This is a genomic window from Novispirillum itersonii subsp. itersonii ATCC 12639 (genome assembly GCF_000381985.1).
Classification (GTDB): Bacteria; Pseudomonadota; Alphaproteobacteria; order Rhodospirillales; family Rhodospirillaceae; genus Novispirillum; species Novispirillum itersonii.
This window is the reverse complement of record NZ_KB907337.1, coordinates 75,697-133,367: the sequence shown is the minus strand read 5'-3', so window position 1 is coordinate 133,367 and position 57,671 is coordinate 75,697. Positions and strand designations below refer to the sequence as shown.

49 protein-coding genes and 1 tRNA gene (1 of these 50 running past the window's edge) are annotated in these 57,671 nt (G+C 64.8%); 21 read left to right on the top strand and 29 right to left on the bottom strand.

Annotated elements, in window-relative coordinates:
• Positions 1 to 33, bottom strand: partial view of a 2-oxo-tetronate isomerase gene (otnI, locus tag G365_RS0100620; protein ID WP_019643559.1) — the 5' end (the start) only. The gene continues 759 nt to the left of window position 1, outside the view; only the first 33 of its 792 coding nucleotides appear in the window; the start codon lies at positions 31 to 33; the stop codon falls past the left edge of the window.
• A 255-nt stretch (positions 34 to 288) separates the two neighbouring features.
• On the opposite strand from otnI, the gene hemN reads away from it, so the two are divergent.
• The 3 genes from hemN to G365_RS23350 all read left to right on the top strand — a co-directional run bounded on the left by hemN (position 289) and on the right by G365_RS23350 (position 5,195).
• Complete coding sequence (gene hemN / locus G365_RS0100615) at positions 289 to 1,638, top strand: oxygen-independent coproporphyrinogen III oxidase (protein ID WP_019643558.1); 1,350 nt, start codon at positions 289 to 291, stop codon at positions 1,636 to 1,638.
• A 194-nt stretch (positions 1,639 to 1,832) separates the two neighbouring features.
• The gene (locus tag G365_RS0100610) at positions 1,833 to 4,337 is read left to right on the top strand and encodes a PAS domain-containing protein (RefSeq protein ID WP_019643557.1); all 2,505 of its coding nucleotides are present in this window, start codon (positions 1,833 to 1,835) and stop codon (positions 4,335 to 4,337) included.
• A 54-nt stretch (positions 4,338 to 4,391) separates the two neighbouring features.
• Positions 4,392 to 5,195: a DUF429 domain-containing protein gene (locus G365_RS23350; protein WP_081628384.1), complete on the top strand. Its 804-nt coding sequence runs from the start codon at positions 4,392 to 4,394 to the stop codon at positions 5,193 to 5,195.
• A gap of 180 nt (positions 5,196 to 5,375) precedes the next feature.
• On the opposite strand, the gene G365_RS0100600 is transcribed toward G365_RS23350, so the two are convergent.
• The 7 genes from G365_RS0100600 to G365_RS0100570 all read right to left on the bottom strand — a co-directional run bounded on the left by G365_RS0100600 (position 5,376) and on the right by G365_RS0100570 (position 10,659).
• Positions 5,376 to 6,527, bottom strand: a complete 1,152-nt coding sequence (locus G365_RS0100600) for a PDZ domain-containing protein (protein WP_019643555.1) — start codon at positions 6,525 to 6,527, stop codon at positions 5,376 to 5,378.
• 298 nt (positions 6,528 to 6,825) lie between these two features.
• Positions 6,826 to 6,917: transfer RNA gene (locus tag G365_RS0100595), tRNA-Ser, on the bottom strand.
• A gap of 116 nt (positions 6,918 to 7,033) precedes the next feature.
• Positions 7,034 to 7,729 (bottom strand): alpha/beta hydrolase, encoded by a 696-nt coding sequence (locus tag G365_RS0100590; RefSeq protein WP_019643554.1) that lies wholly within the window; start codon positions 7,727 to 7,729, stop codon positions 7,034 to 7,036.
• A gap of 110 nt (positions 7,730 to 7,839) precedes the next feature.
• Complete coding sequence (locus tag G365_RS0100585; protein ID WP_019643553.1) at positions 7,840 to 8,343, bottom strand: YbaK/EbsC family protein; 504 nt, start codon at positions 8,341 to 8,343, stop codon at positions 7,840 to 7,842.
• A gap of 50 nt (positions 8,344 to 8,393) precedes the next feature.
• Positions 8,394 to 9,314 carry a hydrogen peroxide-inducible genes activator gene (locus G365_RS0100580; protein WP_019643552.1) on the bottom strand — a complete coding sequence of 307 codons (921 nt, stop codon included), beginning with the start codon at positions 9,312 to 9,314 and terminating at the stop codon, positions 8,394 to 8,396.
• Positions 9,315 to 9,411: 97 nt separating this feature from the next.
• Positions 9,412 to 10,104, bottom strand: a complete 693-nt coding sequence (locus G365_RS0100575) for a glutathione S-transferase N-terminal domain-containing protein (RefSeq protein WP_019643551.1) — start codon at positions 10,102 to 10,104, stop codon at positions 9,412 to 9,414.
• A gap of 129 nt (positions 10,105 to 10,233) precedes the next feature.
• Positions 10,234 to 10,659 carry a YccF domain-containing protein gene (locus G365_RS0100570; protein WP_019643550.1) on the bottom strand — a complete coding sequence of 142 codons (426 nt, stop codon included), beginning with the start codon at positions 10,657 to 10,659 and terminating at the stop codon, positions 10,234 to 10,236.
• Between the two features lie 167 nt (positions 10,660 to 10,826).
• On the opposite strand from G365_RS0100570, the gene G365_RS0100565 reads away from it, so the two are divergent.
• From G365_RS0100565 to G365_RS0100535, 7 genes are all read left to right on the top strand, one after another.
• Positions 10,827 to 11,762 (top strand): AEC family transporter, encoded by a 936-nt coding sequence (locus G365_RS0100565; protein ID WP_019643549.1) that lies wholly within the window; start codon positions 10,827 to 10,829, stop codon positions 11,760 to 11,762.
• A gap of 106 nt (positions 11,763 to 11,868) precedes the next feature.
• Positions 11,869 to 12,501 carry an exopolysaccharide biosynthesis protein gene (locus tag G365_RS0100560; protein ID WP_019643548.1) on the top strand — a complete coding sequence of 211 codons (633 nt, stop codon included), beginning with the start codon at positions 11,869 to 11,871 and terminating at the stop codon, positions 12,499 to 12,501.
• 186 nt (positions 12,502 to 12,687) lie between these two features.
• Positions 12,688 to 14,337, top strand: coding sequence for a Na/Pi cotransporter family protein (locus G365_RS0100555; RefSeq protein WP_019643547.1), 1,650 nt, complete (start codon positions 12,688 to 12,690; stop codon positions 14,335 to 14,337).
• Positions 14,338 to 14,425: 88 nt separating this feature from the next.
• Positions 14,426 to 14,791, top strand: a complete 366-nt coding sequence (locus tag G365_RS0100550; protein ID WP_019643546.1) for a response regulator — start codon at positions 14,426 to 14,428, stop codon at positions 14,789 to 14,791.
• A gap of 194 nt (positions 14,792 to 14,985) precedes the next feature.
• Entirely contained in the window at positions 14,986 to 16,614 is a 1,629-nt protein-coding gene (locus G365_RS0100545) for an FAD-dependent oxidoreductase (RefSeq protein ID WP_019643545.1), read from the top strand.
• A 16-nt stretch (positions 16,615 to 16,630) separates the two neighbouring features.
• Complete coding sequence (locus G365_RS0100540) at positions 16,631 to 16,831, top strand: DUF2783 domain-containing protein (protein ID WP_019643544.1); 201 nt, start codon at positions 16,631 to 16,633, stop codon at positions 16,829 to 16,831.
• A 176-nt stretch (positions 16,832 to 17,007) separates the two neighbouring features.
• Positions 17,008 to 19,578: a methyl-accepting chemotaxis protein gene (locus tag G365_RS0100535; RefSeq protein ID WP_019643543.1), complete on the top strand. Its 2,571-nt coding sequence runs from the start codon at positions 17,008 to 17,010 to the stop codon at positions 19,576 to 19,578.
• A gap of 128 nt (positions 19,579 to 19,706) precedes the next feature.
• Here the strand turns inward: G365_RS0100535 and G365_RS0100530 are convergent, their stop codons facing one another.
• The 16 genes from G365_RS0100530 to tssK all read right to left on the bottom strand — a co-directional run bounded on the left by G365_RS0100530 (position 19,707) and on the right by tssK (position 39,755).
• Positions 19,707 to 20,510, bottom strand: a complete 804-nt coding sequence (locus G365_RS0100530; protein WP_019643542.1) for a universal stress protein — start codon at positions 20,508 to 20,510, stop codon at positions 19,707 to 19,709.
• 87 nt (positions 20,511 to 20,597) lie between these two features.
• Positions 20,598 to 21,437: a BKACE family enzyme gene (locus G365_RS0100525; RefSeq protein WP_026344978.1), complete on the bottom strand. Its 840-nt coding sequence runs from the start codon at positions 21,435 to 21,437 to the stop codon at positions 20,598 to 20,600.
• A 233-nt stretch (positions 21,438 to 21,670) separates the two neighbouring features.
• Positions 21,671 to 22,306: an SPOR domain-containing protein gene (locus G365_RS22540; RefSeq protein WP_019643540.1), complete on the bottom strand. Its 636-nt coding sequence runs from the start codon at positions 22,304 to 22,306 to the stop codon at positions 21,671 to 21,673.
• A gap of 4 nt (positions 22,307 to 22,310) precedes the next feature.
• Positions 22,311 to 22,694, bottom strand: coding sequence for a DUF4280 domain-containing protein (locus tag G365_RS0100515; RefSeq protein ID WP_026344977.1), 384 nt, complete (start codon positions 22,692 to 22,694; stop codon positions 22,311 to 22,313).
• Positions 22,691 to 23,434, bottom strand: a complete 744-nt coding sequence (locus tag G365_RS0100510) for a toxin-antitoxin system YwqK family antitoxin (protein ID WP_019643537.1) — start codon at positions 23,432 to 23,434, stop codon at positions 22,691 to 22,693. Before G365_RS0100510 ends, G365_RS0100515 begins: the two co-directional genes overlap by 4 nt.
• A 3-nt stretch (positions 23,435 to 23,437) precedes the next feature.
• The gene (locus tag G365_RS0100505; RefSeq protein ID WP_019643536.1) at positions 23,438 to 25,525 is read right to left on the bottom strand and encodes a type VI secretion system Vgr family protein; all 2,088 of its coding nucleotides are present in this window, start codon (positions 25,523 to 25,525) and stop codon (positions 23,438 to 23,440) included.
• A complete protein-coding gene (gene tssG, locus G365_RS0100500) occupies positions 25,522 to 26,691 on the bottom strand; it encodes a type VI secretion system baseplate subunit TssG (RefSeq protein WP_019643535.1) in 1,170 nt (389 codons plus the stop codon). Before tssG ends, G365_RS0100505 begins: the two co-directional genes overlap by 4 nt.
• A complete protein-coding gene (tssF, locus tag G365_RS19750; protein ID WP_019643534.1) occupies positions 26,655 to 28,520 on the bottom strand; it encodes a type VI secretion system baseplate subunit TssF in 1,866 nt (621 codons plus the stop codon). Before tssF ends, tssG begins: the two co-directional genes overlap by 37 nt.
• Complete coding sequence (tssE, locus tag G365_RS22535) at positions 28,520 to 29,071, bottom strand: type VI secretion system baseplate subunit TssE (RefSeq protein WP_019643533.1); 552 nt, start codon at positions 29,069 to 29,071, stop codon at positions 28,520 to 28,522. The genes tssF and tssE overlap by 1 nt, the downstream gene beginning before the upstream one ends.
• 34 nt (positions 29,072 to 29,105) lie before the next feature.
• Positions 29,106 to 29,600, bottom strand: coding sequence for an Hcp family type VI secretion system effector (locus G365_RS0100485; RefSeq protein WP_019643532.1), 495 nt, complete (start codon positions 29,598 to 29,600; stop codon positions 29,106 to 29,108).
• 86 nt (positions 29,601 to 29,686) lie between these two features.
• Positions 29,687 to 31,204: a type VI secretion system contractile sheath large subunit gene (tssC, locus tag G365_RS0100480; protein ID WP_019643531.1), complete on the bottom strand. Its 1,518-nt coding sequence runs from the start codon at positions 31,202 to 31,204 to the stop codon at positions 29,687 to 29,689.
• Positions 31,205 to 31,227: 23 nt separating this feature from the next.
• A complete protein-coding gene (gene tssB / locus G365_RS19740; RefSeq protein WP_019643530.1) occupies positions 31,228 to 31,845 on the bottom strand; it encodes a type VI secretion system contractile sheath small subunit in 618 nt (205 codons plus the stop codon).
• A gap of 259 nt (positions 31,846 to 32,104) precedes the next feature.
• The gene (gene tssA, locus G365_RS0100470; protein WP_019643529.1) at positions 32,105 to 33,298 is read right to left on the bottom strand and encodes a type VI secretion system protein TssA; all 1,194 of its coding nucleotides are present in this window, start codon (positions 33,296 to 33,298) and stop codon (positions 32,105 to 32,107) included.
• Positions 33,295 to 37,293, bottom strand: a complete 3,999-nt coding sequence (locus G365_RS0100465) for a type VI secretion system protein (RefSeq protein ID WP_019643528.1) — start codon at positions 37,291 to 37,293, stop codon at positions 33,295 to 33,297. The genes tssA and G365_RS0100465 overlap by 4 nt, the downstream gene beginning before the upstream one ends.
• A 3-nt stretch (positions 37,294 to 37,296) precedes the next feature.
• On the bottom strand, positions 37,297 to 38,076 hold the full coding sequence (locus G365_RS22530; RefSeq protein WP_019643527.1) for a DotU family type IV/VI secretion system protein: 780 nt from the start codon (positions 38,074 to 38,076) through the stop codon (positions 37,297 to 37,299).
• Positions 38,073 to 39,755 carry a type VI secretion system baseplate subunit TssK gene (tssK, locus tag G365_RS0100455; RefSeq protein ID WP_169545013.1) on the bottom strand — a complete coding sequence of 561 codons (1,683 nt, stop codon included), beginning with the start codon at positions 39,753 to 39,755 and terminating at the stop codon, positions 38,073 to 38,075. Before tssK ends, G365_RS22530 begins: the two co-directional genes overlap by 4 nt.
• A gap of 257 nt (positions 39,756 to 40,012) precedes the next feature.
• Here tssK and G365_RS19730 point away from each other — a divergent pair, with 257 nt between their 5' ends.
• Positions 40,013 to 41,002: a tRNA dihydrouridine synthase gene (locus G365_RS19730; protein WP_051089821.1), complete on the top strand. Its 990-nt coding sequence runs from the start codon at positions 40,013 to 40,015 to the stop codon at positions 41,000 to 41,002.
• On the opposite strand, the gene G365_RS19725 is transcribed toward G365_RS19730, so the two are convergent.
• Positions 40,980 to 41,354, bottom strand: a complete 375-nt coding sequence (locus G365_RS19725) for a hypothetical protein (protein ID WP_019643524.1) — start codon at positions 41,352 to 41,354, stop codon at positions 40,980 to 40,982. The two genes, G365_RS19730 and G365_RS19725, sit on opposite strands and share 23 nt — an antisense overlap.
• 441 nt (positions 41,355 to 41,795) lie before the next feature.
• Here G365_RS19725 and G365_RS24430 point away from each other — a divergent pair, with 441 nt between their 5' ends.
• The 8 genes from G365_RS24430 to G365_RS0100405 all read left to right on the top strand — a co-directional run bounded on the left by G365_RS24430 (position 41,796) and on the right by G365_RS0100405 (position 51,454).
• Positions 41,796 to 43,199 carry an SPOR domain-containing protein gene (locus G365_RS24430; RefSeq protein ID WP_026344976.1) on the top strand — a complete coding sequence of 468 codons (1,404 nt, stop codon included), beginning with the start codon at positions 41,796 to 41,798 and terminating at the stop codon, positions 43,197 to 43,199.
• Between the two features lie 57 nt (positions 43,200 to 43,256).
• A complete protein-coding gene (locus G365_RS0100435; protein ID WP_019643523.1) occupies positions 43,257 to 43,604 on the top strand; it encodes a hypothetical protein in 348 nt (115 codons plus the stop codon).
• A 210-nt stretch (positions 43,605 to 43,814) separates the two neighbouring features.
• Positions 43,815 to 45,248: a DNA repair protein RadA gene (gene radA / locus G365_RS19720; RefSeq protein WP_043741059.1), complete on the top strand. Its 1,434-nt coding sequence runs from the start codon at positions 43,815 to 43,817 to the stop codon at positions 45,246 to 45,248.
• A gap of 164 nt (positions 45,249 to 45,412) precedes the next feature.
• On the top strand, positions 45,413 to 46,282 hold the full coding sequence (locus tag G365_RS19715; protein ID WP_019643521.1) for a CvpA family protein: 870 nt from the start codon (positions 45,413 to 45,415) through the stop codon (positions 46,280 to 46,282).
• Positions 46,283 to 46,465: 183 nt separating this feature from the next.
• Positions 46,466 to 47,953: an amidophosphoribosyltransferase gene (gene purF / locus G365_RS0100420; RefSeq protein ID WP_019643520.1), complete on the top strand. Its 1,488-nt coding sequence runs from the start codon at positions 46,466 to 46,468 to the stop codon at positions 47,951 to 47,953.
• A gap of 78 nt (positions 47,954 to 48,031) precedes the next feature.
• A complete protein-coding gene (locus G365_RS0100415) occupies positions 48,032 to 48,748 on the top strand; it encodes an SDR family NAD(P)-dependent oxidoreductase (RefSeq protein ID WP_019643519.1) in 717 nt (238 codons plus the stop codon).
• Between the two features lie 102 nt (positions 48,749 to 48,850).
• Complete coding sequence (locus G365_RS22525; RefSeq protein WP_155976071.1) at positions 48,851 to 49,699, top strand: hypothetical protein; 849 nt, start codon at positions 48,851 to 48,853, stop codon at positions 49,697 to 49,699.
• Between the two features lie 180 nt (positions 49,700 to 49,879).
• A complete protein-coding gene (locus G365_RS0100405; protein ID WP_019643517.1) occupies positions 49,880 to 51,454 on the top strand; it encodes a sensor domain-containing diguanylate cyclase in 1,575 nt (524 codons plus the stop codon).
• Here the strand turns inward: G365_RS0100405 and G365_RS0100400 are convergent.
• Positions 51,432 to 52,223 (bottom strand): methyltransferase domain-containing protein, encoded by a 792-nt coding sequence (locus tag G365_RS0100400; protein WP_019643516.1) that lies wholly within the window; start codon positions 52,221 to 52,223, stop codon positions 51,432 to 51,434. The two genes, G365_RS0100405 and G365_RS0100400, sit on opposite strands and share 23 nt — an antisense overlap.
• A 122-nt stretch (positions 52,224 to 52,345) precedes the next feature.
• On the opposite strand from G365_RS0100400, the gene G365_RS0100395 reads away from it, so the two are divergent.
• Together G365_RS0100395 and G365_RS0100390 are read left to right on the top strand one after the other, a co-directional pair.
• A complete protein-coding gene (locus G365_RS0100395) occupies positions 52,346 to 53,911 on the top strand; it encodes a gamma-glutamyltransferase (protein WP_019643515.1) in 1,566 nt (521 codons plus the stop codon).
• A gap of 589 nt (positions 53,912 to 54,500) precedes the next feature.
• Entirely contained in the window at positions 54,501 to 55,976 is a 1,476-nt protein-coding gene (locus tag G365_RS0100390; protein WP_019643514.1) for a methyl-accepting chemotaxis protein, read from the top strand.
• An 18-nt stretch (positions 55,977 to 55,994) separates the two neighbouring features.
• On the opposite strand, the gene G365_RS0100385 is transcribed toward G365_RS0100390, so the two are convergent.
• The 3 genes from G365_RS0100385 to G365_RS0100375 form a co-directional block, all read right to left on the bottom strand.
• Entirely contained in the window at positions 55,995 to 56,507 is a 513-nt protein-coding gene (locus G365_RS0100385) for a cupin domain-containing protein (protein WP_019643513.1), read from the bottom strand.
• Between the two features lie 38 nt (positions 56,508 to 56,545).
• Entirely contained in the window at positions 56,546 to 57,142 is a 597-nt protein-coding gene (locus tag G365_RS0100380; RefSeq protein ID WP_019643512.1) for a hypothetical protein, read from the bottom strand.
• 115 nt (positions 57,143 to 57,257) lie between these two features.
• Positions 57,258 to 57,671: 3TM-type holin (locus tag G365_RS0100375; RefSeq protein WP_211217643.1), on the bottom strand; the 414-nt coding region annotated here is incomplete at its 5' end.

Below are 57,671 nucleotides of genomic sequence, written 5' to 3'. Positions count from 1 at the left end.
CAGCATGGACAGATTGGCGGCAAAACGCGGCATGGAGCCTCCGGCAGCGCGTGGGGGGGATTCTTCGGCGCGACTATACTCCCGCGCCCGAAAAAGGAAAGAGATGCGGGGGAAAGCTGGAACCGATATGATCTGCGTCAAGGCAGGGACGAAGGGACTTGCGCAGGATGCCCCCGCCCCCACATAGTGCGCAGCACGTTTTGCCGCGCCGTAACCGGATACCCCGGCCCACCCCCGTTCCGGGGCAGAGCCGGACAAAAACCTCCGGGCAAAGGAATACCGAGAGAGATGAGACAGGACCTCGTCGCCAAATACGATCTGCGCCTGCCGCGCTACACCAGCTATCCGACCGCGCCGCATTTTTCGCCGGCCGTGACGGGCAGCACTTATGAGGGCTGGCTGGCGGAACTCGATCCGGCGACGCCGCTGTCGCTGTATCTGCACATCGCCTATTGCGCCGAGATGTGCTGGTTCTGCGGGTGTCACACCAAGATCACCCGCCGGTATGACCCGGTCGCTGACTATCTTGAAGTGCTGATGCAGGAAATCGAGCTGCTCGCCTCTAAGCTGCCGGGGCGGTTTTCTGCCCGGCACGTGCATTTCGGCGGCGGCAGCCCGACCATTCTGTCAGCCGAGGATTTCTCGCGCCTGATCGCCCATCTGAAAGAGCATTTCGACATCGCCGACGGTGCCGAGATCGCCGTGGAGCTTGACCCCCGCACCGCCGACGAAGCCTATGTGCAGGCGATGGCCACCGCCGGGGTCACCCGTGCCAGCATCGGCGTGCAGGACTTCAACCGCCGGGTGCAGGAAGCTGTCAACCGTATCCAGCCCTATGAAGAGGTGGCCGAGGTCACCGGCTGGCTGCGCAAACATGGCATCAGCGAAATCAACATGGATCTGATCTACGGCCTGCCGTACCAGACCGTGGACAGCATTGTCGAAACCATCGACCAGTCGCTGACCCTGAAGCCGCGCCGCATCAGCTTGTTCGGGTACGCCCATGTGCCTTGGATGCGCAAGCATCAGACCCTGATCCCCGACGAGGCCCTGCCGGGGCTGGAGGAGCGCTGGATCCAGTACGAAACCGCCCAGAAGCGGCTTCAGGATCACGGCTATGTCTCCGTCGGGCTTGATCACTTCGCGCTGGCCGATGACGAAATGGCAATCGCCCTGAACAGCAAGCAGCTGCACCGCAATTTTCAGGGCTACACCACCGACGCGGCGGAAGTGCTGATCGGCCTCGGGGCCTCGGGCATCGGGTCGCTGCCGCAGGGCTATGTCGCCAACGAAGGCGAGCTGCATGCCTGGAAGCGGATGGTGCTGGACGGCATGCTGCCGACCAAGCGTGGCATCGCCATCAGCGGGGAGGACCGCCTGCGCCGCGAGGTGATCGAGCGCCTGATGTGCGATCTGGAAATTGATCTGGCGGCGATAGCCCGCGCCCATGGCCGCCCGGAAGATCACTTCGCGCCGGAACTGGAAGGCATGGCCGATCTGGAAGCGGATGGCGTGCTGGTGCGCGACGGCTTCAGCCTGCGCATCACCGAAGACGGCCGCCCGCTGGTCCGCGCTGCCGCCGCCCGGTTTGACCAGTACCTGCGGGCCGGAGAGCTGCGCCACTCCAAGGCCATCTGACCCTTGCCGCCCCCTGTTCCGGCCCCTTCCGGCCGGGACAGGGGGGCGGAACAGCAGAAAAGAAAGGGGAAAATGCACCTTTCCCCGATCACCCTCTTGGTTCTTCCAGCCTGAGCCGCTATCGTGCCTGCGGGATCCCTGCCGGGTGCACCGCACTGCGGCAGGGGCGAAAAAGGGCAAGGGACGAGAGACCGGTGCAGGGCAGCCAGACCAGATCCATCGTGCTGACGGCGCTCGCCAGTCTGGCAATCCTTTGGACTCTGGCGGTCCTTGACGGCATCAACAACTACTTCACCATCCGCAAAGCCGCCGAAACGCGGATTATGGCATCCGGTCGCATCATCGAAGCCCGGCTGGTGCAGGTGCTGCGCCAGAGCGAACTGTTCATGGATGATCTGGCACTGGCGGAACGTTTTCCCGAGGTACCGCCGCCCCAGACCCCCGGACAGTCCCCGGGGCTGCCCGATCTTCCCGCCGGTCCGCATGGCAACGGCAAAGCCCATGCCCCGGACGATGCCGTGCTGACCACCCTGCGCGGCCAGCTGGAACAGGATGCCGTGCTGCGCGGCAAACCGCAGAATCTGGCGGTGATCAACCGCGCTGGCAAAATCATCCGCGCCACCAACGGCGGTCTGATCGGGCAGGATGTCAGTCACCGCTATTATTTCCGCGCCATCGCCGATCATCCCGGCAATGAGACGCTGGTCATGGGGGAAGTGATCCGGTCCCCCCTTGGCGGCTACATCTTTGTGGTCTCCAAAGGGTTCTGGAAAGCTGACGGTCAGCTTGATTTTGCCATTACCGCCTCGCTGCCGCAAACCATCCTGACGGAGATCCTGCGCAGCTCGGCCAATCCCAGCGGGGAAGAACGGGTTGCCCTCTCCAACGCCAATTACGATCTGCTGGCCCGCTTTCCCGATCCGCCGGAAGACCCGATCGGGGGCAAACGCCTGACCCCGGCCCTGAAAGAGTTCATCAGCAGCGGCGCGCAGGAGGCGATCCTGGACTCCCCCAGCGGGGCCGATGGACAAAGCCGCATCTTCGCCCTGCGTCACACCCAACCCTATGGGGTTGATATTTCCGTCTCGGTGCCAACGCGGGAAGTGCTGCGCCCGTGGTTCCGGCATCTGACGGTGATTGTCACCATTTCCGGGCTGCTGACGGCGCTGATTCTGTTCATCACCCGGCAGGCCATCGCCCGCGACCTGTCGCGCAGCCGCGCCGAAATCCGCCTGCGGGAAACCGAAAGCGAACTCAGCCGGGCCCAGAAGCTGGCCCGCATCGGCAGCTGGCGCCCGGCCCCGGATGGCTCCGGCCTGCTGCTGTCAGACCAGATGTATTCCCTGCTGGACCTGAAACCGGGCACCCCGCTGACCCAGCAGGATCTGGCGGATTACATCCACCCGGACGACCGGCTGGATGTGCGGGCGGCTTACGACCGGGCCAGCGACGGCACGGCGGTGGACCTGATCCACCGTATTGTCACCCCCTGCGGCCAGCGCTGGGTCCGCCAGCGCGGCGAACTGATGTTTGATGCCGAGGGGCGGGCGATTTCCGGGGTCTGCACCCTGCAGGACATCACCCGCCTGAAACAGGCGGAAGAACTGATCCTGCAATCGCGGGACCATTATCTGCGGCTGCTGGAAACCTTTCCGTCGCTGGTGTGGCGGTCAGTCTCCGACGGGCTGCCCCGTTACTTCAACCAGACCTGGCTTGACTTCACCGGCCGCACGCTGGAGCAGGAACAGAACGGAGGCTGGCTGAGCGGCATCCACGACGATGATCTGGCGATGGTGCGGGACATGCTGGGCAGCCACCTGACCCGGCAGGCACCGTTCAGTCTGGAATTCCGGCTGCGCCGTGCCGATGGTGAGTATCGCTGGCTGCGGTGCATCGCCCACCCCTTCACCGATATGGATGGCACCTTTGCCGGTTACATCGGGGCCGGGTTTGACATCACCGAACCCCGCCAACTGCTGGAAAATCTTGAACGGTCCAATGCCGAGCTGGAGCAGTTCGCCTATATCGCCAGCCATGACCTGCGCGAACCGCTGCGGATGATTTCCAGTTACCTCAATCTGATCGAACGCCGCCTCGGCCCCGGCATGAACCCGGAAATCGCCGAATTCTTCGGCTATGCCCGTGACGGGGCACAACGGATGAACCGGCTGATCCTTGATGTTCTGGAGTTTTCCCGCGTCGGGCGGCTGTCGTCACCGCCGCGCCCGGTGGAAATGCTGCATCCACTGCGTCAGGCCCTGACCGATCTGGCCCCGCTGATCACCGACAGCGGTGCCAAAATCACCATACAGGAGCCCCTGCCCCCGGTGCTGGGCAACGAGGAGGAGCTGGTCCGCCTGTTCCAGAATCTGCTGTCGAACGCGATTCAGTACCGCCATCCGGACCGCCCGCCAGAGGTGACGGTGTGGTGCCTGCCCGGGCGGCACAGCCACCAGTTTTCGGTACGGGATAATGGCATCGGCATTCCGCCCGAACAGTTTGACCGCATCTTCCGCATCTTTCAGCGTCTGCACGACCGCGAGACCAAGGCGGGAAGCTCGGGGATCGGGCTGGCGATCTGCAAGAAAATCGTCGAGTTCCACGGCGGGAAGATCTGGGCTGCGTCCGACGGTACCGAAGCCGGGGGAGCCACCTTCCACTTCACCCTGCCCACCGTACCCGAGGAGGGCATGGCGTAAAGCGATTTCGCCTTTCAGACCCAAGGCTTTTAAGACGCTGGAGAGGAGTCGGATATGCGGTTTATTGGCATTGATTTTTCTGGTGACGCCGGAAAATGGCGCCGGATCGAGAAAAATCCCTCTGTCTGGATTGCCGAACTCTCCAGTTCTCCGGTCCCCGTCGTTCAGGCCCTTTATCCTGTGCAGCAACTTGCAGGCTCAGGCAGCCCTTTCGAAAATCTTGCCGCATTCCTCAGGCAAGGCGATTATTTTTCCGCAGGAATTGATGCCCCCTTTTCAATCCCGGCCCCCTTTATGCCGGACGGTGGCTGGCCTGCTCTTCTGGATCTCAACAGTCAACTGCCACACCCTAACCGCCCCTTCCCAAGAGGCGACGGTTTCCTTGCGGCCCTGACATCACGTCCACCCGCCAAACATTACCGCCACACGGAAAACCGCTGGAGACAACAGGGGCTGAATGTAAGATCCCCAATGTGGTGGACTCCCCGCGGAGGGCCCCCCCTCACCACCGCCTGCCTGAAACTGCTTGCCCTGTCAAAACCGAAAGCCTGCTGGCCATGGTCAACATCCGCGACCGGGATGCTGACCGAAGCCTTCCCCATGGCCCAACTGCGGCAATGGAAACTGCCGTATCAGGTCTATAACGGTGACAAAGGGCAAACGACCCGCGGTCAGATTATAGATGCGCTGGAAACCCGGGTCAGTTTTGGCTCCTATCTCTCGGTGGTCCGGGCTTCAGCCGATGCGCTGGATGCTGTGCTTGCCGGATTTGCAGCAATCGCCGTCTCCCGTGGGGTGGCACCACCGCCGGAAGCCCACTGGCCCGATACAGAAGGCTGCATCGCCGTCCACCCCTGACCCCTTACGCTTTAAGGCAGAGACTTTACCCCCTTCTCAGACCGTTTACAGACACCGCCGTTTTTCGGCAGAGTCTGTTTTTATGGAGTCTGGCGTAAAGCGGCCCGATCACCGGGCCGCATGGGCGCCGGTGCAGCAGCAGGACGCCGACGGAACGCGGAGTGCAGACGCGCCAGCCCCTTAGCTGCCGCCCTGCCATTTTAACAGCGGTGCCACCGGGGTCGCCCCGTCATTCCCGGCCGTCGTCACACCCAGCACAATGAACTGAACGCCATCCGACCGTTCTACGGTCAGCATCAGCGCCCCCGGGGCGGACAGCAGGGTCTTGCCCTGTGCCACATCGGTCACCGGCTGCTGGTTGACCTGCGCAATCACATCCCCGGTTTTTACCCCGGCCAGCTGCGCCCGCCCCCCGGCATCAACACCGTCCACGACCACACCCCGGCTGCTCCAGCGCAGGCCATAGCGCTTACGGCGCTCCGCTGACAGACTGGCAATGGTCAATCCGGTCTCATGCGCCCCTTCGCGGGCCTCTGCGGGCGGCTGATAGGCGGCAGGCATCGCAGGCAACCCCGCTGCCGGAGACATCCAGCCATCATTGCGGGCGGTGTCCATCACATAGGGGCCATCAGCCAGTCCGGCAGCCAGAATGGTTTCCCCGGCCACAACCGGGGCCTCCGTCACGGCAGGACCGGCAAGGAACACGGCATTCCCCCGCTCTGCCAGCACGTACCATTGCGGCCCCATCGCCCTCAGGGTAGCCTCCAGCGTGTCGGGGGCAGTCACCACCGTACGCCCGGCGGCCACAATCACGTCCCCGGTCTTCAGCCCGGCAGCCGCAGCCACAGACCCGGGCGTCACCTGCCGCACGATCACCCCGACCGAACCCCAGCGGATTTTGTAATCAAGGCGGTTTTTCTCTGACAGGGCGATGACGGTCAGGCCAAACTCCGGCAATACCGCCGTCGCCACCGCGCTGATCTTCCAGCCGGCCGGCCATTCCCCTGTGGTCACCGGCAGGGTGCGTTCCTCTTTCCCCCGCCAGACACGGAAGGAGACCGGCTGCCCGGTCTGGGTGGCACTGACCCGTGAGACCAGATCCTCAAAGCCCGCGACGTCGCGCTGCTCGAACCCCAGAATAACATCGCCGGTCCGCAGGCCCCCCTGCCATGCCGGACCACCGCCTTCGACATCGCGGACAATGACCCCGCCGGTGCCGCTGACAGACAGGGCCTGACGGATCGACGGATCAACCGGCTGCACCTGAATCCCCAGAAAGCCGCTGTCAGCCGCAGCCGGAACGGCCCACAGCGCCGCAACCACGGCAATCATGGCGGCAAGGCTCCTGCGGCGGTCCTGCTCCGGCCCCCTTGCGGAGGGTCGGCACACCTGTTTCAGCACCACGAGATCACTCCCCGCTTCATCCCCATACGGTCTTACCGGCAGCCTGACGGCGCCGACGCCTTCCGTTGCCCCCAACGGAAAGCTCTACAGCATGGAACTATAGAGGGGGAAGATTGAAAGAGCCTTAATTGACTCCCCCGCCATAACCGGAGTTGATGGAAGGACAGGCCTGCGACCGGCACAAAGCAAAACCGCCCGGCTCTTTCGAACCGGGCGGCCTTGAATCTGGCGGAGCGGGAGGGATTCGAACCCTCGGTACGAGTTACCCCGTACGACAGTTTAGCAAACTGCTGGTTTCAGCCACTCACCCACCGCTCCACTGCGTGTCGGCTTGTGTGGCCTGAGGAGGCGGTTTTTAATGGATGCCGCCGCCCCGGTCAACCCAGAAATGTCGGAAATTGCACTTTTTTTTGTGCAAGGCCGACAGAGGCCGCTTAAAGGCCGAAAACATGGGCCAGAAAGCCAGCGGTCAGCTCCAGACCGTCACGGTCGATCCCGTGTTCCAGCCCGGCGCAGGTCATGGTGTTGACATCAACACCGGCATCTTCCAGTGCCCGGCTGGCCATGCCCATGGCGGCAATCGGCACGATCTGGTCAGCATCCCCATGGATCAGCAGCACCGGCGGCGGTTCATCCACCAGCTCCGCCTCCAGCGTCTCAGCACCGATCAGCGCCCCGGAGAACCCGACAACCGCCGCCACCGGCGGCTGGGTCCGCAGGCCGACATGCAGCGCCATCATCGTCCCCTGCGAAAAGCCCACCAGGGCGACGCGGTCACGCCCGATGCCGTGGCTGGCGGCAACACTGTCAATATAGGCCGACAGATCAGGGGCGGCAGCGCGGGTGCCATCCTGCATCTGGGCATAGGCCGGGGCCAGCGTCGCCGGATTGCGGCGCAGCATTTCCGGGTCATACTGCGACAGGCTGAACCACTGCCGCCCGAACGGCCCCATCTCGCAGGGCTGCGGCGCATTGGGGGAATAGAACGCCGTGCCCGGCAGGGCATCGGCCAGCATCGGGGCCAGATCAATCAGATCATTGCCGTCAGCGCCATAGCCATGCAGGAAAATCACCGCCTGCTGAACGGCCTGCCCATCGGCAGGAAGAACGGAAGGTCCGGAAAGAGCCACGTCGGCCTCACTCATTAAAAAATATAAGGGGGGGGGGAAAGGAACAGGCGCAGCATACGGGGCTGGCCCCGGCTGTCCAGTTCAAAACAGATCCAGAAAACAGCAGAAGATCAGGCCGCAGGCAGCCCCAGGCCGTCAACCACCACGCCACCGGTCAGAGACAGCAGTTCGCCCCAGCTCAGGCCAAAGACGCAATGGGTATGGCCTGCCGCCGCATACAGGCGGTCGAACCGCTGTAGCGAGGCATCAATCAGCACCGGCAGCGGCTGCAGATGCCCGACCGGGGCGACGCCGCCGATGGCAAAGCCGGTGACATCGCGCACCAGCCGGGCCGGGGCCCGCTCCGCCACCGCATCGCGCCCAAGGGCCCGCGGCAGGGCATCGGTGCAACAGCGGCGGTCCCCCGCCACCAGCGCCATCACCGGCGCCCCGTCAACGGTGAACATCAGCGATTTGACAATACTGCCCTGCACGGTGGACAGGGCCGCCGCCGCATCTTCCGCCGTGCGGGCGGTCTCAGCCAGCACCTGCACCCGGTCGGTCAGTCCGGCCTGTGCCAGCACGGCAATCACCCGCTGCACACTGGCAGAGGCCAAAAGGGCATCTTCAGTCACGGCAGTCCTCCTGTAACGCCACACATCCCAAGGGCGCGTTAAGCCCCGGCTTACAGCGGCAACATGCCAGCGGGAGCATTGGCGATCAACAGATCTCCCAACAGGCGGAAGTCACGGCCACGCGGGCTGGCCCGCCGCCACACAAGGGCGATGGTGCGGGCCGGAACGGCCCCTTCCAGCGGGCGCACCACCACCGGGGCACCGTCACTGACCTCGACCGGCAGGGCAGACCGCGGCAGCAGCGTCACCCCCAGACCGTTGGCAACCATCTGAACCAGCGTGCGGACGCTGGTGGCCTGAAAGGCCTCGTTCTCACGCGGGCCGCGCAGCCCACAGGCCTGAAGGGCATGATCCCGCAGGCAATGGCCGTCTTCCAGCATCAGCAGGTCAACGCCCTGCAGGTCGGCGTCGGTCAGGCGGGCCTGACCGGACAGGTCATGCCCCTGCGGCAGCAGGGCCACCACATCTTCGCGCCACAGCGGATGCACCACCAGATCGCCGGTCTCATAGGGCAGAGCCAGCAGCCCGGCATCGACACGCCCGGCATCAAGATCCGACAGCAGACGGGCCGACTGTTCTTCCCGCAGGAACAGGCGCAGATCAGGGTAGGCCCGGCGGGCGGCAGGCATCACCCCCGGCAGGACGTAAGGGCCGATGGTGGGGATGACCCCCAGCCGCAGATCTCCGGCCAGCGGGTCTGCCCCGGCCCGGGCGGCATCCGACAGGGCCTCGGCATCGGTCAGCAGTTTGCGGGCACGCTGGACGATATCCTCGCCCAGCGGGGTGACCACCACCTTGCGGCGCGACTGCCGCTCGATCAGCGTCACACCAAGCAGGTCTTCCAGATCCTGAATACCTGCCGACAGGGTGGACTGGGTCACGAAGCACTTTTCGGCAGCCTTGCCGAAGTGCAGGGTTTCCGCGACGGTCACAAGATAGCGCAGTTGCCGCAGGGTGGGGAGCGGACGCATCAGGGTCTCCAGATCATCTGTCCCGCCGCACCGGGGGCGGCCCGGCAGGATTATACCAAATACCGAATTCCCGGCCGGAGAGAGTCCGGCGCGGGCCCTAAACCGAAGGGGCAAATGCCGCCAGAACGGCGAGATCCTCCTCTCCGGCTGTCACATCGCGGTCGCGCCAGTCAGCACCGACCGCCACCGCCCGCTCAACCGCCGGGCGGGCAGCCAGCGCCTGATACCAGCGGTCAACGTGCGGATAATCCTCCAGCCGGATCCCCTGCCATTCGTGACGGCGGATCCACGGCCAGATCGCCATGTCAGCAATCGAATAAGCCCCGGCCACATGTTCCCGCCCGGCCAGACGGGTGTTCAGCACCTGATACAGACGGGCGGTCTCGGCACTGAAGCGGTCAATCGCGTAGGGCACCTGCTGCGGGGCAAACCGGCGGAAGTGGTGGGCCTGACCGGCCATCGGCCCCAGCCCGCCATGCTGCCAGAACAGCCACTGGTCCACCGCAGCCTGATCGCGCGGCGTCTGGCCGTAAAAGCGCCCGGACCGGCAGGCGAGGTACTTCAGGATTGCCCCGGACTCAAACACGGACAGGGCCGGGCCGCCATCCGCCGGGGTCTGATCGATCAGCACCGGCATCCGGTTATTCGGCCCGACGGCCAGAAATTCCGGCCGGAACTGGTCATCCCGCGAGATATTGACCGGGTGAACCCGGTAGGGCAGCCCCAGCTCTTCCAGCAGGATGGTCACTTTCCAGCCATTGGGGGTCGGCCAGTAAAACAGATCGAGCATTGGCGGCACCCCTCTGTCCGGGCGGTGAAAACACAGTCAGGGCGGCAGCCCGCCCTTACCTAGGGTCTTACGACGTTAACAACAAGACACAAATCCGCTTCTTTTGTCCGGATACTTGTTTTTCAACAGTCAGCCGGGCGGCAGACGGTCAGCGGTATCACTGTCAATGATTGTTTTGCCGACCGGGGCCAGAGAAATCACCGCCAGCTTCAGATGGGCCCAGGCCAGCGGCAGACCGATGATGGTCACCGCACAGCCGATGGCGGAACCGAGGTGCCCCAGAGCCAGCCACCATCCGGCCACCAGAAACCACAGAATGTTGCCGACCGTGCCCATCGGGCCGGTGCCCAGATCCTGCTGGCCAGACAGCCGCGACCGATCGACCGCAGCCCGCCCGAACGGCCACAGCGCATACAGACCAATGGTGAAGGCAGACCGGGCCCACGGAATGCCGATGATGCTGATCACCATCAGCACCCCGGCCACCATCCAGCCCAGAAACATCAGCACGCCGCCAAACAGCAGCCAGATCAGATTAAGAATCAGGGAAATCATCGTATTCTCCCATCAAAGTCAGCCCAGACTAGCCGGTGCGCCTGAACGGGGACTGAATAGCGCCCGACAGGGTGGCCTCTGGCACTGCGGTATCTTGATCCGCCCGGCAGATCAGGCCACAAAGGGGTCTCGCCCTACGGCAGACCCACCACGGCAGGATGACGCGGATGTACCAGACAATCGCCACAGCGGGCGGGCCGGTGTTTCTGCTGGTGGTGCTGGGCTATGTGCTGGCATGGCGTAAGGTCATGGACCTTGCCGCACAGCGGGCACTGAACCGGCTGGCGATGTGGGTGCTGATGCCCGCATCCCTGATGTATCTGCTGTCCCACGAAAAGCTGGCCGATATTTTCGACCCCGCCCTGTGGGGGGCGTTCTATGGCGCGGTGGCACTGGTGGCAGTGGTGGCGGTGGCGGTGCTGCGCCTGCTGTTCCGGTGCAGCCTGCCGGAAACTGCCGTGCTGATGATGGCCAGTACGTTTTCCAATCTGGTGCTGCTGGGGTTCCCGATTGTTGAAGGGGCCTATGGGCGCCCGGGGCTGACTATTCTGCTGATTGTGGTGTCAATCCATGCCGCCGTACTGGTGACCGTGACCGTCCTGATGGCGGAATGGGGCCTCAGCGGCGGGGGCAGCTGGAAGGCCCTGCGCAAAACCCTGTCCGGGGTGATCCGTAACCCGGTGCTGCTGGGCATCGCCGCCGGGGTCGTCCTGTCCCTGACCGGCCTGCGCCTGCCTGCCGTGCTCGATCAGGCACTGGGGCGGATTCAGGGGGCGGTCACACCGCTGTCCCTGCTGCTGGTCGGATCCGGCCTGTATGGGGTCAGGCTGCGCGGCGACCTGCGGATCAGCCTGTTTCTGGCTGCGGCTAAAACCCTGCTGCTGCCGCTGCTGGTCTTCTGCCTCGGGCGCTTTGTCTTTGCCCTGCCCCCGTTCACCGTCACGGTCTGCACCGTCATCGCCTGCATGCCGACCGGGGCAAACACCACCCTGATGGCCGGCACCTACCGGCTGGGAGAAAACCGGGTTGCCTCCTCCATCCTGATCGGCACCGCCATCAGCCTGACCATTGCGCCGGTCCTGATTGCCATCCTTGGGCCGTAAGGCAGGGAAAGCGCTGCCGGACAGTTGATTTCGCGAAAAGCCTGCCCAAGTGAAGGGAACAGCCCGCCTTAACCGGGTGCATCCATTTCCCCGATTCTGGATCAGCATGTCAGACATTGCGTCAGCATCCCCGCATTCCCCACACCGGCCGTCTGCCTCCGCCGTACTGGAAGCCTTAGCCGATGGCCCGGAAGACCGCCGCATCCGGTTTGGCGACATTACCGGCGCCCTTGATGAGCGGGCCTTCGGTGTTGCCATCGTTGCCCTTGCCGCCCCCTGTCTGGTCCCCATGCCCCTGCCCGGTTTCGGCCTGCTGTTTGGCCTGCCGCTGCTGATCATCACCCTGCAGCTGCTGATCGGCCTGTCCCGCCCATGGCTGCCCAAAGCCCTGTCGGAACGGTCTCTTGAGGCCCGGACATGGAAAAAGGTGATGTCCTTCGTCAGCCCCCGCCTGCACCGCATTGAAAAAATCCTCACCCCGCGTCTGCCGTGGATGTCATCCCGCGCCGCAGAGCGGATCACCGGCTTTCTGGCCGTGCTGGTGGTCGGCCTGCTGCTGCTGCCGGTCCCTTTCACCAATATCCCGCTGGGGCTGATTTTATGCCTGATCGGCCTCGGCCTGTTTGAACGTGACGGGGTGGTCCTGCTGGTCGGCTGGGGTCTGTCTCTGGTGGCGGTCGGCATCGCTGCCGGAGCCGTGATTACGGGGGGAACCGCCGTCCTGAGCATGCTGGGATAATCGTTCCCCCTTTTCACTTTCCATGCACATTTCAAAGAAAGCGCACATATCGCGCTTTTCTGAACGGTTTTCATTGACTGTTACCATTTTCTTACAGAAATATGACAGTCAGTGATTTCTGGAATGGTCCCAATCTCAGGCCGTCAGTCTACGGCCGGTTCAGACGATGGGATCGCGAGGTGTGCCATGGGCGAACTGTCGGTTCTTATCAACATTCTCGGCGCCGCCGCCCTGCTGCTGTGGGGCCTGCGGATGGTCGGCACCGGGGTGACCCGCGCCTATGGGGCCAATCTGCGCCGGTGGATCAACACCGGCATCAGCAACCGTCTGCGCGCTCTCGGGGCCGGAACGGTGGTGACACTGGCCCTGCAAAGCAGTACGGCCACCTGCTTTATGGCCGCGTCGTTCACCGGGCGGGGCCTGATGACCACCGCCACCGCACAGGCGGTGATGCTGGGGGCCAATATCGGCACCAGCCTGATGGTCAAACTGCTGACATTCAATGTCGGTCCGCTGTCAGCCCTGCTGATTCTCGGTGGCGTTGTGGTGTTCCGCTCCGGCGAAGGACGGCGGCGACATCTGGCCCGCATCGCCATCGGTCTTGGCCTGATGCTGCTGTCCCTGCACCTGCTGCACATCGCGTCAGAGCCCCTGCGCACCTCTCCCCAGCTTCAGGCCGTGCTGCATGACCTTGACGGTCTGTGGCTTGCCGGGCTGGCGCTGGCCGCGCTGATTGCCCTGCTGGCCCATTCCAGCATTGCCGCCATTCTGCTGATCCTGCCGCTGGCCGCGCAGGATTCCTTCGGTCTGCCGTTCGGGCTGGCACTGGTTCTCGGCTCCAACATCGGCAGCGCCCTGTCCCCGGTACTGGAAACCGGGCACGAGAAAGCCGCTGTCCGCCGGGTGCCTCTGGGCAACCTGATTGTACGCCTTGGCGGGGCGGCGCTGACCGTGCCGTTCCTTGACCCGCTGGCCCCCCTGCTGGCCAAAATCGATGCCGATCCGGTCGCGGTCCTCGTCAACTTCCACATCCTGTTCAATCTCACCCTGTCGGTACTGGCGCTGCCGCTGACCGGCCTGATCGCGGGCCTGACCCAGCGCCTGCGCCCGGATGAGGCAGTGACCGATGATCAGCGGCGGCCGCGCCATTTGGATGAATCCGCCCTCGGCAGCCCGACTGTGGCCATCGGGGCCGCCACCCGCGAAACGCTGCGCATCGGTGACCAGATCGAAGCAATGCTGTCCCTGTCCCTCGATGTTCTGCGCGGCGGCACCGCCAAACAGGCCGGAGAACTGGGCAAGATGGATGATGTTGTCGACAGCCTGCACGAAGCGGTGAAAATGTACCTTGTCCGCCTGTCCAACGAGGATATGGGGGATGAGGAACGCCGCCGCGCCAGCGAGATCATGACCTTTGCCATCAACCTTGAACATATCGGCGACATCATCGACCGCAATCTGAAGGAACTGGCGGAAAAGAAGATCAAGCATCACCTGAGTTTCTCGGATGAAGGGTTCCACGATATCGAGGCGATGTTCGCCCTGACGATGTCAAACCTGCGGGCGGCACTGGCGGTCTTTGTCTCCGGCGATGCCGGGCTGGCCCGCCAGCTGGTGGCCGAGAAGGCAGAAATGCGGCGGCTGGAACGCAGTGCCACCGATGCCCATCTCAGCCGGATCAGCAGCGGGCGGCGGGAAAGCATTGAGACCAGTGCCCTGCACCTTGACATCCTGCGCGATCTGAAGCGGATCAACGCCCATATCACCTCGGTGGCCTATCCGATTCTGGAACAGCGCGGCGAGCTGGAGCGTACCCGCCTGCGCCCGGCGGGATAAGCCCCGCCCCATAGGCCTTCAGACTCACTGGAGAGGCGGCAGACCCCATGCCATAGTCTGGAGCCAATCCAGAGAACAGAGTCCCGCCATGCCGACTATCCTTATCGCCGATGATGATCCGGTGATGCAGTCCCTGCTCAACGGTCTTCTGACCGCTCAGGGCCATACGGTTCATATCGCGGGCAATGGGGCCGATGCCGTCAGCGCCACCGCGTCACTTCAGCCTGACCTGATCGTCATGGATATGAGCATGCCCGGCGTCACCGGCTTTCAGGCCGTCCGGCAGATCCGGGCGCAGACCGGGGCGGCACCGCCGATCATCGGCCTGTCTGCCCATACCCTGCCTGAGGATTATACCGAGGCCTATACGGCAGGCTGTACGGCCTTCATCAGTAAGCCCTTCCAGCCCCGCGCCCTGCTGGAACGGATCCGCGATCTTCTGAAATCGCCATAAAATCAGGCCCTTGACCGTTGCCCCCCGAAAAAGACCCGCAGCCTGCGCTGCGGGTCTTGTCATTCGCGTCCGCCGCAGATAGTATCATTTGAAATGGTATCAAATGCAACTAAATGCCCAGCCATACGGCAGGCCGGATCAACCGTCCGCCGGGCAGGCATTCAACAGGAAACGACGCTGAAGGACGCACTCTGATGCTGCAAACCTACTCGTATCCCGAATTTCCCTATGTTCAGCCGCCGGAACAGATCTCCGGTCAGGTGGTGCGCAAAACCGCGGTGGTGGTCGGGGCCGGGCCGATCGGCCTGACCACGGCGCTGGACTTTGCCAGCCGGGGTATTCCGGTGGTTGTGCTTGATGATAACAACACTGTCTCCATCGGTTCGCGCGCGGTCTGTTACGCCAAGCGCCCGCTGGAGGTATGGGACCGTCTGGGCTGTGCCGACCGCATGGTCGAGAAAGGCGTCAGCTGGAAGATCGGCAAGGTGTTCCGGGATGAGGAACTGGTCTATCAGTTCGACCTGCTGCCGGAAGCCGACCACAAATACCCGGCCTTCATCAATCTTCAGCAGTACTATCTGGAAGAATACCTGCTCGACCGGGCAAAGGATTTCGGCGATCTGATCGACATCCGCTGGAAGAACAAGGTCGTCAGCCTGAAAAACCATCCCGATCACGTCCGCCTGTCGATTGAGACGCCCGACGGCATCTATGACATGGAAACCGAGTGGATGGTCGCCTGCGACGGCGCCAAATCTGACATCCGGACCATGATCGGGGCCGAATTCACCGGGCAGTTCTTTCAGGACCGTTTCCTGATCGCCGACGTGGTGATGAAGGCTGACTTCCCGGCGGAGCGCTGGTTCTGGTTCAATCCGCCGTTCCACCGCAACCAGTCGGTTCTGCTGCATATGGAAGCTGACAACGTCTGGCGCATCGACTTCCAGCTTGGCTGGGACTGTGATCCGGACGAGGAAAAGAAGCCCGAAAAAGTGATCCCGCGCCTGAAGGCGATGCTGGGCGAAGACGCCGAGTTTGAGCTGGAATGGGTCAGCGTCTATCAGTTTGCCTGCCGCCGTATGAAATCATTCCGCTTCGGGCGGCTGTTCTTCGCCGGGGACTCTGCCCATCAGGTCAGCCCCTTCGGGGCACGCGGAGCCAATACCGGGGTACAGGATGCCGATAACCTCGGCTGGAAGCTGAAGCTGGTGATTGACGGGCTGGCCCCCGACAGCCTGCTGGATTCCTATGACGCCGAACGGGTCTATGCCGCCGATGACAACCTGAAGAACTCCACCCGCTCCACTGATTTCATCTCGCCGAAGAGCCCGGTGTCGAAGGCTTTCCGCGATGCGGTGCTGGATCTGGCCAACCGCCATTCCTTCGCCCGCCCGCTGGTCAACTCGGGCCGCCTGTCCAGCCCGACGCCTTATGCCGTCTCACCGCTGAACACCCCGGACAGCGACAGCTTTGCCGGGACCATGCGCCCCGGCACCAACTGCGCCGACGCCCCGGTGCGGGTTGACGGCACCGACGGCTGGCTGCTGAACCAGCTCGGCGCGGGGTTCACCGCCCTGTATTTCAGCCCGGATGGCACCGTTCCCGCCGCGCTGGCAGCGCTGGCCGATGCCCCGGTGCCGGTGACACCGCTGGTGATCGGCGGCACGGTGGAAGACGTGAAAGGGCTGGTCGCACAACGCTATGACGCCACCCCCGGCACCGTCTATCTGATCCGTCCGGATCAGCATGTCGCCGCCCGCTTCCGCAGCTTCGACGCCCCCCGCTTTACCGCCGCGCTGAACACCGCGCTTGGCAAGAACTGAGCCTGAGGACCAGACCATGTCCCTGATCCTGACCCCGAACCTGCCCGCCCCTGATGACTTTTACGAAAAGCTGATCAACACGCACCGCGGCCTGAGCGACGAACAGAGCCGTGACGTAAACTGTAAGCTGGTGCTGCTGCTGGCCAACCACATCGGTGATCCGTCTGTGCTGGAACAGGCCCTCGCCGTGGCACGGGAAGGCTACGAGACCGCCTGATCTGCCGCAACACCGCTGCCAAACAACGGGCCGGAGGGGCATTTCCTCCGGCCCGTTACTATTTTGCCCGCCGGAGACTTCATCCATCACCTCAGCAAGATTTCTTAACCCTTTTGCAAACCAGTTTTGGCACTGTGTCGGTTCGGCGGAAAGACAGTAAAGCTTCGGGAGCGATCATGTCTGACGATCAGCGCATCGGTGAAACGGGCACCACGGCGGGCCTTCCCCCACAGGAAGGCAGCGCGGGGCCGCAGAATCCCGTTCCGCCCCCCGCAGACAGCCCCCCCGCGGCCAACAGCATCCCGCCGGAAGCCATACGGCCTGCTGCCGCAGCGGCCCGCCCGCGCCCGGCGCTGTGGATCGGCTCCTCCCTCAGTCTGATCTGGCTGGGGCTGATGGCCCTGTACATCGGCACCGGCCCGGGCCTGCCCGCCCTGCTGGCAGAACCGCCGCTGACCGTCGCCGCGCTGGGCACCGTCGCCACCCTGCCGGTACTGGCCCTGTGGCTGCTGGTCATTCTGTCAGACCGCAACAGCTCATTCCGTGCTGAGGCCGATTACCTTAAGCAGCAGATTTCGCTGCTGGTGATCCCTGATGAGGCCGGAGACAGCCGCTTCAGCCGCCTCTCAGAAACCCTGAAAGAACAGACCCGCGCCCTGAACGATGCCACCCGTGACGCGGTCCGTCAGGCGGAAACCGTGCGGGCGATGCTGAGCCGCGAATCCGGGGAACTGGTGCGGATCACCAGTGATATCGGTAAAGAAGCCGCACCTGCCCTGAACCGGGTGGCAGAGCAGGTCAAGGCGGTCAGCGACCTGATCGAACGGATCGGCACCACCACCAGCACCGCCGACTCTACTCTGGCGAAACGGCAGGAGGCGCTGGAAACCGCCGTCCGGATGGCCGATGCCGTTACGGAACGCCTGAGCACCACCTTTGACCGTCACAATGCCAGCCTGACCGGCCTGAACGACGAACTGACCCGCCGCACCACCGCGCTGGAAGGGCTGACCCACCGGCACGATGCAGCCCTGACCAATACCCGCAGCACCGCAGAAGTCTTTGAGCGCACCGCGCAGGCCCTGATCACCGGGGCCGACACTGCCGCCGCCGAAGTGTCTCAACATGCGGTTAGCATCCGCGAAACGCTGGATGGCCTGACCGGCCAGACGGAAGCCTTCTCCAGCCTGACCTCTTCGCTGAAAGAGACGCTGGGCGACTTCAACGACAGCCTGCACCGCAGTGCCGACGCGCTGGAAGAGCGCCACACCCGCCTGACCGATGCCGCCCGCACCACCACGCAGGAACTGGACGCCGCCACCGCCGCCGCCCTGGGGGACTTCAACGCTTTCCGCGATGTCGCCACCGATGCGCTGGAAGGGGCACAGGTTGCCGCCGCAGCCATTCACGACGCCTCACAGCAGGGCGAAGGGGTGCGCCGCCTGCTGGAACAGCAGGTCCGGGCGCTGGAAGAGGCCGTCCAGCAGACCGGCGAGAAGATTCATGCCATTTCCCTGTCCTGCACCGAGGAATCGCAGGGGATTGCTCAGGCGGCTGACCGGGCGGCGGAACGGATCCGCCATCTGTCGGATCTGATGTCCCGCTCGGCGGTCGATGTCACCCGCACCACGGCCCGCGCCGGGGTGGAAATCGAAACCGTGACCGAGGCGGTGAAACAGGGGGCGGCACAGATCAACACCATCACCACCGACATTCACGCTGCGGGCGAAGTGATCGCCGCCGAAGCCGACGCCGTGATCAACCACATCCGCGTTGCCACCGAAGGCATGCTGCACAGCATTGACGCCCTGACGCAGACCGGCGAAAGCTTCTCGGCAGAGGCCGGGCACATCACCCACGCCACCCACCAGACCACAGAAGCCATCCGGGCCCTGGCCGATGACCTGCGGACCGAGGCCGATCAGTTCGGTATGGTCACCGGCCATGCCATTGAACGGGCCGACAGCCTGCGGCTGACCCTGAATGCGGTGATGACCGACTTTGAACAGGCGGTTGATGCCGGAACCCAGCGGGTGGAGCAGTCAAGCCAGACCCTGCATGATGGCATGGACCGCTTTAATACCTCGGTCCGCGCCACCATGGAATCGCTGACCGGTGCCGGTGGGGCCCTGCGGGCCCAGGTCGACGGCCTTAACCTGCTGACCGAAGAAACCGAAGACAAACTCAGCCGCCTGAACGCGGCGATGAGGGACGGAGAAACCGCACTGGCACAGGCCGGGGCGCGGACCACCGAGCTGATTGTGCAGGCCGGGACGGAATTCAACCGTCATACCGAAGCCCTGATGGCCGGAGTACAGGCCGCCGGAGAACACGTCAAAGCGATGGAAAGCACCCGCGTTGACGTCAACCTCCAGCACTTCATCAGTGAAACGTCTTATGTCATCGACCAGCTGCACATGGCGGCAATTGACATCACCCGCCTGTTCAGCCCATCGGTCGAAGACGACCTGTGGAAACGGTACTACAAGGGGGAGCAGAACGCCTTCCTCAGCTACGCCGCCAAGGCAATCAACCGCACCCAGCTGAATGCGGTGAAGAAGATGTACATGGAGAACCGCGACTTCCGGCATGCGGTCAACCGCTACCTGAATGAATGCGAGGTCTTCATGAAGGCTGCGCATACCAACGAGCGCGGCGACATTCTGTCAGCGGTGTTCGCCTCTTCCGACATGGGCCGCCTGTATGCGGTGCTGGCCCGGGCCATCGGACGGATGGAGGCGGCCTGATCCGCCCCCCCTCCCGGCGGGAGATGCAGACAGCAAAACGGGGGCGGATCATCAGATCCGCCCCCGTTCTCATAAAGCCCCGGAGATCTTTTCTGCCGTCAGACAGACCCCGCCTGGGCCAGACCGCGTTAGTGGGACAGCAGCACCGGCACGGTCAGGTGGGCAATGATGTCACGGGTGACACCGCCACGCAGCATATGCGGGAAGCCATAATGACCGAACGCGCCCATCACCAGCAGGTCGGCGGCAATATCGGTGCAGTGTGACAGCACATAGTCAGCAACACCGATATCCTTCACTTCCAGCAGCTCGCGGTCAGCATTGATGCCGTGGCAGGCCAGATGGTCACACAGGCCCGACCCGTCCAGCGGGCGGGCACCCTGCGGGTTCATCGCCATCACCACCACGCGCTCGGCATCGCGGATCAGCGGAATGGAATCATTGGCGGCCCGGGCCGACTCACGGCCACCATTCCAGGCGACCAGCACACGGCTGCCGATGTTGGGGAACGACCCGGCATAGGGCAGCAGCAGAACCGGACGGCCGGAATTGATCACCACCTGCTCCGCCAGATCAGACGGGGTCCGGCTGCTGCGGTCTTCACGGTCAGTCTGGCCGAGAATGGTCAGGTCAGCGCGGCGGGCGGCCTCGATCATGGTCTGGGTGACCTGATGATGGTTGCCATGCACCAGCGACCGCCACACAGAGGGGACACCGGCAGCAGCGGTACGGGCCTCAAATTCCTTACCCGCTGCGTCGTAGGCGATCACCACCTCGGCTTCGGCGGTACGGCCCAGCAGACCGGAATCAACCTCGGCAAACACACCGACCACCCGGCCACCCCAGCGCTTGGCCAGAGAAATGGCGGTTTCCAGCCGGTCCATGGCGCGGTCGCTGCTGTCGAGATGAACGATCAGATTCTTGTAGCTCATTCTGCTGTAAACCCCTGTTTCGTTTTTAGGTTTGGTTTTTTTAGAGTTAAGCTGGGCCGAGGCCGGAACGGAAACCCCCGGAACGGGTCACCGCTCCGGGACCGGCGGCAGGTTAAGGATCTTGCGGGCCTCTGCCACCGAGGCTGCCCGAAAACCATAATTCATGCAACGGTCAGCCGCCCGCCGGACCAGCTGGGCATTGCTGCTGACCAGCTCGTCGCGGGTGATACGGATATTGTCTTCCAGACCGGTGCGGATGTGCCCGCCCAGATACAGGGCCCAGTCCATCACAATGTCCTGATGCCGCCCGAGGCCGGAGGCCATCCATGTGGAATCCGGGAACAGATTGAGCAGCTCCGCGACAATGAAATCCAGAACCTGACGGCGGGCCGGCAAGGCTCCCTGCCCCCCCAGCACGATATGGAAGTGCAGCGGCTCCCGCAGCAGGCCCTGATCGCACATGGTGCGGGCGGTATAGAGCATCGACAGGTCAAACACCTCGATGCACGGCTTGATGTGCAGGTCGGCGCAGGTGCGGGCCAGTTCGTCGATCACATCCGGCGGGTTGTGATAGACCCCGTTGGGAAAATTGACCGAGCCCAGCGCGATTGCCGCCATATCCGGGCGCAGCGGCAGGCTGGCCGCCCGCTCCGCCGGGGATCCGGCGACGCCGCCGGTTGACAGCTCGATGATCATGCCGGGGCAATGTTCGTACACGCCCTCCATCACCGCCGCGAACCGCTCGGGCAGGAAGCACGGGCGCTCCTGCTCATCCCGGACATGCAGGTGCAGCACGGTGGCCCCGGCCTCGAAGGCTTCATGGGCGCTTTCAATCTGCTCTGCCGGTGATACCGGCACTGCGGGATTATCAGCCTTTCTCGGGCGGGACCCGGTGATGGCGCAACAGATGACGATAGGACGACTCATCCCCACACTCCCTGATTTCCGCTTCAGGCGTCAGCCCGCTTCTCCCCCCGGAGGCGGCACGCCCCGGACCGGGGCGCGGCGATGACGTAACGGAAACCGGACATTCATGCAACAGAAGCCATATCCTACGAAAAAATCTGCTGCATTCCCAGAGGCATCACACCGGAATCACCGGATCTTCACGGAAAAGACGAAAGTCTCTGCCAAAAGCGGATCGGGCCGAAGAAAGCCGGTCATTCCGGGCGGGACGGAACAGCTTCTGCGACAGGTGACCCCGCAGCCGGTGGCGCCCCCGGCACGGCTGTCACCCGGACCGGATCCCAGCCTTTCTGCCGCAGGCGGGATACGGTGTCTGCCGCCCCCGGGGCCGTCAGGCCGGACAGTGACAGGGTAAACCAGCCCTGCCCGCGCCGGTCGGTCCATTGTGTCACCACCGGCGGCACCGCCAGCCAGAACAGGCTGCGCCGTGCCGTTTCCGCCTGATCCGCCGTTGGATACAGGCCGACCTGCACCGTCCAGCGGGCCACCGGCGGGGCCCCATCGGACGGAGGCGGCACCGGCAATTGCGGCGACAGCCCGAACAGATCGGCGACCTTGCCGCCCGCCGCCGGAGGCGGGGCGGTCTCCGCCGGTTTTGCCGCAGTAACGGCAGGACCGGCAGCAGGGGCAGCAGCCGGTGCAGCCACCGCAGAAACATGAGGCCCAGGAGCGGAAAGAGGGGCGGAAAGAGGGGCAGAAGCAGAAGCAGGGGCAGAAACAGGGGCCGGTGTCACCACCGGAGCGGCAGCCGGTTTCAGGGCGATGCCCCCGGCGGTCAGCAGACCGCCGCTCGCCCCGGCCAGCAGAAGGGTGCGCCAGTCCGTCCCCATCCTGTCAGTCCATCACCGTAACCTGCCCGGCGAAGCTGACCGTAATCATCCCCCCCCACAGGCAGGTCAGCATCGCCCCGTTATCGACAATCGGCATCGACCCGACCAGCACCATCGGCTGGGCCGGAATCCACGGGGCAACCGTGTTGGGGATGCAGGGCATCGGCGTCAGCACCCCCAGCGCCGCCGCTGTCGCCGCCGCCACCATCGGGTTGGCCATACTGGTGCAGACCCCAAAGGGCAAAATGTTCAGGAAGGGCTTGTTATCCATAATGTTCGCCACCGGCATGGCGGTCATCACCCGGTTGACCGGCAGCACCATCAGCGCTGACGGTGCCGCGCCGAAGCTGCAGGAACAGATCGCCCCGGCCTGACAGGGAAAGCTCATCTGTCCCCTCCCCCCATCAGTGACTTCAGCCGCCCCAGAAACGCTGAGGGCGAAGGCGGACCGGCGGGAGCAGCCGGAGCAGGACCGACCTTCCCTTCCCGCCGCAGTTCCGTCCCTCTGGCGTCAAACAGCTGCTGACCGACCAGAATCCCTTTCTGCCACCAGCGCACCCGCTGCGGCGTTGCGGTGCCGGGGGTATAGGCCGTCTCCGGGCCATCTGGCAGCCCCTGCGCAAAACCCCGCCGCGCCGTCACCTGCCCGGCAGGATCATAATCCTGCTGTATCCCATGCAACTGCCCGGCCTGCCACTGTTCCTGACGGACCACCGCCCCGGTCTCGCTGCGGTAGGTCGCCACCCCGTGCGGCACCCCGGCCTGATGCGGCACCTCGGCCTGCGGCGGGGCCCCGGGGGCCTGCTCCACCGTCATCACCCCGTCGGGCTGATCCTCCACATACGTCAGGCGGGCGGTCAGATGCCCGTTCTGCCATACTTCTGCCGGGCCATGCTTACGCCCGGCGACAAACGTCACCCGCATCTGCACCCGTCCCTGTGGGTCATACCACACGCCGACGCCGTCCGGCTTCCCCTGCACAAAAGGCAGATCCATCACCGGCCTGCCATCCTGCCACAGCCGGTACAGGCCCTGCACCACCCCGTCAACCATCGGTATTTCCGTCAGCGGGCGGCCCTGATCGTCAAAAGTCCGCAGGGGCTGGCCCGCGGTGCCTCCGGTGGTCATCCCTTATCCCCCCAGCTTGGTGATCGCGCCCTTGAAAGTCCCCATCGCCCCACCTTCGGCGGTCAGCATCGCATCCCCCTTTACCGAGACCATGGTGCCCTTGGCGGTCAGATTGACGCCACCATCCAGCGTCATGCCCAGACTGCCCTTGTGACTGGCCTGCATTCCGGCCTCGGTGTTCAGGTTCATCCCGGCCTTAACGGTGGTGTTGGTCCCCCCTTCTGCGGTCAGGGTGGTTCCGGCATTGATTTCCGCCGCAGTGCCCGCCTTGGCGGTCAGGCCGGTGGAAGCCGTGAGGGTAATCGTGGTGCCGCTGGATTTGATGCTGATGCTTTTGGCAGTGATGGTCAGGTCACCATCCACCGTCAGACTGTAGTTGCCACTGACGGTATGGGTGAAATCGTCTTTGTCAGTGTGGGTTTCCTTACCCGTCACCGTCACCGACCGCTTGCCCTCCACCGTCAGGGTCTCATCTTTTTTGATGTCGGTGGTCCGCGATCCGGTTTCAATCTTCAGGGCGTCATCGCCTTTCTTGATGGTGACGGTGCGGTTGCCTTCGTTCAGGGTCAGCAGGTCATCGGCCTTATCGACCGTCACGGTGCGCTGGTTCTTGATCAGGCCGGTCATGTCTTTTTCCGCCTGATACCACACCTCTTCGCTGCCCTTTTTGTCTTCAAAGCGCAGCTCATTGAACCCCTCTCCCCCCTTCGACGAATTGCTTTTCAGGGTGCTGCGGGTCTGGTTATCCGGCAGCGGATAGGGCAGCGTCTGTTCGGCATTATAGACACAGCCGGTGACCAGAGGCCGGTCAGGGTCGCCTTCCTCAAAGCTGACCACCACCTCCTGCCCGATACGCGGCAGCACCCACATACCCCAGCCTTTCCCGGCCCAGCCCTGCGCCACGCGGATCCAGCACGAGGCGTTTTCATCCTTCTGGCCGCGCTGATCCCAATGGAACTGCACTTTGATGCGGCCATACTGATCGGTCCATATTTCCTCACCGCTTTTACCGACCACCAGCGCGGTCTGGCTGCCGGAAATACGCGGGCGCGGCATCCGCAGCGGGCGGAATGCGGTCGCCGCCGGAAACGCCGCCAGAGTGTTGTGATACTCCCGCTGGCTGGCAACGGTTTCCAGCCGACGGATGACCCAACCGGCGTTGACATCCGATGCCGGATGCCCGGTCACGCTCATCTTTCCCCCGGCGATCAGCCCCCCGGCCCCGGAATCCGCCGTCAGCGTCACCGCCGCCACGGTATGGGCCTGCTGCTGTTGCTGGGTCAGGGTGTCGCCGTCACTTTTCTTGGTATACAGGCCCGGCCAGTCGTAGATCTGCCACTTCGGGCTGTCGCCGCTGCGGCTGGACTTCAGATCGGTCGAGGGGGTCAGAAACGAATAATCATCATACTGAACCGCATTGGTGGTCACCCCATGGCGCAGGGTGCCACCGTACAGCACATCGGCCCGGGTGACGGTCTGCTCCCCCGCCACGCCCCATGTCAGGCTGCCGGCATCACTGCCCCAGCCATCGGTGGAATCCGCCAGCACCAGCGTATGCGCACTGTCAGTATGGGTGAAGTAGAAGAAGATCCCTTCCTCCGACATCAGGCGGCACAGAAAATCCCACGCTGTTTCGCGGTACTGCACGCAGTAATCCCGCGCTGTATAGGTCTGGGTCAGCGACTTTTTCAGATCCGTAAAGCCCAGCTCGGAACAGACGGTGCTGATGATGTCCGGGACGGTGCTGTTCTGAAAGATCCGGCAATCCTGCGTCAGGGTCAGCAGCCAGCACCACGGCACCAGATCCAGCCGATAGCGGGTAGTGCGCTGATCGGCCCCGCCCTGCATAAATCCGGCAACCCGGGCATGGATGAGACGGGTTTTGCCATCGGGCAGATGCAGGGTAACGCTGACCGCCTTGCCCAACACCGTGGCGGCGGACAGGGCCGCATCGGTCGAGACCGCCTCCACCTGATAGGAGAACAGGCCGGAGACCTCTTCATGGCCGGTCAGATAGGTGACGATCAGCTTATCGGCCCCGAAAGGGGTGGTCAGGCTGATCCGCAGCGCTGTCTGGGTGAAGTCCGTCATGCCGGGTCCTCCGCCCAGACCTGCGGCAGGGTCAGCGTCACCGGCGCGGGTACAGCGGGGGCCTGCCCCTCCCGCCGCCCGGCTGTCAGCCACGTTGCCCAGCCCAGCCGGGCCAGCGGTGACCCCAGACGCAGCGGCGGGCACTGCTGCGGGGCCAGTGTCAGCCGCACCTGCACCGTCAGCGGGCGGACCAGATAAAACCGGACCAGATCAATCAGCCGCTGCCATTCCGCCGCGCCCGGCAGGGGCAGCAGACCGAACAGACGCTCCAGCGACAGCAGACCGATATCCAGAATCACCCCGTCAGAGGGATCATAAACCCGGCGGCCCAACACGGCAGTACCGGCCTGACTGGCCGTCCCCAGCCCGTGGTTCTGCCCGCCGGTCCCCCAGACATCCCCCAGCCGGGTCCGGAACCGTTCCGGCAGGCGGTTCCAGCCACCCTGAAACGGGGTCAGCCGCGCCGACAGCGGCGCACACCGGCCATTGGGGCGACCGCGCAACAGGTCGGTCACCGCCCTTTCCAGCCCCACCGCTGACCGCGACCGCCCGAGAAACAAGGGGGCCTGCCGCAAAATCAGTGCATCCGGCACCGCCAGACGGCCGTGGGTTCCGTCTGATCCCAGCCCCAGTGCCGAAAGGGCCCAGCGCGTCATGGCCACCCGCTCCGGCGGGGCCCCGCTCAGACCCGGGCGCATCTGCCGCTGCGCCCGGACAGAGACCGAGGTCAGACGGTGCTGCAACATGTCAAGAAAGGCCCGTGGCGCGGTTTCCCCCTGCCGGGCCAGCTCGCGGATCCAGGCCGCATACACATAGGGCAAGACCCCGTCAGCCCCCAGCAGGGTCCCGGCCCGAACCTGCACCCGCATCTGCGGTATTCCCGGCTGCGGGTCGTACACCGCCGTCACCGCAGCCGGTGCGGTCGAAAACTCAGTATCCTGACGGAAGCGGATCACCTCCCGCGACGGAAAGGCCCCGGTGCCGACCGGCACACAGCCGTCCTCCAGATGTTCCAGCAGCCGCACCGCCATTGCCAGATCAAAGCGCCATGGCTGACGCCGCAGCAGCGCCAGCGGCGCCGCGTCCGGCAGCGGGTCAGACAGGCGGGCGGGCAGGCCCGGCAGTGCCCCTAAAGCAGCGGGTGTGTACCAGCGCGAGGTTCCCATTCCTTCCAGTCTTTCTCCGTCCGTCCGCTATCCGTCGCCCCGGCAAAATGCACGGCAACCTGTGTTGCCGCATTGACCCCGGCCAGCAGGCCGACCACATGGTTCAGGACCGATGCCAGCAGATAGGCATTGCCATCCCCTGCCCCGCTGCCACGCAGGCGCAGCCTGACCCGCAGACCGGGCAGAAAGCCACCGGGGGTAAAAAGATCCGGGGCCCGCCGCAGCAGGGTCCGCCGGACCTCAACCTGCTCCAATGCCCCGGCAACCACGCCGAAATCCCCGTCGCCATCCGGTGACAGCACCAGTGTCAGCAGCTCCCGCAGGGCCCGCAGCGATTCCCCGTCATCATTCAGCACCAGATGCGACAGCGACAAAGCCGACACCAGCCGCCACAGGGTTTCCCCCTGCATCGGCGGCATCAGCTGCCCGGTCGGGCGGCGCAGCAGGCGCACGGTCAGCCCCGGCAGGGCCGCATCGACATGCAGGCGGGTCCCGCCCGGCAGATCCGCCGCCAGCCCCCGGTTGGTACACAGCGTAAAAGCGTATAACGTGCGCTGGTCCGGAACCAGCGGCGACAGCGCCGGATCAACGAAGGACAGCATCATGTCGGTTCCGGTGACGCCCGGCCGCTCCGCCGCCACCCGACGGGTGAGATACCATGGCCCGTCCCCGGCAGCGGCATGATCGCAGGAAAACAGCGGTGACAGCCGGGCCGCGCCATCGTTGCGGTCCCCCGATGCTGAAACAGACAGCACGGTATGGATTTCGGTGCTGTCATCCAGCCGGGCATCGGCCAGCAGCCGGTATTCAAAGCGGTCATGGGTCAGGCGCAACGGCTCGGTGGTCTTGGGAAACAGATTGATGACCGGCACACAGCCCAGCCGCAGGCTGCCGGTGTCAATTTTCATCCCCGGCGGCGGCGGATCCTGCAGGCAGAACAGCAGATCGCAGTGCCGCCCGGTCAGCACACCGTCCAACCCTTCAACATCAATGAACAGGAATTTTTCAGGGAAGGCCGCCAGTTCCTGCAGCAGCCGCCACGCCGGTTGTGCGGTCTCCGGGTCCGGCAGGGCAGCATCGTCATCGGCAAATCCCGCCGCCTGTACCCGCACCCCCGGCAGGGCGGTGACCGTCCCGTCCGCATCCTGACGCAACACACCGACACAGCGGGCGTCAAGCAGGCTGAACAGCATCGGCGCACTGGCCGGATCCCCGCTGCAATGCAGGCGCAGACTGCGGACCGGCAGCCCGTCCAGCGGCAAGGCCCCGGTCGCTTCCAGCCGCACCTGCACCAGCGCCTGTGTGCGGGTCAGCAGCGCCGCTGTCCCATCGTGGCCCATCGGTCCTGCCTGTACGGCAGCGGCCACCGCTTCCGGCCCGGTCAGCCGGGTTTCGGTGCAGCGCAGAGGCCACAGGGTCAGGGGCGAGCAGGTGCTGAACCAACAGACCTGCCCCCGGTCCGTCTCGGCATACAGCCGGGTCTTGCGGGGCACCGGATAGCCGGTGGACAGGGCCCCCTGTGCCGGATCAGCCTCGATATGCGCCACCGCCATCGACGGCACCGGGGTAACCATGTGCGGGGCCAGAATGCCCAGCAGGCTTTCCGGCAGCAGGCCGAAATCACTGTCAACACTGCGCTGAATGCGTGCGGTCAGAAACGCGACCGATTCCAGCAGCCGCTCCACCTGCGGGTCGGCGCTGACATCGGGCCCCAGATCCAGCCGGGATGCCACTTTGGGGTATTCGCGGGCAAAGTCGCGGCCCAATTCCCGCAGGGCGGCAAGCTCCTGCTGATAATAGGGGAAAAGATGGCTGGTGCTGGTGGTCATCACAGGCCCCTGACATCACGGGCGGCAAAATCAGGGATAACCGGGGTCCCCGGACGCAGCGGGGTGACAAACCGGGCGGCAATCCGCCGCGGCCCGGCCACCAGCTCCCCCTCCACCGTCGCCTGCCAGCGCAGGGGGCGGGACGGATCGACCGACCCATCAGCAGGCATCGGCGTGATCTGCACCCGGACCCCTTGCAGGCGCGGCTCGTAGGCGGCAATCGCCGCCGCGACCGCCCGTTGCAGGCGGTCACGGTTGCCGCCGCTGCTTTCGGTCAGGGTGCCGAAATCGGGAATGCCATAGGTCAGGACCGTCCGCCCGTCCGGTTCCAGCCGGTCCCCGTCCACCGGGGCACGGGTCGCCAGCAGGCGGGTCAGTTCCCGCTCCACCGACGCATGCAGACCTTCCAGCGTCAGATGCTGCCCGTCCTTCGACAGCAGCGGGCCGGGATCCGTTCCGCCGCCCGGTTCAATCCCCCATGTCCCGTCTTCCGTCAGGGCCAGACGGTCAAACAGAAGGACCGGCGCACCGGGAAAGGTTTTTCCGGTCATGCCCCGGCCCCCCTGCCATCAGGATACAGACACCTTACGACGAGGCGCCGGTGGCGGTCATCAGGTCGTATTCGTAGGCCAGATTGCCCTTCTGCTCCGCGGTATCTTCCTGCGACATGTACCACCACTTGATCTTGGAATAGTTCAGCGTAATGGTTTCCGTCGGCTGACCGCCGCCGCCGCCGACCGAAATCGACGAGATGATGGCGTTGGTCATGGTGTATTCGATGTACTTCTTCGGGGTCTTCGACTTGTCATCCATCTGATAGATGGTGACCACCGCCGTCGGGAACGAGGTGCCGATGCAGCAATGATAGTTCAGCAGCGGCGATGATTTGTCGAACAGCTTGGTCAGCACCATATCCTGATGCTGGGGCTTGCCGGTGGTGCGCTTGGCATTCGACACGTCCCAGCTCAGCGGCTGCGACACACCGTGCGAATAGCTCATGATCACCAGCTTGTCCTTGGCATCGCTGTAGGTGCTTTCGCCCTTAATGTCGGCGCCAAGGTCGAGGATGATGTAATCCATCGTCAGAAATCCTGTTCGGGGGGCCGGTCCCGGTCGGTGCTATCGGGCGGAACCGGCCATCATCGGATAAAGCGGGAAGACGGCGGTTATGCCGCCGCCGGGGGCGGCAGTTCCGCCACCAGACGCAGCGAGGCGGTCAGCTCTTCCAGCTGGAAATGCGGACGCAGGAACACGGTGGCGGTATAGGCCCCCGGCTTGCCCGGCACCTCGATAACGTCGATGCGTGCCTCCCGCAGCGGATACTGCGCCTTGATGGTCTGCTGGGCGTTGTCATCCAGCAGCACATAATCGACGACCCATGTATTCAGGAAATCGGCGACATTCTTGGCGGTCATAAAGCTGCCGATCTTGTTGCGCATCATCACTTTGATGTAATGGGCAAAGCGCGACGCATTCAGCAGGTACGGCAGGGTGGACGACAGCCGGGCGTTGGCGTTGGCGGCGTCTTTGTTATAGACCTTCGGGCGGTGCAGGGTGGCGCCGCTGAAGAAGGTGGCGTAGTTGGTGCCCTTGCAGTAGCACAGCGAGATCAGGCCCAGATCCGACAGTTCCTTTTCCCGCCGGTCAGTGATGGCGATTTCGGTCGGCACCACCGGCACGCGGATGGTTGCCGGATCATCGGCCTTATCCGGGTCTTCAGGGAACAGGTAGATCGGCAGATTGCTGACCTTGCCGCCGCCCTCAACCCCACGGATCGCCGCCGTCCAGCCGAAGTTGAAGAAGGCGTCGGTGACGCGCATCCCCAGAAACCATGCGGCATTGCCCCACAGGAAGCGGTTGTCGGCCCCGATGCTGGTGCTTTCCTCGTACCGGAACTCCGGCACTTTCTGCCACTTCTCGCCGTAGGGCAGACGCATCACCACCCGCGGCAGGCACAGCGCGACGTAGCGGCTGTCTTCCTCATCCCGGAAGCTGTTCCAGTTGATGTAATCGGCGCTTTCAAACAGCCCGGCCAGATCCCGGGGATTCATCAGGCCAGACCAGTCCTGACCGTTCAGCAGATACGGCGAGGCCGCCGACAGGAACGGCGCATGGGCCGAGGCCGCAACGGCCGCGATACCGCGCAGCGTGGCCAGATCTTCCGGCAGGTGTGACCATTCGTAAGAGCCGAGCAGGCAGGAATACGGCTGGCCGCCAAGGGTGCCATATTCTTCCTCGTACACCTTTTTGAACAGCACGGACTGGTCGGTTTCCACCGCCGTGGTCAGGTCGGTGTGCAGCTCGTTCTTGGTGACGTTCAACACCTTCAGTTTCAGGGTGGTGGAGGTGACGGTGTTCATCACCAGCTGGTGCAGGCCGCGCCAGGTCGCTTCCAGTTCCTGAAAATCAGGGTCATGCAGCACCGCATCCATCATCGCCGACAGCTGGCTGTCAAGGCCGGTGATATAGGCGGCAACCGCCGCTGACAGGTCGGGGCCGGTGGCCGAGGTGCTGTCTTTCAGCACATCCTCAAACAGCAGGCGCAGGGCATCATGGGTGTTGGCCATCGCCTTCTGGTGATCGGCATCAGCGAACACCTGTTCCGGCGGCAGGCCGGGCGGCAGATAGTTGCCGGTCTTTTCCACGACCAGCAGGGCATTTTCCGGTTTATCGATCAGGGGCATCTGTCGTCTCCGAGCTGGCGGGATCAGGTGGCGGCCGGGGTGCCGTTATCGGGGGGGGTCGCATCGGGCTTGCTGCCGTCCGTCAGGCCCGGCACATCTTTGGCGGGCGGATGCAGGGCCGCGATCTTGTCGAGCAGCGCCTTCTTCTCATCCGGGGTTGCCGCCAGCTCCAGCAGCACATCCATCAGGGTGTCGTTGCCATCCAGACGGCTTTGCAGGTCGCGCAGCACCGAACGCTTGTGCAGCAGGGCCGCCATCTCGGGGATTTTTGCGGTCAGCCCGGACGGGGTGAAATCGGTCATGCTCTCAAACGTCAGCGCCAGCGGCAGTTTGGCGGTCACAGCCTTGCCATCCGCCCCGGTGGTGGTCACCTCCACCGCCTTTTTCAGGGTCGGGGTGCTTTTTTTCATCACCGCGCCGAAGGTGTCGCGGTCGATTTCCGCAAACTTACGTTCCTTCAGTTTCGGCAGGGCCTTGCGGGCATCAGCATCGCCGGTCAGATCGGCCATGATCCCCATGACGAACGGCAGGCTCAGCTTTTCCGAGGCATTACCGATTTCCACGTCATAGGTGATCTGCACACGCGGCGGACGGATCTTGCCGAGGCGGTGCTGGAAATTGTCTACGAAGGCTGCGGTCATGGCGCCCCCCTTAGAGGCTGGATAGAGGGTGAAGACGGTATGCCGGAACGGCCCTGCCCCCGACCTTTCTCCCCCGGTCTTTACACGGCAGGAACGGATCTGAACCGGGCAGGCTCAACAACGGTATCTGGAACGTCCAAAGAGACTCTCTGCGGTTATTTTTAACAAACAAAAACACTTTTAGCGATTAAGTTTTCCCGATATCTCTCAATAGACATTAAGAAAAGGCGACCGTAACCGGGACTTGTTCTGTCCGCTCTCATCGCTCACCGTTCAGGTCGAGCAGACCGGACAGCTCCACCAGCCCGATACCCTGCCGCGACAGTTCCGTCAGCAGATCAGAGAGCGGCATCTGGCCCCAGCGGTGGGCGCGGCGCAGCATGTAAGGCACCGGGCTGTGCGGCTCCTGCCGCATCAGGAAGTCGGCAATCTGTTCCAACGCACGGTAGGCCTCTTCCCGCGTGGTCACCGGGCCGGTCAGCCCGCCGGCAGCTCTGGCCTCCTCCGCCGGACCGGCGGCAGGTGTCTCCGTCGTGACGGCGGCGGCAGGCAGGTCATCTTCAGGCTGCATCAGGTCATCCAGTCCATCCGGGTTAAGGCCGCGCCGGTCGCATTCCTGCCGGAGCAATTTGACGATCTGGTCAAGCGTGGTCCGCAGACTGCCAAGGCTGGCTTCGTATCCCGTCATCAGATCCGGGATCGCCGCAGCCCAGTCCGCCACCGCATCCGCCGCCTGACCGGCGGTCACCAGACGGGCCAGCAGCAGGTCGGATGGGGCAGCCTCCAGCACAGCCCGGGCCTGATCGGCTGTCAGGAAAGAAGTGACCTCCCCCGGGCGGGCCTTGCGGGTGCGCGCCGCCTCGTGATCAAGAAAACACAGCGCCCCGATATCGCCGCTGCTGCCCGCGCAGGGGAGCAGCGGCAGATGCTGGACCAGATCGGTCAGGTTGCGGTTGGCCCATTCCACCGCCGCCTGCATCGGATGATCATCATCCGGGTCATGCCGGCACGGGTGCAAAGCCACGCCGAATGTCTGCTGAAGGGTCAGACAGACCCGGATCCCGGCGGCGATGCCGGAAAAGCCGTGCAGATGCCCCCATGCCTCCGTCAGCCACAGCGCCAGCAGCAGGTCCCGGCTGCGGTCCAGCAGCGCGGACCGCGACAGATCCCGCACCCGGAACCAGTCTGCCACCTTCAGGTCGCGCTGCCAGATTCCCTGCGACAGGCGTGGGTTATCGGCCTGCCGGGCATCCCGGATCGCCTGATGGGTCCCTTCCAGCAGCAGATGCGGCCCACAGGGGGCATCGGCGCTGACCGGCAGCCGCAGACGGTCGAGAAACTCCGGCAGGGCGGCATCGGGCGACCCTGCGGCCTCTAACGGGGGCGGTGGCAGCGCCGCCAGCACCGACGGATTTTCCAATGTCAGAATGTAAGGGGATGCGGCGGCATTCATCGGGCCTGCGCTCCTTTCAGGGCAGAAGAGCCCCCGGTCAGGGCAGAAGAGCCCCCGGCGGACGGCAACGGGGACAGAACCGGCGCCGTCACCGGAAACTCCGGCAGCAGCAGCGGTGTCGGTTTGCCATCGGCACCGGGAACCGTCAGCCCCAGCCCCAGCGAGACCCGGGCCTGTGTCACCTGCGGCTCCACCGCCGGGCGGCCCCCCGGCTGCACGGCCCCGGTCACCGCCGGACGGATCGCCACATCAAACAGCAGAGCCCCTGTGCTGCCCTGCACCTGATGGGTGCGCAACAGCGACACCAGCGCCCACGGGTCCTGATAGATCACCTGTGCGGTCAGATCCGGCCCGGCCCCGACCGGCAGCTGCGGGCTGTCTTTCGCCCAGCGCAAGGTCAGGCCGACCGGCTCGCCATAGCTCCATGCCGCCGTCAGACCATCGTTGGGCACCGCTTCCGGCCCGACCATCATGCTCCAGTCAAGGATCTGGTTGGCGTTCCGCTCCTGCTTGCGGTCGGCGCGCCAGCGCGGGGTCAGCGTCACCGCCGGGGCCGGGCTGCCATCCACCGCCGTCAGCCACGGGCCGAAGAATGACCGCACCGCCTGCATACGGCTGATAAAGGCCCGGGCCGCCAGCCGGTCAGCCTGCGCCATGCCGCGCCGGTCAATTTCTGCCGCAAAGCGTGGCACCGATCCATCCCACAGCCGGAAGAAGGCGCGCAGATCATCCGGCGTCACCGCTGGCAGACCGGCCCCATTCGGGGCCTGCGTGAAGGGATACCGCCCGCCGAGAGTGTGATTGAACAGCGCTGCCATCGACGAATAGGCGGTCGTCACCTGTCCGCCGCCGCCGTTCAGCTGGTCGCACCGGCTCCACAGGGCCGTTTGCAGCGTCTGCCGCCGTTCAAGGAAATAATCGCCGGTGGGGTCGGTTCCGGCCAGATCCGGCAGCTTTTCGCCGCAGGCCGGGCCGGTGATACCCGGTAAGACTGTCGCCAGATAGGCGGTCAGATCGCGTACCGTGCTACCCTGCCCGGCAAAATAAGCCGCCGTCTGCGGATACAGCCGCGCCCACGACCGCAGAAGACGCCGTTGACCGTCATCGGCAGACAGCGATCCGGCATCCTGACTCAGGTACAGCCATGCCGCCCCGCCCAGATCCAGCACCGTATGGCGCAGTGCCGCCGCCTGCGTTTCAAGATACGTGTTCAGCCCGGCGGCATCGGGGACGCCATACAGCACCTCCATCGCCGAAGGCATACCGTTCCAGTAATCAAGCTGGGCCAGCCCCGGGGGCTGGTACAGGGCACTCTGGGTAAAGCGGCTGTCAGCATGGGCCAGCACGGCAAAGGCCGTCCCGCGTGAGGCCTGTGCCAGCCCGGCGGCACCGCTGGCATCGTTCAGGGCCGTCAGCGCTGCCCGCACCAGCGAAAACAGCTCCGCCTGACGGGCAAAGGCTTCCGCCCGGCTGTCGGCCCCTTCCATCGGCAGGGCCAGACGGGCCGCGCCGATCTGGCGGCGCAGGGCAGCGGCAGTCGCTTCCTGCCCGGCCACGATCAGCCGGTCACGCAGCGGAGACTGGATCAGCGCCGCATCCTGTGTGGTCCACTGCCCATAGGTCCGGTACAGATCAAGCCCCTGTTCCAGCACGGCGGAATCCCATCCGGCGGGGGCGGTGGTCTCGACCCGCCCACCCCGCCGGGCCTGCATGAAGGGGGTCTGCAAAAAGGCCTGCAAGGTCGCGGTCAACGCCAGAATTCCGTCCCCCGGGGTCAGCAGCCCGGTCACCGGCCGGGCCACCAGCACCGGCCCGGCGCTGCGGGTCTGCCGTGACAGCAGATCTTCGCGGTAGCGGGCGGTGACGGTCCCGAAATGAAGCGACAGGCGGGTCTGTTCTTCCGGCCCCAGAAAACTGTTGTCCCCCACCCGTTTGATCAGAATTGAGAGGGTATCACCCGGCTCCAGCCGCCCGCGCTGAACCGGCAGGGTCCATCCCTGCGTCAGCAGAGTGCGCAGCCTATCGACCGAGGCGACGGCAGCCTCCACCCCGGCAGGGTGGCGCATGCTTTCCCCATCGACTGCCATCACCCCTGTCACGGCCTGTTCCAGTGATCCACGCCCGGTCAGGGCGTCGGTCTGGGCGCTGGCGTGCAGGGCCACCATGCGGGCAGCCCGGCTGCGGTCGGCCTCAGAGATCAGATAGGGATCTTCCCGCACCATGCTGATGGCCCGGATGACCAGCGGATTGGCTTCGCGGCTGCGGATTGTATAGCCCAGCAGGGACTTGGCCAGCGGCACCAGATCCGCAACCCCGCCTTCCCCGCCCAGCCGGTTGAACGAGCGGATATCGGCATCAGCATCGTCCAGAAGATCCATAAACCGGGTAAAGCGGACCTGAGCCGCTGGCTGACCGTCGGTCAGAAGATCCGCATCAACCGGCGCGGTCAGGGTCTGTTCCGACAGTGCCTCGGTGATCTGCAGGTCCAGCGCCCGGCGCATCGCCGACATGACAATGGCGGTAAAGCCCTTAACCACATAGCCTTCCATCGCATGCTGGACAGACCGGTTCCAGGACGCGGGAATCAGGATGGACCCAATGCGCCCGGCATCGACCCGTTCCATCGCATCCAGCAGAATACGGGCAGACTGTTCCTGCGTCGCCAATGATCCGTCAGCCCCCGGACCGGCACTGCGGGCCTGCCCCTGCAGATCACTGCTGATCTGTTTCAACAGCGGTTCCAGACTGTCAAATTCGCTGTCCTGATCCCAGGCCGTCCATGCCAGCCCGCAGGCTGCCGCCACACAGGTGGCCAGCAGGGTGCGGCGGATGATCTGTTCGTTGCGGGCCATCATCCGCTGGGCGCGGTGGGCCGGGCGGGCCAGCGCCCGCTCTGGCAGGATCTTCTGACGGAACAGATCCGCAGACAGAATGACCGGTCCATCCGACTTCACCTGTCCGGTCACCCAGACCCCGCGCCAGCACAGACTGTCAACGTAAGCGGTCGGGCTGAACAGTGTGCCCAGCCAGCCCTCCAGCGCCGTAATCACCCCCTGCACCCGTGACGGACACTGAATCAGCCCCCCGACACGCAGCAGATCAGCTTCGGTCATCCCGGCATTGCCCGACAGCTGCAACCGTTGCTGTGCCCGCACCGCCAGACCGGCCTGAGCCCGGTAGAGGTCTGCTGACAGGCTCTCCGCCGCTGTCGTCACCCAGTCCGCCGTATAGACCGCCTCGGCCCCCATCGGGTTGGCCCAGCCAATCATCTGCTGCCGTTCCGCCGGTTCCAGAAGACCGAAGAAGGCCTGAAAACCGGGGATCCGCTGCCCTTGCGTCACCACCACACTGACCGGCACCACCATGCCCAGTTCAGTCTGGATCAGCGACAGCCGTTCCCACAGGCGGGCTGCCTCGCGGATCAGGCCGCTGCGGGCTTCCGCCCCCACATCCTCCCCCTCCGCGAGCAGCCGGTCGGCGGCAACCGCAATCACCACCCCATCTAGCGGACGGGTACGGCGGGTGCGGCGCAGGCGGTCAAGCACCCGGCGCCAGTCGCGGTCACTGTCGGCCAGCGTCACCCCGCCCGGCACCGGCAGGGCCAGCCCCCCTTCAAAGGCCCACCAGCCGCGTGTGGTCTCCGCCGCCCCGGCCCCCCGCAGCAGGGCTGTCTTGCCCGATCCCTCGGCCCCCAGCACCAAAATCAGCGGCAGGTCATCGGCCATCTGCGGCGAACGATCAAGAACGGTCGCAAAGGGGGACTGCCCGGCCAGACTGTCTGCCGGAACAGACCCAGATACCGGTACGGTCTGGGGCTGGGTCTGGGGCGGGGGCTGCACCGGCAGCGGGGCAAAAGCCGCTTTCAGCGCCTTGGCGGCGGCAGCCTGCTTCCGCAGGGACAGAACCAGCAGGATCAGCGCCAGCAGCCCGGCCGCCACCGCCCCGCCCCCCAGCAGGGGAAGATAGGTCTGCACATCTGCGAGTACCGGCCCCATGCCTTACCCCCCCGGTGTCAGAATGGCGCGGACATCGGCGGTCAGCCATTGCCACACGGCGGTGGACACCAGAAGATACACCAGCACCGCCAGCAGACAGGCCCAGACCCATTGCGACACGGCGGGAAGCCGCCGGATCACCCCACGGTCAAGCGTATGGCTGTAAGACTGCCCGGCGATACGCTGGACCGTCATGTCAGGTGCAGCCCGGCGGGCAAGAGCTTCGGTCAGGGCCGTCAGCCGGGCCTGACCGGCCCGGGCAGCCTGATCCCCAAAGGCCACATCGGCGCGGTAACAGCCCTGAAACCCTGCGGTCAGGACCAGCAGATAGACCGCCGCCAGCTCCGCCTGCTGCCGGTCACCGCGCTTTAGCAGATCTTCCATCATCCGGGGCAGCATTTCCCCGGCGCGGGCTGTGCCACAGTACCGCAGCTCCAGCAGATCAAGTTCCCACACCGCACGCCCGGGCCACGGCGGCCCGAACAGAAACAGCTCGTCGGTCAGCGCCACCATCGCATAGGCCGCCTTATGAAACTGCTCGCTGCCCGCAACCCCGGCCGTGCGGGAGACCTCTTCCGCCTCCTGCACTATCAGATCCAGCAGGCGGGTCTGAATGGTCGCCACCATCGCCCGGATGACATCCCCCCCGCCGGAGGATGCCTCCGGGGCCCCGTCCGGCTGGCGGCGGGCCTGATAGAGGGCCTCCCGGACCTCCTGCTGAAAGCGGACGAAAAAGGCGTACAGCCGCCCCCCCGCCCCCCCTGCCGCCACGGCCGCCGTCATCGCGGTTCTTCCGGCGGCAGGGTTGAGAACGGGGGCGGAAAGCGGGGTTCCCGCCGTTCGGGCTGCGGCCACGCGAACGGATCCGGCGACGGATCATAAGGGTGCCCGGATAGCTGCCCGGATAGTTGTTCTGGCGGCTGATCCGGCGGCGGGGCACCGTAGTGGTCCTCCAGCGGGGCCGGGCGGCGCACCGGGGCCGGGGGCGGAGGAGACGCAAAACCGGCGGCAGGCGCGGCGGCGGCGGCCCGGACCCCGGCCCGTTCAGCGGCGGCGGCGGCGGCCCTTTCCGCCAGTGACGGCCGGTCGGCGGAACGCTCCGGCGGCCGCTGTTCCAGCGGCAGGTGCAACACGATTTCTTCGGGGCGTCCGTCCTGATCCGGGGCCCGGTTGCCGATCACCAGCGCATCATCCTCGCGGAACCATCCGGCATCGCCGGTCAGGGTAAACAGCAGCGTACCGCGCCGGGCCTCCAGCCCCAGCGACGGGTCACGGTCGATACGGTCGCGGCGCAGCCCCAGCAGGCGGTGGCTGCGGGCCAGATCCCGCCGGGACCGGCCACAGACCGTCGCGGTCAGCACCCAGCGTTCGACGGCGTATTCCTCCACCCCCTGCGGACAGGTCACCGCAATCACCATCCGCCCGGTCCCGGAAACCGGCACCGTATGCCCGGCCAGCCGGAACCCGTCTTCCGCCGGGGTAAAGCGGACCACCCGGCTGGACTGGCCCAGCGCACGCAGGGTTTCTTCAACAAACCCCAGCACCTCAGACAGGGCCGCCAGAGGATTATTGTGATCATAGCCGCTGAAGGGGGGCGGAATCAGGGCTTCACGCAGCGAGGCAACCCGCCCCGCCACATCCAGCAAAGCCAGATGCAGGGGGCGCGGATGGGGATCATCATCCAGAACCAGCGCTTCCAGCACCGGCAGACAGGCCCCCAACGTGGTTGCCATCCCCCGGACATCGCGCACGGTGGCCGCCGCAAACGCGGTGACCCCACCCCCGGCCTGTGCCACCAGCCGGTCGGCCTGCGCCCGCAGGTCACTGCACAGACGGCGGCAGCGTTCCTGCAACGGCGGCAGGGCCGACAGCCGCAGGGCCGGGGGCAGGAAGGACGGATCAGGCCGGAAGCCATCCGCCGTCCGCAGCACCCGCACCAGCGGGAAGCCGGTAAACGCCGGGGGAAGCTGATCCCCGACCCACAGGCGGACATTGGGCTCCAGGCGGGCGATGGCGGCTTCACCCGCGCCGCTGACGGCATCGGGAACCGCCGCCTGTTCCGCCACCCGGAAGCGCGACAGATCCGCCGCCGTCGCCGCACCGGGCATCAGCCCCAGCCGGGCTGCGCCCAGCGGCAGCGCCAGCCAGACCAGCCACGACCGGCGGGCCGGGTCTGACTGGTCAAGCACCGCGGCCAACGGCACCGGAGAGGCCGGATCAGGAGTCCGGATCACCGTGCCATCGGGCAGAATTGCTTCCAGCGCCGTCAGGCTGACGGCCCCCTGCCCCCAGACCCGGCTGTCAAAGTCATGCCGCAGCACGCCCCATGACCACGCCGAGACCGCCCGCATCTGATAAGCCGACAGCAGATCAGCCCGCAGGAAGGCCTGCTGGAAATGCTGCGGCATCAGCAGAAGCCCCTCGGACCAATGGACCGGCGCTGGTGGGGGAAGCTGCGTCATCAGGGGCATCCCTTCACAGAAGTGTGCATACGGCGGGCGCTGGCAAAGACACAGGACAGCCGGACCATAAAGGCTTGACTGCCCGTTTCCGATATCACGCCCTTAGCGGGTTCAACAATATAGATGCTATTTTTGCGGCTATCGAGCCAATTAAAGCATCCCGGGGTGCAGATATACCGGCATTGACGCTTTGCCTGCTTTCAGGCACACCCCCCGCCATCCCCCGTTATAACCATCCCGTTACGTAAGGATTCACCGTGCAGCTCCTCCTTGCCCCGATGGAAGGTCTGATGGACCCGGCCATGCGCGGCCTGCTGACCGCCCTTGGCGGCTATGACCGCGCTGTCAGCGAGTTTGTCCGGGTCTCTCAGGGGCTGTTGCCCGCCCATGTCTGGCACCGTTACTGCCCCGAACTGCTGACCGGGGGAGCCACCGCCGCCGGAACCCCGGTCTACGTGCAGATCATGGGGCCGGAGCCGGAAGTGACCGCCGACAACGCCGCCTATGCCGTCAGCCTGGGCGCACCGGGGATTGATCTGAACTTCGGCTGCCCGTCAAAGACGGTCAACCGCCGCTGCGCCGGAGCCAGCCTGCTGAAAACGCCGGAGCTGATCGCCGCGATCATTGCCGCCACCCGCCGGGCAGTCCCGGCTGAAATCCCGGTCACCGCCAAGGTGCGGCTGGGGTATGACGATAAGACACGGTTTCTGGAGATTGCTCACGCCGTGCAGGACGGCGGCGCGACATCGGTGGTGGTGCATGCCCGCACCCGTGAGGAAGGCTACCGCCCCCCGGCCCATTGGGAGTATGTCGGCGCGATCCGTGCCGCCCTGCGGATTCCGGTGATTGCCAACGGCGAAATCTGGACCCCGGCGGATTACGAAGCCTGCCGCACCGCCAGCGGCGGCCCTGATGTCATGCTCGGGCGTGGCGCCATTGCCCGGCCGGATCTGGCCCGGCGACTGCGCGGCGGCGATGCCACCCCCTGGCCGTGGGACAGAATTGCGGACTGCTTCCTGCGCTACGATGATGCCCTGACGGCGGATGGCTGCACCCCGACGATGCGGGCCGGGCGGCTGAAACAGTGGCTGGCACTGGTCAAACAGCACGCGACGGCGGACTGGCCGTTTACCCCGGCCCTGTTCGCCTGCCTGAAAGGCCTGACCGACATCAACGCCGTGCGGGAAACGTTACGGAATCCGCCACCCGCGACAGCCCCCGGCCTTACGGAATTTCCTGCGCCGTAAACCCGGTGGGCCCCATCGACAGGCGCACATGGTCCAGCTTGCCCAGCCGGGCCCGGTGATCGCCCGGCGCGGCGTATCCGGCAAACACCAGAATGTCGTATGACTTGCCCGAGTCGGGGCTGACATCGGTGGCGACCATCTGCGTACCGGGCACCAGCTGCCAGTTCCACACCCTGAAGCCATCAGGATAATCCAGCGTGATCTGCGGTTTGGTGGTGAACCAGGCCGTCGCCGGCATCGCCAGAAGCCGGGTCAGAAGCGTGTGATCGTACACCGCCACCACGTCAACCTGCAGGGCACTGTCATTGTTTGCACCGGGGGCAACAAAGATTTCCACAGCCGAGGTTTTCACTCCCGGCGACAGACTGTTGCATCCGGCGGGGGTAAGTGACAGAAACAGTATCAGGGCAATCCAGCCAGCCCGCCGTCCAACCCGCCATTCAACCCGTTGGCGTGACCGTCCGGGGGACTGTCCGGCCCATGACCGCAAGGCACTCTGCCAGAGGGAACATGACCGCACGATCCACCTCCGCTGTTTTCGATCCATGGTTGCTGTATGTCACAGGGACACTCTAGAGTGCAAGCACCACGACGTCGAGGCGGTCTTCCCCGCGAACGGGCCGGGCAGCCCCACCCTCCGCCTCAGCCCACATCCGGGAAAGGGGCGGGGAAAACAGATACGTCAGGAGGAGAGGTTGACGCCCTGCCCGCTTTCTTACGCGCCGCGCCGCGCTCGCCCCGCCCCCTGTCCCGCCCCCTGTATGGTTTCGCCCCTCATGCTCCGGTGTTGCCCTTGACCCGCTCTGTCCTGACCGCCCTGACCGCAGGCCTGATGATCGGCGGTGGCCTGTTGTTTGTCGGCGGGATGACCGCCGGGGTGCTGTGGTATTCCGGCAAGGGGCCGGTACAGACCGCGACCATCCCCATGCCGCCGCCACAGACTGCCCTGTCGCCGTCGCTGACCATTGACCCGGACCCGAAGCCGGAGCGGCCACAGGTCTTTACCCCTCCGCCCGCCCCGCCGGAGCCGGAACCCCCGGCACAGACCGCCGCCCGGCCTGTCGCACCGGCAGCACCGGCACCGGCTCCCGCCGTGCCATCCGGCATGCCTGCGCCGCCGTCACCGCTGAAGCCGTCGGACCTTGACGCCAAGCCGCCGGAATCCATTCTCGGTCTGTTGCTGAAGCCGGTGCCCCCGGCTGTGCCCGACCCTGCGCCGGAACCGGTGGTACAGGCCAGACCGCAGGTGCCGTCTGTTCTCAACCCGTCGCCGTCAGCACGGCCGCAGGTTTCTGCTGCGCTGCCTGCACCGGCCCCCCGTGCGGCCCCTGTTGCGGCCCCTGTCACAGCCCCCGTTCCGGTTTCCGTCACCCCGCCAGCGGTCATGCCCGATTCGACGGCCCGGTTGCCGCAGGCACCCTCGGCTCAGCCCCCGGCAGCGCAACCGGCAGCGCAGGCGGCACCACAGATCGCCGCCGTCAAACCTGAGCCCGTCAAACCCGAACCGGTGAAGGCTGCCCCCGTAAAGGCCGAACCGCCGAAGCCTGCGCCAACACCGGCCAAAGCCCCCCCAAAAGCTGAAACCGCAAAGCCTGAAGCAAAGCCTGAAGCAAAGACTGAGGCCAAGGCGGCCCCGAAACCGGACAGCAAAACGGCTAAGCCCACAGCCCCGGTGGCGGTGCAGTGGCAGGACGGCAACAGCGGCCCGGCCGTTGGCAGCGTCGCCACCGCTGACAAGGCCGCACAGCCTGCTCCGGCTCAGGCGTCAGCCCCCGTTCAGGGATCCGTGATGGATGCGCTGACCCTGCCACAGGCCCCGGTCGGGTCACGGGTTGAGGTCAGTGCCGACGGTGAACGCCAGACCATCACCCAGCGCACCGCCGCCAAGGCTGAAGAAAAAGTGCCAGAGAAGGCCCCGGAGAAGGCACCGGAGAAGGTCAGGGACGAAAAGCCCTCTGCCTCCGGCCGGGTTGCCGTCCGCTCCGGCGTGTTTGCGCAGGATGAGAACGTTCGCAGCCGTCTGGCGGAACTGAAGGCGATCGGCCTGAGCGGTACGGTCCACACCTTCACCAATTCTGCCGGCAAAACCATGAAAGTGGTGGAAGTCGGGCGCTATCCGTCCCGCAAGGCTGCCGCCCCGGTGATCGCCAAGCTGAAAGCCAAAAAGCTGGAAGTCTACGTGGCTGATCCGCCGTAAGCCCTTCCGCGTACCTTGTACCTTTCCATCTTTTTATACCGACAGGAACCCGATGCGATGAGCAAGCCCCCCTCTGACACCGAAGGTCGCCCCGGCGTTGATCTGCCCGGTCTGTCCCTGCCGGTGGAAGGCCCGGATGGCAGCACACAGGCCCTGCTGGTGCCCATCCGCCCCCCGGCGGACCCTGATGCGGTGATTGACCTGATAGGGCGGCTGGATGCCTTTTTTGAGGAAGAGGCCGCTGACCCGGCTGACGCCACGCTGGGGGCTCTGCTGCTGTCACTGGCGGCCAGCATGCAGGTCAACACCGACTGGCCGGTGACGGCCCGGCTGGATGCCTTCCTGCAACAGGTGACGGAACTGGTGGAAGACGCCCGGTCGTATCTGGACGCCACCACACACTGATTCTGCCCGGTCATCGGGTCAGCGTCAGCCCTCTTCCAAAGCCCCGCCGTCTTTCGGCGGGGTTTATTTTTTCATGAGCTGTCGTGGAGGAAGGGCACGCGTCCCTCTTCCACAGCAGATGACCTGACGGGGGCCTTGCCCCCGCCCCGGCGGGCGGGTACAAACACGCCAGATCTCACTCCCCGTTCGCCCCCGGAGACACCCCGCCCCGTGGCCAAATCGACCAGCCAGTACGTCTGCCAGTCCTGCGGCGCTGTCTATCCCCGCTGGGCCGGGCGGTGCGACGCCTGCGGCGAATGGAATTCCCTGATGGAAGAGGCCCGCAGCGATGTCGGGCCGAAAGCGGTAACCGCCGGCAAAGGCGGGCGCAAGCTGGGCTTCGTCAGCCTGAAAGGCGAAACCAAGGCCCCGCCGCGCTGGCCCACCGGCATCGCCGAGCTGGACCGCGTCTGTGGCGGCGGGCTGGTTCCGGCCTCGGCCCTGCTGGTCGGCGGCGACCCCGGAATCGGTAAATCCACCCTGCTGCTGCAGGCCACCGCCGCACTGGCCCGCACCGGCCTGAGCGTTGCCTATATCTCCGGCGAAGAAGCGGTTGATCAGGTCCGGCTGCGCGCCGCCCGGCTGGGGCTGGATGAAGCCCCGGTGGCGCTGGCCTCTGCCAACAATCTGCGCGACATTCTGGCCACGCTGGAAGAACCGAACGGCCCGCAGGTGGTGGTGATCGATTCGATCCAGACCATGTATCTCGACAGCCTCGATTCCGCCCCCGGCAGCGTCGCGCAGGTGCGCGCCTGCTCGCACGAGCTGATCCGGCTGGCGAAAAAGCGCGGTTTCTCGCTGTTCCTCGTCGGTCATGTCACCAAGGAAGGGTCGCTGGCCGGGCCACGGGTGATGGAACACATGGTTGATACCGTTCTCTATTTTGAAGGGGAGCGTGGCCACCAGTTCCGTATTCTGCGGGCGGTGAAAAACCGCTTCGGCGCCACCGACGAGATCGGGGTGTTTGAAATGACCGACGGCGGCCTGTCGGAAGTGACCAATCCGTCGGCGCTGTTTCTGGCCGAGCGCCGGGGCAATATCTCCGGCAGCTGCGTCATGGCCGGGATGGAAGGCACCCGCCCGGTGCTGGTGGAAATTCAGGCCCTTGTCGCCTCCTCCGCTGCCGGAACCCCACGCCGGGCGGTGGTCGGCTGGGACAGCGGACGGCTGTCGATGGTGCTGGCGGTGCTGGAGGCACGCTGCGGCCTTGCCTTGGGCGGAAATGACGTTTATTTGAACGTCGCCGGGGGGCTGCGCGTCACCGAACCTGCCGCCGATCTGGCGGTGGTGGCGGCGCTGATCTCTTCGGCCTGCGGGACGCCGGTTCCGGCGGATCTGGTGGTGTTTGGCGAAATCGGCCTCTCGGGCGAAATCCGCATGGTGTCGCAGGCGGAAACCCGCCTGAAAGAAGCCGCCAAGCTGGGCTTTGCCGAGGCGATGTGCCCGACCCGCCGCGCCAAAGGCAAAGGCAAACCCCCGGCGGTGGAAGGGCTGCGGCTGCGGGAAATCGGCCACCTGCAGGATCTGGTCAGTCTGTTCCCGACGGACGAACTGACCGGAAACGGCAAGGCGGGCGAGGGCAAGAAAGCCAAAGCAGAGGACTGACCGGCCCCCGGACGGGGGAACAGCCGGGCAGAAACAGGATTACGTGTTTTGCCGACGGGGCTTTTAAACCCCTTTTAATCAGCCGGGCGGTACTGTCCCGGCAGGCTGCCCGGCCTTCCGGCAGGGGCAGCGGACAACAGACAGAACGGATAACGGACCCGCTGATGAACTCGATTTCGCTGACCGCACTGGATCTGGTGGCCATCGGCATTGTGCTGATTTCGGCCGGTCTGGCTTTCCTGCGCGGGTTCGTCCACGAAGTGCTGTCGATCGGCGCGTGGGTCGGCGCGGCTTTTGCCACCCTGTACGGTTTCCCGGTTGCCCGGCCGCTGGCGCGGGAACACATCAGCATCCCGCTGGCGGCGGATATCGCCGCCGGGGTCGGGGTGTTTCTGGTGGCGCTGCTGCTGCTGTCGATCGTCACCTCGGCCATTTCCAAACAGGTGCAGTCTTCCGGCCTTAACTCGCTCGACCGTTCGCTCGGCTTCCTGTTCGGGCTGGTGCGCGGGGCGGTGGTGGTGTCGCTGGGCTTTATCGTGCTGACCTGGGTGTTCCCCCCGGTTTCGGCCCGCCCGGCCTGGATCGAACAGGCCCGTGGCCTGCCGATGATTGAACGCGGGGCTGACCTGCTGCGCTCTCTGGTGCCTGCCGATATGCTGCAGGAAGAGGAACGCGCCCGGTCAATGACGCAGGACGCGCAGGAACAGGCCCGCCGCGCCATGGAAGCCAAACAGCTGTACGACCGCCTCAGCCAGCCGGCCCCCGGTGCCCCGCAGCAGGTGCCGCCCTCCGGCGGGGCCCTGCCGCAGACCAGCGTGCAGAGTGCCCCCACCCCGACCCTGATCGGCCCCAACGGCATCGGCGCCAACGGGACCCCGGCCCGCCCGCCGTCCACCGCCCCGTCGCTGAACGGTCAGGTGCTGTCCGGTCCCCAGAATGGTGCCCAGAACGGTCAGGCAGCCCCGCAGCCCGGCACCGGCTACACCGACAAGGACCGGCAGGGCATCAACCAGATCATTCAGAAGACCCAGTGACGCCCGGCAAAACCGCCCCGGCCCGCGATCAGCGGATGCAGACGGCGGCGGCAGCCCTTATATGAATAAAATCTCCGTCATATATGAATAAAATCTCCGTCATATGAAGGGCGGCCCAACCGCCCCATCCTGTCCCCCGCCCCCGCGACTGACCGCATTTGCTCACGAGGCCCCGAGGCAACCATGGTCCACTTCCCGCAGCTCCCGTTCGGACTCCCTGACGATCAGGACGACGACAAACCCCGCGAAGAATGCGGCGTGTTCGGCATCTTCAACGATGCTGACGCGGCGGCCCACACCGCCCTTGGCCTGCACGCCCTGCAGCACCGCGGGCAGGAAGCGGCGGGCATCGTTGCCTGTGACGGCGAGCAGTTCCATTCCCACCGCGGGCTGGGCCACGTCCACCGGGTGTTCAAGTCGGAAAAGAACACCATCCGCCTTGAAGGTGCCCTCGCCATCGGTCATGTGCGCTATTCCACCTCCGGCGATCCGGCCCTGCGCAACGTGCAGCCGCTGTATGCCGACCTTGCCTTCGGCGGCATCGCGCTGGCGCACAACGGCAACCTGACCAACGCCCTGACCCTGCGTCACAAGCTGGTGGAACAGGGCTGCATCTTCCAGTCCACCTCTGATACCGAAGTGATCATCCAGCTGATGGCGCGGTCGCAGAAGGTCAGCGTTGAAGACCGCCTGATTGACGCCCTGTCGCAGATCGACGGTGCCTATTCGCTGGTGGTGATGACCGAAGACACCCTGATCGGCGTGCGCGACCCGCAGGGCTACCGCCCGCTGGTGCTGGGCAGCCACGGCGATGCCACCATTATGGCGTCGGAAACCTGCGCGCTGGACATCATCAACGCCGAATACGTGCGCGATGTGCAGCCCGGCGAAATGGTGGTGATCAACCGCGACGGTATCCGCACCCTCAACCCGTTCCCGCAGCAGGGCCGCCGGTTCTGCGTGTTCGAGTACATCTACTTCGCCCGCCCGGACTCGCTGTGCGAGGGCCTGAGTGTGTACGAGATGCGCAAGAACATCGGTGCTGAACTGGCCCGTGAATCCGGCGTCGAAGCCGACGTCGTGGTGCCGGTGCCGGACTCCGGGATTCCGGCGGCACTGGGCTATGCGCAGGCCTCGGGCATTCCGTTTGAACTCGGCATCATCCGTAACCACTATGTCGGCCGCACCTTCATTCAGCCGACCCAGAAGACCCGCGACATCGGCGTGCGCCGCAAGCACAACGCCAACCGCAAGTATCTGGAAGGCAAGCGGGTGATTCTGGTCGATGATTCCATCGTCCGCGGCACCACCTCCACCAAGATCGTCGATATGGTCCGGCAGGCCGGGGCGGCGGAAGTGCATCTGCGCATCTCCTCTCCGCCCACCGCGCACCCGTGCTACTTCGGCATCGACACCCCGGAACGGGACAAGCTGCTGGCGGCCCGCTTCGATGTGGCCGGCATGGCCCGGGTGCTGGGCGTTGACAGCCTTGCTTTCGTTTCGGTCGATGGCCTGTACCGCGCCGCCGGTCTGCCCGGCCGCGACAATGCCAACCCCGGCTATTGCGATGCCTGCTTCACCGGCGATTACGCCACCCGCCTGCTGGATAACGAGACCCCCAGCGAAATGCGCGTGGTCACCCGCCTGAACGAGCGCCGCAAGACCGGCTGAGCCACCCCCTGAAGACCAAGGGCGCGGCGGAGTAAGCTCCGACGCGCCCTTTTCCCATCCGATCAGGAGACCAAGACAGTGAGCAAACGACTGGACGGGCGGATTGCCCTCGTCACCGGGGCGTCGCGCGGTATCGGCCGGGCGGTTGCCCGGGCTTTCGCCGCCGAAGGGGCCACCGTGGTCGCCGTCGCCCGCACCCAGGGCGCGCTGGAAGACCTGGATGACGAGGTCCGTTCCGCCGGGGGCGCACCGCTGGCGCTGGTGGCGGAAGACCTGCGGAAGACCGACAAGATCGAGCAGATCGCCACTGCCATCTACAACCGCTACGGCAAACTGGACATTCTGGCCGGGTGTGCCGGGCTGCTGGGGCAGCTGGGGCCGATCGGCCACATCAAGGCCAAGACGTTCGATGACGTCTTCAACACCAATGTCCGCATGAACTGGGATCTGATCCGCTATTTTGATCCGCTGCTGCGGCTGTCGGATGCCGGGCGCGCGGTGTTTCTGACCAGCGACCGCCCGGATACCCTGACCGCATACTGGGGCAGCTATGCCGCCTCGCAGGCGGCGCTGGAGACGCTGGTGAAGACGTGGGCGGCGGAAACCGCCAGCACCGCCCTGCGCGTCAACCTGTACAACCCCGGCCCGACCCGCACCCGCCTGCGCGAACAGGCCTTCCCCGGTGAAAACCCGGAGACGGTGCCCGCCCCCGAGGTCCACGGTGATCCGCTGATCACCCTGTGCAGCCCGGCGGAAACCCGGAACGGCGAGAAAGTAAGCTACAGCGCGGCCTGACCCGCAGCGGCAGGCAGGACAGGGATCCCTCCCCGTCCTGCCTTTTTTCTGCCTGCCTCTTCTCTGTCGATCCAGCCCCTGATCCCGGGACAGCCTGCCACCATGCCCAGAGGACCCTACACCCCCCGCCTGTCTTTTCGACGGAATGGCCTGAAAGCTGCCATTCTGTTCTGCCTCGCCGCGCTGCTTCAGGGGTGCAGCCTGATGCGGGCCGGGTATGTCTCGTTTCGCTCGCCGGAGGATTTCCCCAAGGTTTCAGAGGCACCTCCGGTTTATGCCGAGCCGGGGGCAGAGGAGATTGCCCGCACCCTTGCCGCCGCCCTGCCGCAGGCGGTCAGGCAGATTGAAGCGACACACGGCGGACCGATGGCGGCCCCGCCACCGATTATCGTCTGCGCCACCGCCCCCTGTTACGGGCATTACGCCGCCATCCCGGCGTCGGCAGCGGAAACCCTGAAGGACATCAGAATTACCATCAACGGGGCGCTGATCCTGAAAGGCGAGCGGGATACGGTGCAGCTGCTGACTCATGAGCTGTCGCATTACTACTGGTACGCTCAGGGCATTCTGTTTCAACCGCGATGGTTCGAGGAAGGGCTGGCCGTCTGGGCCTCCGGCGGAGGCGGGGCGGAAAAAGCCAGCGTGGAAGCCGCCGGACAGGCGATCGCCGCTGGCAAAATGATTCACCCGACGCTGGATTCCGGCCTGTGGACCTATCTCTTCCATCCCCCGGAAGCACCGGACAACAACTGGTACCAGTTTTACCGCCAGTCGGGGATGTTTGTGCAGTCGCTGCATGACAGCAGCCCTGACCGCTTCAACGCCCTGCTGGCCGCCCTGCGGCAGACCGGCGATTTACAGACTGCATGGCCAACCGTGTATCCCGACAGCCCTGATGTGATGTGGGCCCGGTTTACGGCGGACATCAGCCGGCAGGCTACCGCCAACTGACCCCGCACAGGCGCTGTTGTCTTCTGCGGCTCCTTTCCGCCTCAGACGGCTTGTCCGTGCCGGAAAAACCGACTGTAAACATACTTCTTGCCCATAGGCATAGCCCCGGCACACAGGCACACTGAGGTCAGAAAAACCGGCACTTCCCCGCCGCCTTCCGACCCGCCGGGAGATTTCCGCATGACCCATTCAGGAGATACCTTCTCCCGGCGCTGGCACTGGCTGGTTGCTGCCGTGGTGGTCCTGACCGTGGTGTTTGCCGCCGGGTCTTTCATTCATCACGTCAACACCATCAAGGCCGTCACCCGCGCCACGTTTGAAAGCCGCCTGCAACTGACCCGGCAGTTCATGGCGGTCAGCTCTGCCGTTGTTGCGGTCATGCGTGACCGGTTTGTCGATGCTTATACCGATGTGCATTTTGATACCCCACTGCATCTGACACCGCTGACCCTGCCGGGGCCCCCGGCGTGGCAGGCCAGCACCCGTCACGGCACCACCACCGGCGATACGGCGGCGGTACCTGACGATAGCCTGTGGCGGCAGCTGAACGCCGCCGACCGCATGAGTACCGAGCTGAACACGGTCCTCAGCTACAGCCCGGAAGTGGCATGGCTGTATTTTCTGTCAGACCGGGGCTTTCTGCACCTGATGCCCCGGGCCCCGGTGACACAGGTGGTCTTCTCGCCCAAACTGTATGAGCGGGCCTACTGGCGGCAGTCGGTCCCCAAAGCCAACCCCGGTCGCCGGGTGACTCTGGCCGGGCCCTATGAGGACATCGGGGGCAAGGGGCAGGTTCTGACCATTGCCGTACCCGTCTATGACGGCACTGTCTTTCTGGGCATCACGGCGCTGGATATGCGGATCGACAGCCTGACCAGCGTGCTGAATGTCGGCATGGCCGCCGGTACATCCTATCTGATCAATGAAAAAGACCGTCTGGTTGCCGCCCAGACCAGTATCCGGATCCCCGAGCCCGACACGGTCGCCGGATTACAGACATCCGGCGACTGGTATACCGCTGACGACGGCGATCTGCAGCTGGCCGGGGATGTGGTGGAAGGCGAACTGTGGATGATCCACCATCTGCCACTGTCTGACCTGTATCTGGCCGCCGCCCGCGACAGTTCCGGCACCTGGCTGGGGCTGCTGCTGACCGTGGTGCTGTGTGGATCAGGGTTCCGCATGCTGGCGCTGCTGCGCCAGATTGCCCGGATGACCTATCACGATGCCCTGACCGGCCTGCCCAACCGCCGCCTGCTGGAAGACCGCCTGCAGATGGCCCTGCCTGCCGCCATCCGTGCCGGGCAGCGCACCGCCCTGCTGTTCATTGATCTGGATAAGTTCAAGCCGGTCAACGACCAGTACGGCCATGCCGCCGGAGACTGGTTACTGAAACAGGCCGCCATCCGGATGCGCCATGTGCTGCGGGCCGGGGATACCGTCGCCCGCATGGGCGGGGATGAGTTTGTGGTGCTGCTGCCTGCCCTGCCGACTGCCGCCGACGCCATAACCGCCGCCGAGAAGCTGCGTCTGGCGCTGGAAGGGCCGTTTATCCACGACAGCCACGGCCCGATCCGGATTTCCTCCAGCATCGGGGTCGCCCTGTCCCCCGATCATGCGCGGGAAGCCGGGGAACTGCTGCGGTTTGGCGATGAGGCAATGTATGAGGCCAAAAAAGCCGGACGAAACCGGGTGAGTCTGTTCTCAGACCAGACAGCGCCGGTCTCTGCCCTCAGCACCGCACCGCAACCATGAACACCCGCCGGAACGGAAACAGCGTGCTGCCGTCAGCCTGACGCGGATAGGCTCCCCGCAAGCGGGCGGCATAGGCGGCCTCGAACGCCGCAGCCTCGGCCGCGCCATCCGGCAGGGTCAGCAACACGGCCTGCACCACCCGCAGCAAGGTCGAGCGCACCCATTCCAGCACCGGATCCTCGCCGGTCAGCACCTGAATATAGGTGCTCTCCCACACATCCAGACCGCTGGCGAACGGGGCCAGCCAGCGGTGATAGTCCGCCGGGTCCGCCACCGGATCAGGCCGCAGCACCGGGGCCAGCGCCGCCTGCCAGCGGCTGCGGCTGGCTGCGGTTTCCTGCAGCAGGGTATGGCTGGGGGCAGCATGATTGCCCGGCACCTGCACCGCCAGCACCGCACCGGGCCGCAAGGCCCGCAGCAGGGCAGGTAACAGGGCGGCGTGGTTATCCAGCCAGTGCAGGACCGCGTTGGAAAACAGCAGGTCCACCTCCGGCCCCGGCCGCCACACCCCGGCATCCGCCGGGCTGTAATCCCCCGCCGGATCAGAAACGCGGGCCGACGCCAGCATGGCCAGATCATTATCCAGCCCGCTCACCTGCGCCTGCGGCCAGCGGGCCTTAAGCGCCCGGGTCGAAAGACCGGGCCCACAGCCGAGATCAATGATCTGCCCCGGGGCCTGAAGCGGGATTCTGGCGATCAGATCCTGCGCCGGACGGGTACGGTGATCGGTAAAACGCAGATACTGCTGCGGATCCCACGCGGTGGCCATCAACACTCCCCTTTCCCCCCGGAGTCTGTATCGTCATGGTAGCACAGGCTGGGGTCTTGCCGAACCGGGATGACCGTATAAACTGTGCCGTACATTGATCTTTCCCCATTGCCGGAGCATTCATGAAACAGGGCGCCGTCGCCGCAGGTCATCCCGAAACCGCCAGAGCCGCCGCCATGGTGCTGGAAAACGGCGGTAACGCCTTTGATGCCGCACTGGCGGCCTTTCTGGCCTCCTGCGTGACAGAGCCGGTGCTGAGTTCGCTGGGTGGCGGCGGGTTTCTGCTGGCCCGTCCGGCAGGCCGCCCGGCAAAGGTGCTGGACTTTTTTGTACAGACACCCCGCCGCAAACTGCGGGAAAGCGCCTGCGACTTCCGCCCGGTGACAGCCGATTTTGGCACCACCACCCAGCAGTTTCACGCCGGGTTCGCCGCCATGGCGGTGCCGGGGGCGGTGCGCGGGGTGTTTGATGCCCACGCCGCACTGGGCAGGATGCCGCTGAAGGAACTGGCGGAACCGGCCCGGATGCTGGCCCGGGACGGGGTAACCGTCAACACCCAGCAGGCCTATGTGTTTTCGGTGGTCAAAGCCATTCTGGCCCTGTCCGCCGACAGCCGGTCCCTGTTCTTCCGCCCGGGTGAAGACGGCACCCCTTCCGCCACGCCGCTGGCGGCAGGAGACACCTTCCGTCACCCGGTACTGGCCGATGTGCTGGATGCCCTGACTCACGAAGGGCCGGATCTTTTTTACCGGGGTGAAATTGCGCGCGCCCTGACCGACGCCCATGCCGAACACGGCGGCCACCTGACGATGGACGATCTGCGCACCTACCGCACCCATGTGCGCGATACGCTGTCGCTGAAGCATGATGACATCACCATTCACACCAATCCGCCCCCGTCTTCCGGCGGAACGCTGATTGCCTTCGGGCTGGAACTGCTGCGGGGCCAGAGTCTGCACAAACTGGCGTGGGGCAGCCGGGCCCAGCGCCGCATGCTGGCCCGGGTGATGGACCTGACCGGCGCCGCCCGCGCGACGCTGGAAGCCCGGCACGGTGACGACTGGCGCGACCATATGCTCGACCCTGCCCTGCTGGAAACATGGCGCAGCCAGATCGAAGGCCGGGCCAGCGCCTATCGCGGCACCACCCACATCAGCGTGGTTGACGCCGCAGGCAATGCCGCCGCCCTGACCGTTTCCAACGGCGAAGGATCAGGCTGGATGATCCCCGGCACCGGCATCATCATGAACAACATGCTGGGGGAAGAAGACCTGCTGCCCGCCGCCGGACACGGGGGGCCGGACTGGCTAAGCTGGCCGACGGACAGCCGGATGACATCGATGATGGCCCCGACACTGGCCCTGCACCGTGACGGCGGCGAATGGGTGCTGGGATCCGGCGGATCACGGCGGATCCGCACCGCACTGCTACAGGTGCTGGTCAACCTGTTCAGCTACGGCATGGCGCTGGATGACGCCATCACCGCGCCCCGCCTGCACTGCGAAAACGGCCGCCTGACGCTGGAATGCGACCTGCCGGACGGGCTGGCCGACGAATGGCGCGACCCGGTCCTGTGGCCGGAGCGGAACATGTACTTCGGCGGGGTTCACGCGGTGCAGCGTACCCGCAGCGGCGGGCTTGACGCCTTTGCCGACCCCCGCCGGGACGGCGCGGCCCTGATCGTCTGAGGAGACGGTCAGCCCGAACCGACAGTTTCTATCAAAAACATAATATTTTGTTTTTATTATTCACGTAAAAGTGAAAAATCTCTCGCAAAATGATTTGCATTATGCATTAAACAAAATTTCGAAATAAATAATCTGGTCGATTTGTTACGGATCAGAAAACAGTTACACTCCTAGGATAACCTTCATACCCAGGAGGATATCACTCTTAGCAAGTGCAGCAAATATGCGGATACTTTCTGCCCCCTTCTACCGGACATGCAACCATAGACTTTTATCCGAACAGAAGACTCTAATATCCGCGAATAAAAATTCTGCGACCTGATGCAGTATTCTGAGAAAACATCCCTCGGAAGCATCAGATCTTAGCTGCCCCTGACGAAGCATCTTCCCTGGACCATAAGACCTTCCGGCACCGCCTGATGGCGTTGAGTTCTGTACCCGGGGATTCCGCCACACCGGCAAAGACAGAAAAGCAGTCGACATCGACACCACCGACAACCCGATCAGGGATTCTGACGGGACGCTGATCGGCATCATAAAATTCGCCACAGACATCACCATAAGCAGTTCAGGACACCAGGAGACAACCATGATTCACATTCGCAATCAGGCTGCAGATGTTGTCTCCGCCATCTCTGCCGCACAGGCGATCATCGAGTTTTCTCTTGATGGTACGATCCTCTGCGCCAATCAGAACTTTTGCGACCTGATGCAGTATTCAGCGCAGGATCTGCCAGGGCAGAAACACCGGATCTTTGTGTCGCCTGAATATGCGGCCTCTCAGGACTATCAGGAGTTCTGGGAGAAACTTCGCAGTGGAAAACAGTTCACCTCCTCTTTCCAGCGTTTTGCCAAAGATGGAAGCACACGGTGGATTCAGGGCAGCTATATTCCGGTCCGTGACCGCTCCGGCCGCCTGTATAAGGTGATTAAGATTGCCACCGACATCACCGAGGAAAAGCAGAAAGCCCTGCTGCAGGAAAGCCAGCTTGCCGCCCTCAACCGCTCTCAGGCGGTTATTCAATTCACCGTCGACGGCATTGTCATGCATGCAAATGCCAACTTTCTGCAGACACTTGGCTATACGCTGGAAGAAATCCGGGGCCAGCATCACCGGCTGTTTGTTGACCCAGCGGAGCACGGCAGCGCAGAGTACAAGGCATTCTGGAGTGATCTCCGGGCCGGCGAGTTCCGGGTCAGTGAATTTCGCCGTATCGGTAAGGGCGGGCGCGAGGTCTACATTCAGGCGTCGTACAATCCGATTTTTGACGCAGCCGGGCACGTGGTCGGGGTTGTAAAGTTCGCCACGGACATCACCGCGCAGGTACAGGACCGGGTCCGCCGGAATGAGGTCCAGCAGGCCATTGATGATGAGCTGACCCAGATTGTTGCCTTTATCGACGCTGCCAACAGTCAGTCAACTTCGGTCGCCAGTGCGGCACTGCAATCATCCGGCAACGTACAGGCCATTGCTTCGGGCGCGGAACAGATGTCTGCCTCGGTCATGGAAATCAGCCGCCAGGTTACTCAGGCTTCGCAGATTTCAATAGAGGCCGCCCAGCAGGCCGAAGGGACAGACCAGACCGTAACCAAGCTGATGCAGGCAACCGACCGCATCGGTCAGGTCGTCAGGCTGATCAACGACATTGCCGGTCAAACAAATCTGCTTGCCTTGAATGCCACCATCGAAGCCGCCCGCGCCGGAGCCGCCGGAAAAGGGTTTGCTGTTGTCGCCAATGAGGTGAAAAGCCTGGCCAGCCAGACCAGCCGCGCCACCGATGAAATCACTCAGCAGATTACGGCTGTACAGAACAGCACCCAGTCCGCAGTCGGTGAAATCCGTAGTATTGCCACCACGATCGGGAACCTCAGCCGGATTTCCGCCTCAATTGCCTCAGCTGTGGCCCAGCAGACTGCTACCACCCACGAAATCTCAAACAATATGGCCATTGCCGCCAGCGGAGTTGAAAGCATCACAGCCAGCGTTAACCACATCGCGCGGGACCTGAAAAACCTGCACTCCTCCGCCCTGCAGATCAAAGAACAATCCGCGCGGCTGGCCTGAACAGGACGCCTGTCCGCCCTACTCTTCCCCATCCCAGTACTCAACGGCGCTTTCCGGCCTGCCGATATGGCGGAACACCCGGGTTCCGGGCTCCCCCGGCGGGCCGGGAACCCGGTGAACTGCCCCGAATTTACCGCTGTCCGGGTATTCCGCAATCTCGGGATACCGGGCGGTCGCAATCGCCAGATAGCGCAGATCGTCGCTGCCGGTGTTACGGATCTGGTGAGCGGTTTCCGGCCCGTCGGGCGGACAGGCCACCACATCACCCGCCCGGAGCGGATAGCGGCGGTCCCCCAGCCGCAGCTCGCCGCTGCCAGACAGGATCACGAACATCTCTTCATTGACGGTATGGCTGTGGAACGGGAAAGCCGCCTTGCCCGGTGGTACCAGCGTGACGTTATACCCCAGCTTCACCGCCCCGATTTTCCAGCCGATGTCAGCGATCTGCGCCTCAAACGCCCCGCCGTTTCCAAAAGGCTGATAGGTCAGGTCATCAAGGTTGATCACCGGGGACAGAACGGGCGCAGACATCGGGGGTGTCTCCTAAAGGGGGGATCAGATTTCAGGGATCAGGGTTCAGCTTTCAGGCGCAGCAGCAGCGGTGTCCCTTCGATCATGTCGTAATTTTTCCAGCGGTAACAGCGGGAGAACAGACCCGGCGTGCTGTCGGCGTTATGCTCAATCACCGGCATATCGGTGGTGATGCAGATGTCGCCGGTGCTGGTCAGGCCTTTCGGCGGTTTTTTCAGGTCTTTCAGACGCAGCCCGCGAACCTCCAGCACCCCATCCTGCACCAGTTTGATCTGAAGCAGATCTGCCAGCATCCTCATTTTTCCGGCCCGGTAACTGCCCGCTGTCTCCAGCCGGGCCTCAAACCGGGCGTCGCCCTTATACTCCAGCGTCAGGCCCCGTGCCTCCTTCGTCAGTTCTTTGGAGTACAGGCGGACCATCTCTTCCTCCAGCTTGGGGGAAAGCTGCCCTTTATCGCGGGCGGTCAGCATGACCAGATCGACCAGCTGACCATTGTACGTCAGGGTGTAATCCCCGGCGGCGGTCAGATCCAGCGTTGCCTTATAGCGGTCCGGCACCAGACAGGCGGCCAGCAGCACACACGTCGCCACCGCCACCCAACGCAGCAGGGCCGGATATTTCTGCGGTCTGTTCATCTTTCCCCCAGCCTCTCCGGCTCTCATCCGGTCCGGATCATTCCGCCATAGGCTGACACTGTACCGGTCCGCCGCGAGCTGGTCCACCCGCACCCGAGGACAGGGCTCTTCCCCCTCACCGCGCCACGCCGCGCATTTTCTCCACGGTGCGCAGCCCGGCAACGCCGAGCATGGCGAGGATCAGCTCCCACAGCATGTCATCCAGCTTGGGCAGCGGCGGCACCGGGTGCCCGGCGGCGGCGGCGGCCCATTCCAGCAGCGGCCCGGCCACATACTGCGCCGCCAGCGCCGCCCCGCACACCCAGCCGATAAACGGTCGCCAGCCGCCGATGAACAGGCTGCCGGTCGCGGCTTCCGTCTTGTTCACCTCCACCTGTGCCAGTGCCGCCTGATTGGCGGCATCGACCAGCCGCAGCTCCAGTTCCGCCTTCGCCTTCGCGGCTTCGGCGCTGTCGGGGATCAGCCGGTCCAGCACACTGCCCAGCACCGGCACCAGCGCCGCGATCAGCGGCACCATCACGGATACCCC

Bases quoted from the DNA above. Each gene is read 5' to 3' on its own strand.
- hemN (WP_019643558.1), top strand. From the start codon at position 289: ATGAGACAGGACCTCGTCGCCAAATACGATCTGCGCCTGCCGCGCTAC.
- G365_RS23350 (WP_081628384.1), top strand. From the start codon at position 4,392: ATGCGGTTTATTGGCATTGATTTTTCTGGTGACGCCGGAAAATGGCGC.
- G365_RS0100600 (WP_019643555.1), bottom strand. From the start codon at position 6,527: ATGATTGCCGTGGTTGCGGCGCTGTGGGCCGTTCCGGCTGCGGCTGAC.
- G365_RS0100580 (WP_019643552.1), bottom strand. From the start codon at position 9,314: ATGCGTCCGCTCCCCACCCTGCGGCAACTGCGCTATCTTGTGACCGTC.
- G365_RS0100575 (WP_019643551.1), bottom strand. From the start codon at position 10,104: ATGCTCGATCTGTTTTACTGGCCGACCCCCAATGGCTGGAAAGTGACC.
- G365_RS0100570 (WP_019643550.1), bottom strand. From the start codon at position 10,659: ATGATTTCCCTGATTCTTAATCTGATCTGGCTGCTGTTTGGCGGCGTG.
- G365_RS0100565 (WP_019643549.1), top strand. From the start codon at position 10,827: ATGTACCAGACAATCGCCACAGCGGGCGGGCCGGTGTTTCTGCTGGTG.
- G365_RS0100560 (WP_019643548.1), top strand. From the start codon at position 11,869: ATGTCAGACATTGCGTCAGCATCCCCGCATTCCCCACACCGGCCGTCT.
- G365_RS0100555 (WP_019643547.1), top strand. From the start codon at position 12,688: ATGGGCGAACTGTCGGTTCTTATCAACATTCTCGGCGCCGCCGCCCTG.
- G365_RS0100550 (WP_019643546.1), top strand. From the start codon at position 14,426: ATGCCGACTATCCTTATCGCCGATGATGATCCGGTGATGCAGTCCCTG.
- G365_RS0100545 (WP_019643545.1), top strand. From the start codon at position 14,986: ATGCTGCAAACCTACTCGTATCCCGAATTTCCCTATGTTCAGCCGCCG.
- G365_RS0100540 (WP_019643544.1), top strand. From the start codon at position 16,631: ATGTCCCTGATCCTGACCCCGAACCTGCCCGCCCCTGATGACTTTTAC.
- G365_RS0100535 (WP_019643543.1), top strand. From the start codon at position 17,008: ATGTCTGACGATCAGCGCATCGGTGAAACGGGCACCACGGCGGGCCTT.
- G365_RS0100530 (WP_019643542.1), bottom strand. From the start codon at position 20,510: ATGAGCTACAAGAATCTGATCGTTCATCTCGACAGCAGCGACCGCGCC.
- G365_RS0100525 (WP_026344978.1), bottom strand. From the start codon at position 21,437: ATGAGTCGTCCTATCGTCATCTGTTGCGCCATCACCGGGTCCCGCCCG.
- G365_RS22540 (WP_019643540.1), bottom strand. From the start codon at position 22,306: ATGGGGACGGACTGGCGCACCCTTCTGCTGGCCGGGGCGAGCGGCGGT.
- G365_RS0100515 (WP_026344977.1), bottom strand. From the start codon at position 22,694: ATGAGCTTTCCCTGTCAGGCCGGGGCGATCTGTTCCTGCAGCTTCGGC.
- G365_RS0100510 (WP_019643537.1), bottom strand. From the start codon at position 23,434: ATGACCACCGGAGGCACCGCGGGCCAGCCCCTGCGGACTTTTGACGAT.
- G365_RS0100505 (WP_019643536.1), bottom strand. From the start codon at position 25,525: ATGACGGACTTCACCCAGACAGCGCTGCGGATCAGCCTGACCACCCCT.
- tssG (WP_019643535.1), bottom strand. From the start codon at position 26,691: ATGGGAACCTCGCGCTGGTACACACCCGCTGCTTTAGGGGCACTGCCG.
- tssF (WP_019643534.1), bottom strand. From the start codon at position 28,520: ATGACCACCAGCACCAGCCATCTTTTCCCCTATTATCAGCAGGAGCTT.
- tssE (WP_019643533.1), bottom strand. From the start codon at position 29,071: ATGACCGGAAAAACCTTTCCCGGTGCGCCGGTCCTTCTGTTTGACCGT.
- G365_RS0100485 (WP_019643532.1), bottom strand. From the start codon at position 29,600: ATGGATTACATCATCCTCGACCTTGGCGCCGACATTAAGGGCGAAAGC.
- tssC (WP_019643531.1), bottom strand. From the start codon at position 31,204: ATGCCCCTGATCGATAAACCGGAAAATGCCCTGCTGGTCGTGGAAAAG.
- tssB (WP_019643530.1), bottom strand. From the start codon at position 31,845: ATGACCGCAGCCTTCGTAGACAATTTCCAGCACCGCCTCGGCAAGATC.
- tssA (WP_019643529.1), bottom strand. From the start codon at position 33,298: ATGAATGCCGCCGCATCCCCTTACATTCTGACATTGGAAAATCCGTCG.
- G365_RS0100465 (WP_019643528.1), bottom strand. From the start codon at position 37,293: ATGGGGCCGGTACTCGCAGATGTGCAGACCTATCTTCCCCTGCTGGGG.
- G365_RS22530 (WP_019643527.1), bottom strand. From the start codon at position 38,076: ATGACGGCGGCCGTGGCGGCAGGGGGGGCGGGGGGGCGGCTGTACGCC.
- tssK (WP_169545013.1), bottom strand. From the start codon at position 39,755: ATGACGCAGCTTCCCCCACCAGCGCCGGTCCATTGGTCCGAGGGGCTT.
- G365_RS0100435 (WP_019643523.1), top strand. From the start codon at position 43,257: ATGAGCAAGCCCCCCTCTGACACCGAAGGTCGCCCCGGCGTTGATCTG.
- G365_RS19715 (WP_019643521.1), top strand. From the start codon at position 45,413: ATGAACTCGATTTCGCTGACCGCACTGGATCTGGTGGCCATCGGCATT.
- purF (WP_019643520.1), top strand. From the start codon at position 46,466: ATGGTCCACTTCCCGCAGCTCCCGTTCGGACTCCCTGACGATCAGGAC.
- G365_RS22525 (WP_155976071.1), top strand. From the start codon at position 48,851: ATGCCCAGAGGACCCTACACCCCCCGCCTGTCTTTTCGACGGAATGGC.
- G365_RS0100405 (WP_019643517.1), top strand. From the start codon at position 49,880: ATGACCCATTCAGGAGATACCTTCTCCCGGCGCTGGCACTGGCTGGTT.
- G365_RS0100400 (WP_019643516.1), bottom strand. From the start codon at position 52,223: ATGGCCACCGCGTGGGATCCGCAGCAGTATCTGCGTTTTACCGATCAC.
- G365_RS0100395 (WP_019643515.1), top strand. From the start codon at position 52,346: ATGAAACAGGGCGCCGTCGCCGCAGGTCATCCCGAAACCGCCAGAGCC.
- G365_RS0100390 (WP_019643514.1), top strand. From the start codon at position 54,501: ATGATTCACATTCGCAATCAGGCTGCAGATGTTGTCTCCGCCATCTCT.
- G365_RS0100385 (WP_019643513.1), bottom strand. From the start codon at position 56,507: ATGTCTGCGCCCGTTCTGTCCCCGGTGATCAACCTTGATGACCTGACC.
- G365_RS0100380 (WP_019643512.1), bottom strand. From the start codon at position 57,142: ATGAACAGACCGCAGAAATATCCGGCCCTGCTGCGTTGGGTGGCGGTG.